At 58.3% G+C, this 57671-nt stretch carries 50 protein-coding genes and 1 pseudogene (1 of these 51 running past the window's edge); 26 read left to right on the top strand and 25 right to left on the bottom strand.

Going from position 1 to position 57671, the window contains the following annotated elements:
- The 6 genes and pseudogenes from GAO09_RS12650 to GAO09_RS12675 all read right to left on the bottom strand — a co-directional run.
- A pseudogene (locus tag GAO09_RS12650) lies at positions 1-532 on the bottom strand (hemolysin); the annotation flags it as partial.
- Between the two features lie 113 nt (positions 533-645).
- On the bottom strand, positions 646-3207 hold the full coding sequence (locus tag GAO09_RS12655) for a TonB-dependent receptor (protein ID WP_235938119.1): 2562 nt from the start codon (positions 3205-3207) through the stop codon (positions 646-648).
- A gap of 208 nt (positions 3208-3415) precedes the next feature.
- On the bottom strand, positions 3416-4378 hold the full coding sequence (locus tag GAO09_RS12660) for a FecR family protein (RefSeq protein WP_153354375.1): 963 nt from the start codon (positions 4376-4378) through the stop codon (positions 3416-3418).
- 104 nt (positions 4379-4482) lie between these two features.
- Positions 4483-4992, bottom strand: coding sequence for an RNA polymerase sigma factor (locus GAO09_RS12665; RefSeq protein ID WP_209018701.1), 510 nt, complete (start codon positions 4990-4992; stop codon positions 4483-4485).
- 268 nt (positions 4993-5260) lie between these two features.
- Positions 5261-5887 (bottom strand): glutathione S-transferase family protein, encoded by a 627-nt coding sequence (locus GAO09_RS12670; RefSeq protein ID WP_153354376.1) that lies wholly within the window; start codon positions 5885-5887, stop codon positions 5261-5263.
- A 79-nt stretch (positions 5888-5966) separates the two neighbouring features.
- Positions 5967-6974: an asparaginase gene (locus GAO09_RS12675; RefSeq protein WP_153354572.1), complete on the bottom strand. Its 1008-nt coding sequence runs from the start codon at positions 6972-6974 to the stop codon at positions 5967-5969.
- A gap of 88 nt (positions 6975-7062) precedes the next feature.
- On the opposite strand from GAO09_RS12675, the gene GAO09_RS12680 reads away from it, so the two are divergent.
- Entirely contained in the window at positions 7063-7800 is a 738-nt protein-coding gene (locus tag GAO09_RS12680; RefSeq protein ID WP_324184877.1) for a DUF3750 domain-containing protein, read from the top strand.
- A gap of 75 nt (positions 7801-7875) precedes the next feature.
- Here GAO09_RS12680 and GAO09_RS12685 read toward each other — a convergent pair whose 3' ends face one another.
- Positions 7876-8022 (bottom strand): DUF1127 domain-containing protein, encoded by a 147-nt coding sequence (locus GAO09_RS12685; RefSeq protein ID WP_153354377.1) that lies wholly within the window; start codon positions 8020-8022, stop codon positions 7876-7878.
- A 706-nt stretch (positions 8023-8728) separates the two neighbouring features.
- Here GAO09_RS12685 and GAO09_RS12690 point away from each other — a divergent pair.
- Together GAO09_RS12690 and GAO09_RS12695 are read left to right on the top strand one after the other, a co-directional pair.
- Complete coding sequence (locus tag GAO09_RS12690) at positions 8729-10003, top strand: YcxB family protein (RefSeq protein ID WP_153354378.1); 1275 nt, start codon at positions 8729-8731, stop codon at positions 10001-10003.
- Entirely contained in the window at positions 10000-10569 is a 570-nt protein-coding gene (locus GAO09_RS12695) for a hypothetical protein (RefSeq protein WP_153354379.1), read from the top strand. The genes GAO09_RS12690 and GAO09_RS12695 overlap by 4 nt, the downstream gene beginning before the upstream one ends.
- Here GAO09_RS12695 and GAO09_RS12700 read toward each other — a convergent pair.
- Complete coding sequence (locus GAO09_RS12700; protein ID WP_153354380.1) at positions 10566-11561, bottom strand: NAD(P)H-quinone oxidoreductase; 996 nt, start codon at positions 11559-11561, stop codon at positions 10566-10568. The genes GAO09_RS12695 and GAO09_RS12700 overlap by 4 nt on opposite strands.
- A gap of 188 nt (positions 11562-11749) precedes the next feature.
- Between GAO09_RS12700 and GAO09_RS12705 the strand changes: the two genes are divergently transcribed.
- Positions 11750-12865: a DUF1963 domain-containing protein gene (locus GAO09_RS12705; protein WP_153354381.1), complete on the top strand. Its 1116-nt coding sequence runs from the start codon at positions 11750-11752 to the stop codon at positions 12863-12865.
- Between the two features lie 6 nt (positions 12866-12871).
- Here GAO09_RS12705 and GAO09_RS12710 read toward each other — a convergent pair whose 3' ends face one another.
- Entirely contained in the window at positions 12872-14677 is a 1806-nt protein-coding gene (locus tag GAO09_RS12710; protein WP_153354382.1) for a bifunctional diguanylate cyclase/phosphodiesterase, read from the bottom strand.
- Between the two features lie 846 nt (positions 14678-15523).
- On the opposite strand from GAO09_RS12710, the gene betI reads away from it, so the two are divergent.
- From betI to betB, 3 genes are read left to right on the top strand one after another with little or no spacing between them, the layout of a single operon-like run.
- Positions 15524-16126, top strand: coding sequence for a transcriptional regulator BetI (gene betI, locus GAO09_RS12715; protein ID WP_153354574.1), 603 nt, complete (start codon positions 15524-15526; stop codon positions 16124-16126).
- A complete protein-coding gene (gene betC, locus GAO09_RS12720) occupies positions 16123-17646 on the top strand; it encodes a choline-sulfatase (RefSeq protein WP_324184878.1) in 1524 nt (507 codons plus the stop codon). Before betI ends, betC begins: the two co-directional genes overlap by 4 nt.
- A gap of 1 nt (position 17647) precedes the next feature.
- A complete protein-coding gene (gene betB / locus GAO09_RS12725) occupies positions 17648-19111 on the top strand; it encodes a betaine-aldehyde dehydrogenase (RefSeq protein ID WP_153354383.1) in 1464 nt (487 codons plus the stop codon).
- A gap of 65 nt (positions 19112-19176) precedes the next feature.
- Here betB and GAO09_RS12730 read toward each other — a convergent pair whose 3' ends face one another.
- Complete coding sequence (locus GAO09_RS12730) at positions 19177-19566, bottom strand: hypothetical protein (protein ID WP_153354384.1); 390 nt, start codon at positions 19564-19566, stop codon at positions 19177-19179.
- 80 nt (positions 19567-19646) lie between these two features.
- Here GAO09_RS12730 and betA point away from each other — a divergent pair, with 80 nt between their 5' ends.
- Positions 19647-21299 (top strand): choline dehydrogenase, encoded by a 1653-nt coding sequence (gene betA / locus GAO09_RS12735; protein WP_153354385.1) that lies wholly within the window; start codon positions 19647-19649, stop codon positions 21297-21299.
- A gap of 163 nt (positions 21300-21462) precedes the next feature.
- A complete protein-coding gene (locus tag GAO09_RS12740; RefSeq protein ID WP_153354386.1) occupies positions 21463-21891 on the top strand; it encodes an EamA family transporter in 429 nt (142 codons plus the stop codon).
- A 495-nt stretch (positions 21892-22386) separates the two neighbouring features.
- Here the strand turns inward: GAO09_RS12740 and GAO09_RS12745 are convergent, their stop codons facing one another.
- From GAO09_RS12745 to GAO09_RS12760, 4 genes are all read right to left on the bottom strand, one after another.
- On the bottom strand, positions 22387-23424 hold the full coding sequence (locus GAO09_RS12745) for a sulfate/molybdate ABC transporter ATP-binding protein (RefSeq protein ID WP_153354387.1): 1038 nt from the start codon (positions 23422-23424) through the stop codon (positions 22387-22389).
- A gap of 11 nt (positions 23425-23435) precedes the next feature.
- The gene (cysW, locus tag GAO09_RS12750; protein WP_153354388.1) at positions 23436-24293 is read right to left on the bottom strand and encodes a sulfate ABC transporter permease subunit CysW; all 858 of its coding nucleotides are present in this window, start codon (positions 24291-24293) and stop codon (positions 23436-23438) included.
- Positions 24286-25143 carry a sulfate ABC transporter permease subunit CysT gene (gene cysT / locus GAO09_RS12755; RefSeq protein WP_153354389.1) on the bottom strand — a complete coding sequence of 286 codons (858 nt, stop codon included), beginning with the start codon at positions 25141-25143 and terminating at the stop codon, positions 24286-24288. Before cysT ends, cysW begins: the two co-directional genes overlap by 8 nt.
- Positions 25144-25244: 101 nt before the next feature.
- A complete protein-coding gene (locus GAO09_RS12760) occupies positions 25245-26282 on the bottom strand; it encodes a sulfate ABC transporter substrate-binding protein (RefSeq protein ID WP_153354390.1) in 1038 nt (345 codons plus the stop codon).
- A gap of 273 nt (positions 26283-26555) precedes the next feature.
- Between GAO09_RS12760 and GAO09_RS12765 the strand changes: the two genes are divergently transcribed.
- The gene (locus tag GAO09_RS12765) at positions 26556-27455 is read left to right on the top strand and encodes a DUF1444 family protein (protein ID WP_153354391.1); all 900 of its coding nucleotides are present in this window, start codon (positions 26556-26558) and stop codon (positions 27453-27455) included.
- Positions 27445-28536 carry a hypothetical protein gene (locus tag GAO09_RS12770; RefSeq protein ID WP_153354392.1) on the top strand — a complete coding sequence of 364 codons (1092 nt, stop codon included), beginning with the start codon at positions 27445-27447 and terminating at the stop codon, positions 28534-28536. The genes GAO09_RS12765 and GAO09_RS12770 overlap by 11 nt, the downstream gene beginning before the upstream one ends.
- An 11-nt stretch (positions 28537-28547) precedes the next feature.
- Here GAO09_RS12770 and GAO09_RS12775 read toward each other — a convergent pair whose 3' ends face one another.
- Complete coding sequence (locus GAO09_RS12775; protein WP_153354393.1) at positions 28548-29003, bottom strand: RrF2 family transcriptional regulator; 456 nt, start codon at positions 29001-29003, stop codon at positions 28548-28550.
- A 481-nt stretch (positions 29004-29484) separates the two neighbouring features.
- On the opposite strand from GAO09_RS12775, the gene GAO09_RS12780 reads away from it, so the two are divergent.
- The 3 genes from GAO09_RS12780 to cysN are packed head-to-tail and all read left to right on the top strand — an operon-like array spanning position 29485 to position 32779.
- Entirely contained in the window at positions 29485-30276 is a 792-nt protein-coding gene (locus GAO09_RS12780; RefSeq protein ID WP_153354394.1) for a phosphoadenylyl-sulfate reductase, read from the top strand.
- A gap of 47 nt (positions 30277-30323) precedes the next feature.
- Positions 30324-31277 (top strand): sulfate adenylyltransferase subunit CysD, encoded by a 954-nt coding sequence (gene cysD / locus GAO09_RS12785; RefSeq protein ID WP_153354395.1) that lies wholly within the window; start codon positions 30324-30326, stop codon positions 31275-31277.
- Complete coding sequence (gene cysN / locus GAO09_RS12790; protein WP_153354396.1) at positions 31277-32779, top strand: sulfate adenylyltransferase subunit CysN; 1503 nt, start codon at positions 31277-31279, stop codon at positions 32777-32779. Before cysD ends, cysN begins: the two co-directional genes overlap by 1 nt.
- A gap of 85 nt (positions 32780-32864) precedes the next feature.
- Here the strand turns inward: cysN and GAO09_RS12795 are convergent, their stop codons facing one another.
- The 3 genes from GAO09_RS12795 to GAO09_RS12805 all read right to left on the bottom strand — a co-directional run bounded on the left by GAO09_RS12795 (position 32865) and on the right by GAO09_RS12805 (position 36164).
- Positions 32865-33824, bottom strand: a complete 960-nt coding sequence (locus GAO09_RS12795) for a quinone oxidoreductase family protein (protein WP_153354397.1) — start codon at positions 33822-33824, stop codon at positions 32865-32867.
- A gap of 198 nt (positions 33825-34022) precedes the next feature.
- Positions 34023-34988, bottom strand: a complete 966-nt coding sequence (locus GAO09_RS12800) for a bile acid:sodium symporter family protein (RefSeq protein WP_153354398.1) — start codon at positions 34986-34988, stop codon at positions 34023-34025.
- Between the two features lie 147 nt (positions 34989-35135).
- Positions 35136-36164 carry a LacI family DNA-binding transcriptional regulator gene (locus GAO09_RS12805; protein WP_153354399.1) on the bottom strand — a complete coding sequence of 343 codons (1029 nt, stop codon included), beginning with the start codon at positions 36162-36164 and terminating at the stop codon, positions 35136-35138.
- Positions 36165-36509: 345 nt separating this feature from the next.
- Here GAO09_RS12805 and GAO09_RS12810 point away from each other — a divergent pair, with 345 nt between their 5' ends.
- The 4 genes from GAO09_RS12810 to GAO09_RS12825 all read left to right on the top strand — a co-directional run bounded on the left by GAO09_RS12810 (position 36510) and on the right by GAO09_RS12825 (position 40976).
- Positions 36510-36713 (top strand): KTSC domain-containing protein, encoded by a 204-nt coding sequence (locus tag GAO09_RS12810; RefSeq protein ID WP_153354400.1) that lies wholly within the window; start codon positions 36510-36512, stop codon positions 36711-36713.
- A 538-nt stretch (positions 36714-37251) separates the two neighbouring features.
- A complete protein-coding gene (locus GAO09_RS12815) occupies positions 37252-39066 on the top strand; it encodes a type I secretion system permease/ATPase (protein ID WP_153354401.1) in 1815 nt (604 codons plus the stop codon).
- The gene (locus GAO09_RS12820; protein ID WP_235938106.1) at positions 39063-40442 is read left to right on the top strand and encodes an HlyD family type I secretion periplasmic adaptor subunit; all 1380 of its coding nucleotides are present in this window, start codon (positions 39063-39065) and stop codon (positions 40440-40442) included. The genes GAO09_RS12815 and GAO09_RS12820 overlap by 4 nt, the downstream gene beginning before the upstream one ends.
- A 171-nt stretch (positions 40443-40613) precedes the next feature.
- The gene (locus GAO09_RS12825) at positions 40614-40976 is read left to right on the top strand and encodes a hypothetical protein (RefSeq protein WP_153354577.1); all 363 of its coding nucleotides are present in this window, start codon (positions 40614-40616) and stop codon (positions 40974-40976) included.
- Positions 40977-41249: 273 nt separating this feature from the next.
- Here the strand turns inward: GAO09_RS12825 and GAO09_RS12830 are convergent, their stop codons facing one another.
- The 3 genes from GAO09_RS12830 to GAO09_RS12840 all read right to left on the bottom strand — a co-directional run bounded on the left by GAO09_RS12830 (position 41250) and on the right by GAO09_RS12840 (position 44085).
- The gene (locus GAO09_RS12830) at positions 41250-41906 is read right to left on the bottom strand and encodes a DUF1963 domain-containing protein (RefSeq protein WP_209018702.1); all 657 of its coding nucleotides are present in this window, start codon (positions 41904-41906) and stop codon (positions 41250-41252) included.
- 6 nt (positions 41907-41912) lie between these two features.
- Entirely contained in the window at positions 41913-42224 is a 312-nt protein-coding gene (locus tag GAO09_RS12835) for a hypothetical protein (protein ID WP_153354403.1), read from the bottom strand.
- A gap of 220 nt (positions 42225-42444) precedes the next feature.
- Entirely contained in the window at positions 42445-44085 is a 1641-nt protein-coding gene (locus GAO09_RS12840) for an acyltransferase (RefSeq protein ID WP_153354404.1), read from the bottom strand.
- Between the two features lie 229 nt (positions 44086-44314).
- Here GAO09_RS12840 and GAO09_RS12845 point away from each other — a divergent pair, with 229 nt between their 5' ends.
- A complete protein-coding gene (locus tag GAO09_RS12845; protein ID WP_324184931.1) occupies positions 44315-45046 on the top strand; it encodes a FadR/GntR family transcriptional regulator in 732 nt (243 codons plus the stop codon).
- Between the two features lie 38 nt (positions 45047-45084).
- Here the strand turns inward: GAO09_RS12845 and GAO09_RS12850 are convergent, their stop codons facing one another.
- The gene (locus tag GAO09_RS12850) at positions 45085-45867 is read right to left on the bottom strand and encodes a carbohydrate-binding protein (RefSeq protein ID WP_153354405.1); all 783 of its coding nucleotides are present in this window, start codon (positions 45865-45867) and stop codon (positions 45085-45087) included.
- A gap of 10 nt (positions 45868-45877) precedes the next feature.
- A complete protein-coding gene (locus GAO09_RS30360; RefSeq protein ID WP_420796159.1) occupies positions 45878-47473 on the bottom strand; it encodes a heparinase II/III domain-containing protein in 1596 nt (531 codons plus the stop codon).
- Positions 47474-47806: 333 nt separating this feature from the next.
- Between GAO09_RS30360 and GAO09_RS12860 the strand changes: the two genes are divergently transcribed.
- The 7 genes from GAO09_RS12860 (at position 47807) to GAO09_RS12890 (ending at position 55896) form a co-directional block, all read left to right on the top strand.
- Positions 47807-48748 carry a carbohydrate ABC transporter permease gene (locus tag GAO09_RS12860; protein WP_153354406.1) on the top strand — a complete coding sequence of 314 codons (942 nt, stop codon included), beginning with the start codon at positions 47807-47809 and terminating at the stop codon, positions 48746-48748.
- A 3-nt stretch (positions 48749-48751) separates the two neighbouring features.
- Positions 48752-49588, top strand: a complete 837-nt coding sequence (locus GAO09_RS12865) for a carbohydrate ABC transporter permease (protein ID WP_112509463.1) — start codon at positions 48752-48754, stop codon at positions 49586-49588.
- A 4-nt stretch (positions 49589-49592) separates the two neighbouring features.
- Positions 49593-50765 carry a glycoside hydrolase family 88 protein gene (locus tag GAO09_RS12870; RefSeq protein ID WP_153354407.1) on the top strand — a complete coding sequence of 391 codons (1173 nt, stop codon included), beginning with the start codon at positions 49593-49595 and terminating at the stop codon, positions 50763-50765.
- A 12-nt stretch (positions 50766-50777) separates the two neighbouring features.
- Positions 50778-51887 (top strand): ABC transporter ATP-binding protein, encoded by a 1110-nt coding sequence (locus GAO09_RS12875; RefSeq protein ID WP_153354408.1) that lies wholly within the window; start codon positions 50778-50780, stop codon positions 51885-51887.
- A 22-nt stretch (positions 51888-51909) separates the two neighbouring features.
- Positions 51910-52620, top strand: coding sequence for a DUF624 domain-containing protein (locus GAO09_RS12880; protein ID WP_153354409.1), 711 nt, complete (start codon positions 51910-51912; stop codon positions 52618-52620).
- A 53-nt stretch (positions 52621-52673) separates the two neighbouring features.
- Complete coding sequence (locus GAO09_RS12885) at positions 52674-53954, top strand: ABC transporter substrate-binding protein (protein WP_153354410.1); 1281 nt, start codon at positions 52674-52676, stop codon at positions 53952-53954.
- A gap of 94 nt (positions 53955-54048) precedes the next feature.
- Positions 54049-55896 (top strand): DUF2264 domain-containing protein, encoded by a 1848-nt coding sequence (locus GAO09_RS12890; RefSeq protein WP_153354411.1) that lies wholly within the window; start codon positions 54049-54051, stop codon positions 55894-55896.
- Positions 55897-56042: 146 nt separating this feature from the next.
- Here GAO09_RS12890 and repC read toward each other — a convergent pair whose 3' ends face one another.
- Positions 56043-57431, bottom strand: a complete 1389-nt coding sequence (repC, locus tag GAO09_RS12895; RefSeq protein WP_153354412.1) for a plasmid replication protein RepC — start codon at positions 57429-57431, stop codon at positions 56043-56045.
- Between the two features lie 187 nt (positions 57432-57618).
- A protein-coding gene (gene repB, locus GAO09_RS12900) for a plasmid partitioning protein RepB (protein ID WP_153354413.1) crosses the window boundary here: on the bottom strand, positions 57619-57671 show its final stretch. Its footprint extends 970 nt past the window's final position; only the last 53 of its 1023 coding nucleotides appear in the window; its start codon lies beyond the right edge, outside the window; its stop codon occupies positions 57619-57621.

Raw genomic sequence — 57671 nt, forward strand, 5'->3', positions numbered from 1 at the left:
CATTGCCATCAAAGCTGTAAAGCGTGTCGTCCCCTGCGGTACCGTTCTGGATCGTGCCGCTGTCTCCGAAGAAATCGAAGAGGCCCGCCTGCTGGGTGCCGCTGCCCGCCACGACGCCCGTAAAGTTCACGCTCGGATTGGCAACCTGACTTGGATTATGGGTCAGCGAGTAGATAGCGCCGCGGAATGACGTTTCCGGAACGCCACCACCAAGATCGACGTGGATACCCGTGTTCGCCAAGGCAAAGCCAGTGGCGGCAGAACCGGAAAGACCGCTACCGAAGTACAGATTTTCGACGCTGCCGGCAAAATTGCCGCCGACACCATAGCTGAACTGGCCGTCGAAGATGGCGCCGTTGCCGCCATTAACACCGCCTGCCCACTGTTCGTATGCATAACCCGCGCCGGCCGGAGCAGCCACGAGCGCGCCGTTATCGGTTGCCGTACCAAGCCCCTGCGCCCAAGCGTACAGGTCCTGTACCAGGTCAAAGCTGGTGGTACCGGCCGAGGCGTTGATTGTCACTACAGGCATTTCCTGTTCCTTTCACTAGCGTGCATCTTTGCACTTTTCTTCATATGTCCGCCTGTCGGCGAACCTGAGGGGCCGCGATATCGCGACGATTCATGCGCCATGCGGCGTGTCGGTCAGAATTTGACGTTCAAAGAAGCAGTGAAGGTGCGGCCGGGTCCGGGCAGATCTCGCGTACCTAGCGCCGGCCAATAGCCCTCGTCCGTGATGTTGTTCACGGCAAAGCGGAGATTGGTATTTTCGTTGAAGGCATAGGAGCCGTAGACGTCGTAAAGCCGGTAGCTTTCGCTGGTGTAGGAGTTTGCCAGCTGACCGATCGTCGGCGTTGTTTCCTCGACATAGGTCATACGCCCACCGATCACGAGGCGTTCGTCGAACAGCCGCAGCCCTGCATCGACTGTAAATCTCTGTTTTGGAACAACGAACAGTACCGAGGGCGCAGCCGTGTTTTCGCCTTGCGACGGCAGGCCGATGCCAGTGGGGCCGTTATAAAGATATGTATCTGCAAGATCGGTATTCGTTCGCGTGTAGGACAGACCCGCATACGCAGTTCCGGCGTCATAGCTGGCTTCCATCTCAAGCCCGCGCATGCGCGTGGTTCCATCGAGATTGACGTTCGTCCAGTACAGGCGCTCGAATGGCGCATAATATCCACGCCCCATGGAGATGTAATTCTCGATGTTGCGGTGGAACCAGACGGCCTTGATGCGAATGTTGTCATCGGCCGTGAGAACACCGTCCCGGCTTATGTTCGCCCCGATCTCCCATGTCCTGCCCGTTTCGGGCAGCAGATTGGGATTCGGCATGTTGTCGACCGGCGCCACATTCGGATGGCCACCGGACATCAGTGTTTCCAGAACCGATGGCGGACGATAGCTTTCGGAATAGGTCACGAATGGCTGAAACCAATCCAGAGGCTTGACCGCGATCGTCGCGGACGGCAGCCATGCTCCGCCGGATTTGTCGACATCGACCATCGTGTTTGGCGTCTGCGGTATTTCATAGACAGCTTCCTGCCATTCGACGCAGCGTCCACGGATAGACCGGATGCATGTCCGCGGGCTTATCAGCACCGGTACGGAAACGCCCGTCAATTGGGTTGAACCGGAAAGGGAATAGCGATCATAGCGCAGGCCACCACGCACCATCAGCCAATCATCGTGTTCGAAGGTCGCGTTCAGGAAACCGCTGGCCATGTCGAAACGGCCGGATGGGTTCATTCCCTTATAACCGTAGGACCCATCCACACCGTCATCGTCCAGCCGTGCGATGGCATCTGTCTTGCCGATGTCGCGATAGGCCTCGACACCGTAATTCAGGGATATGGTGCCTGCCGGCAGATCAAAGCGGCTGGTGTTTTCGAGGCTGCCGCCGAAGCTTTTCATGCCGTAGGAAACCGGATCGACGATATTGTACCGTCTCAATTCGTCGTTATCCGTGGTGTTGAGCCAGATCCTGCCCTTCATATCGACAAGATCGGAATCCGGATCCCACGAAAATGACGAGGTGACCGTGTTCGTCAGATAACGCTGATCATTGGATTGATAGACCGTCGCCAGCGATGAATCGATATCGTATCGAAGCCAGTTCAGATCGAGCTTGAAATCGTCTGCGGGAGCGGCCTCAAACTTCAGAAGTGATCCGAAGCTCTCATATCCCGAAGACAGGACCTCGCCGCCGACAACACCGCCGGAAAGAAGGTTGTCGGGAAGCTCTCCGGTTTTGTAATTCCCCAGCCGCTTGCGACTGACGCCGGCAAGAACGGAAAAATCATCTGAAAATCTGTAAGCGCCGAGAAGATTGCCATCGAAATAGAAGGCGTTGCTGCCGGAACCAGCCGTGAATTCGCCTCCCCACGTCTCCCCCGGCTGAATGATGTCGTCCGCGGTAAGTGTTCTGAAATTGACGGAGCCGCCCAGTGATCCCGCTCCACCAACACCAGCGCCCGACGTCTTCTCGACCTCGACCGTGCGAATGAAGGACTGGTCGACATAAACCTGCTGGCTGCCGCCATGACCGCCACGCTGAAAGTTCTGGCGCGCGCCGTCAATCATCGTGGCCACGCGGTTATTATCCTGCAGACCGCGGATGTTGACCTGAACGCCGGGATTTTGACCTTCCGACCGGTTGGTCATGACGCCGGCAACGTTATCCAGAAGATCGCGGGCATTTCTGGCGCCAGGTCCTTGAGCGGCCTGACGTGATATCACGCTGACGCTCGATGGTTCTTCGTAAACCCAGTCCGGTGTACCCTGGAAACCAGCACCGCCATTTGCATTGCGGCTGCTGTCACCCGTCACCATGATCGGGGCCAGAACGGTCGTGCCGTCACCCGCCACCGCCTCGCCGCTTTCCTGAGCAACTCCGATGACCGCAGCGCGGTTGCTGGTAAACCGATAACTGATATCGGTGCCAGCCAACATCTGCGCGAGAGCTTGATGCGGTGTCATGCGACCGCGAACGGCTGCCGTTGTGGCGCCACCATTGACCGCACCGGATGCCTGAGTGATCTGAATGCCGGATTGGCGATTGAAGACAGACAGGGCACTTGCAAGCGGCAAGGGAGGAATACTGAAGTCGCGAACGCCTACCATTTCCGGCTGGGCCGTTGTTGCTGCACCCGTCGACTGCGCATGAACGGCATTGTATCCGCACATCAGCGCCACGGTAGCAGTCATCAACAGCAGGGCTTTTCGCGTTTCCTTCTTTATTCCAACCGCAAATCGACTGTGTGGACCCGCCCGATAGACCATACGCAAACTGTCTTTCCAAGTTCGTGGCAGCCCTCCCCTCGGGCGCCTTCGACTTAATAGACAAATTGCATTCGGCAGATTTTCAGAGAAATCGCGTGTCTTTCGCTAAATCTTGATTTTTACTATCATATTTCTAAAAACGGGAAACGATGCGCAAATAAGCGGATATCTTTCGCACCTTTCCGCCGTAGGGATCGACCAGCGCCCCAAGTGCCTCGTCCGGCGCTTTCAGGTCGTAGATTCCAGTCACTTTCTGATCGGCAAGCGACTGGTCTGGAACAGATATCCACGCCGGATGATAGCGCTGGATTTCGGCAATGACCGCCCCGATCGGCTGATTGACGACCGCAAGCCTTCCTTCACGCCATGCACCAATATCCGCGACATCGACCTTGGCTTCACTGATGCCACCAGTATGGCGGTCGAGCGTCAAAACATCACCGGGAGCAAGGACGCGTTGTCCGGAGAGGCTGGAAGCCTCGATGGAACCATGAGCCAGCGCTACCACGCTTCTATTCTCTCCAAGGTCAAGGTCAAAACCTGTGCCGAGCACCGCAATGGTCAGCCCGCCGCCATCCACCTCGAAAGGTTTGTTTTCGTCGCGGGCAATATCGAAAAAGGCTTGGCCTTTAAGGAGCACGACACCTCTTCTGCTGTCGGAAAACGCCAGTAAGAGCGCACTGTCGGGTCCGAGAATAACGCGACTTCCATCTGCCAGATCAACCGAACGCGTCTGCCCCGTGCCCGTCTGGTAATCCGCCTGCATGCGGATCAGCATAGAAGGTCCGGCAAAAGCGATCAGACAGAGGGCTAGCCCCGCCGTTGCAAAGGCAGTGGCGATCTTTGACTTCGCTCCATGCGAATTCGTGCGCCCGCGCTGGCCTGACGCCACGCGAGATCGGGATGTCCGGGCGACGCCAACGGCACGCCATGCCTGGCAGGTTTTTTCCCACTCCCGCCGATTTTCCGCCGACGCGAAAATCCACGCATTGAACGCGTCGCGGACCTCGTCATTCTCGGGATTTTCGCGAACGCGGATCAGCCACTCCGTGGCTTCATCGGCGGCAGACGCAGAAGTGTCATTTTCGAACGCCATTTCAATCCGCTCTTCGTTCTTCCGGGCAGCAAATTGCCGACTTCTTTCTATAGACAAATGAGCAAGGGATAATTTTCAAAAAACGGCACATTTTTGGACGTCGATCACTTTGGCAGTGCCATTTTCGCCTTCACTACGTCCATCGCTTCCTTAAGGAGACGATGCGCTGTCGGTGTCGACACACCCAACCGGGCCGCAATTTCGGCGAGAGTAAGCCCTTCGAAACGGTAGAGTTCAAGCACGACTCGCGCTTTTTCCGGCAGATTATCGATCACACCTGAAACACTTCTGACCTGTTCACCAAAGAGAAGCGCCGCTTCAGGCGTCTCGATTGTCAAAGGCCTTGCCCACCAGGGAATATCGTTTTCCGGCAGGCTGGTTTCCCGTTTTCTACGTGACCGTTTGTTGAAGGACAGATTTCGGACAATGCGGAAGAGATAGGTTTTTGGCGGCAAAGGCGCTTCATTCACATCCGGCGCAAATCGCAGGAATGCATCATGAACGATATCTTCGGCATCGTCCCTCGAACCTAAAAGCGGGGTCGCATAGTCGATGAGCGCCTTGCGGTGACGAAGGAACATTTTTTCACGCTCGCCACCGTGTTTGATCCCCATGAAACCGACCTGCAGACTATCTTCTTTCGCAATTGAAAGATGTCTATCGCTTCATTTTCACTTCGGCAACAAAGATGATTTTTATATTCATATTTATCGTGCCGCCCTTCGCGATGGTTGCGTGATGATTCGGCTCCTGCACGAAAAGACCGCTCCGATGCTCAGAGATGCGGCCCCTATGTCATTGCAAAATTTTCGAGAGTCCGTCTCAGAGCAGGGTGCGAGTGCACCGACCATATCAGAACGTCCGTGACATGAAGGTGCGGACCTATAATGCAGCCTCTTCCTCCAGCGCCCGCATGACCGCCGGCCGCTCACTTACGCGGGCATGGTGTGCGGCCACGCGCGCGAATTCCGCGATATCGACGCCGTCGCTTTCCAGCCATCCGCCCATAACGAACAGATAGGCATCTGCAACAGTGTATTGTTCGCCCATCACATAAGGACCAACCAGAAAATCATTCTCGATGAGACGGAAGCAATCCCGCATGTTGCCGGGCACCTTCGCCGTCATATCGGCATGGGACGACGATTGATCCGCCCATCGTGCGGCACGGCGGCCGTGGGCGTGCGCGACATGAACCGTGGAGGCGATATAAGCGTTGAAAGCCTGCATGCGCGCAAATTCGAAGGGATCGGCCGGAGCCAAAGTCACACCGTCTACCGAAGCAACTTGGGCGATATAAGCGAGAATGGCGACGGTTTCCGTCAGCACGCCATGCCCGGTTTCCAGCGCCGGCACCCTGCCCTTCGGATTTATCTTCAGAAAACTCTCGGAGCGCTGCTCCGCTTCGGCAAACTTCACCCGCTTCAGCGTGTAAGGCAGGCCGGATTCAGCCAGTGCGATGTGGCTGGCGCGTGAGCAGGCACCCGGCGAAATATGGAGCGTGAACATGGCAATCCTCCTGTTGGCCTCCTGTTGGCCGCGATGGTTTTAGCACCTAGACCACAGGATCAGAAGACGCCACATGACATCAGGCAAACAGCGCATCCGTTACGCGCACATCTCCGACATGGATGCCGTTCCAGTTTTTCATCGGGCGGTTTGCCATGCCGACCAACTGTTCACGCAGCGCATCATCATTGTCGAGGCAGCGGGCGATCAATGCATAGATCATGGCCTCGGCGGCGCGCGTCGTTCCGTCCTCGCATTTGGTGGCAATAGCCACACCTTTTTCCGGCAGGGCGGCAACGAACACACCCTCGGCACCGGTCTTGGCAAAGATGCGTCCGGGCGCCAGTTCCATCAGCTTCGTGCAGGCGCGGTTGGTGCCGGCAACATAAAAGGGTTCAGCCATGCAGGCATCGAACAGACGTTTTGACGCCCTGGCACGCTCGGCACCGAGGCCATTGCCGGTCAGCATTTTTGCAAAACCATGGGCAAGACCTTTGAGCGGCGCGGCATAGGTCGGGATAGAGCAGCCATCGGTGCCGCAGTTTTCGTGGCCCAGCGCCGCACCCGTCAGGCTTTCCATGACGCCACGAATTTCGGCCTGAAGCGGATGATCGTACTCCACGTAGCCCTTCGGATCGACGCCCATCTGGACGCAGGTGCAGATGAACCCGGAATGTTTGCCCGAGCAATTGTTGTGCAGCGCCGTCGGTGCCGTCAGCGTGCGCGCCTGATGGATGAGGGTCTGCTGGTCGCTCGACCAATGCGCACCGCATTCGAGAACGGAAAGATCATGGCCGGCCTTGGCAAGCATGCCGGCGGCGGTTTCGATATGGCCATCCTCACCCGAATGCGATGAGCAGGCGAGTGCCAGTTCGCGGTTCGTCAATCCAAAGGCATCGGCAGCGCCGCTCTCGATCAGCGGCAGCGCCTGCATGGCCTTGCAGGCCGAACGCGGAAACACCTCTGCCTCAATATCGCCAAGTGAAAAAACCACCTTGCCGTCACCGTCGACAATGGCGGCGAGACCCCGGTGAACGCTTTCAACACGATTGCCGCGGGTGACTTCGACGGTAACGGGGTTTTGCATGGCTCTCTCGCTCATTTGCTGCTGTCATCCTCCCGGAGCGGGCGAACAGTTCCTATCCGCATACTCCCATTTACCGCGAGGACACTAGGTGAAATATCTGAAGCGATTGTTGCTTTTGATCTTCGTCGTTTATCTGCTGCCGACATTTGCAGCCGCAGGCCTTTGGGCCATCAAGGACCGGCCCGGCCGATGGAGCGAGGCCAATTGGGGATCGGCCCATATCCTGCCGGAAGCACGCGATAGCCACGAGGCCGCAGTCTACATTTTTTCCGCCGCAACCGGCGGCCTTAAAGGCGCAGTCGCCAGCCACGCCTGGATCGTGACCAAGGAAAAAGGCGCCGCGAGCTACGTGCGCTATGACAAGGTCGGCTGGGGCAGCCCGATCCGACGCAACCACCGCCCGCCGGATGCCTATTGGTATTCGAACCCGCCGCAACTGGTGGCGGAAGCGAAGGGAGCAGCTGCCGAACTGCTGATACCAAAAATCGAGGGCGCGATCGCCGCCTATCCTTATTCCGAACCTGGCGGCTACACGATCTGGCCAGGGCCAAATTCCAATACGTTTGTAGCCTATGTGCTGCGCAACGTGCCTGAATTGGGCGCAGTGCTGCCACCGCATGCGGTCGGACGCGATTATCTGCCGGATGGCGAATTCTGGCATGTCGATGCCGACGGCCGCGACTTGCATGTGACGCTGCGGGGTATGCTTGGTGTTTCGGCGGGAATGCGCAGCGGTTTTGAACTGCATTTCCTGGGGCTGGTGGCCGGTATCGATATCGCTAGTCCCGGCATCAAGGTTCCAGCAATCGGAAGAATCGGCATTTAGCAGGAGAGCTATGCACAAAACGCAAAACGCCCGCGGAAGAGCGGGCGTTGAACGATCTTGGGAGGACTTCTGGGCTCAGAGGCCGTTTGCCGTGCGCGCGAAGCGACGGATATTGTGACGCTCGATGCCGAGGTCTTCCAGTTCGCGCGGGGACATCCGGTCCAGTTCGGTTACGGTCTGACGGAATTTGCGCCAGTTGTTGAGTGTGCGTACGACGTTCATAATGATCCCCTTTCCTTGGGTTTTCGAAGCCTAGCTGCCGGTGATTGGCGCTCTCTTGCCTTCGATGACCCTTATATACGCCTCAAAAAGATGCACTAAAAGCGCGCAATCCACACTCCAGCTATGCACATTTGCATCGATTGAATTGCGGAAGATCAATGAGCAGGCAAAGATACGAGGAAAGATAGGCAATTTGCCTTGGTCTGAAGCGAGGGACCCAATCTGTCATAACGACAACATGCAAAAAGGGCCGCTTTCGCGACCCTCCATGAGCTTTGGTCCTGTAACGAACCCGGTCCGCATCGCTGCGGTCCGATAAGAAGATGTGGTTCAGGCCGAGGGCTGCCCCGTCAAGACCGCCACCTTTCCATTGCCCGTAACACAGACCGAAATCTCATTAGACATTGGACCACCTTCCTTTCATTACGTTGACGATGATTGAAAGGTAGGTCCTGCCGGCCGGCCTTGCAAGGCAAGTTATGTAACGAAGCGCGAATATATGTGCGTTGCAAAATGAGCCGGCTCAGCTTAGCATGCGCAAGCTTTCCAATCATCGCCTTGCCAGAAGCGTGCGAAACGGTCGATGACCGGACCCACGACTTCCGCCGTGCGCCCCGAGGTAATACGGGTATTTGTCCCAACTGGACCTGTGATGTCGCGGCGCTAACTAAAGGCGTCCGCCTTTCGTTATCCCAGCAGGTTGATCGTGAAGCTTCCGACCATTCGACAAAACACGCCGGCTCCAGCAGCTCCTGTCGAGCCATTATCCCCGCTGGAGATCACCGCCACCCAGACGATCAATGATCGCGCGCATGCGCTGGTGATGCAGGAAGTCGCCTATGGGCTGGACAAGAACGGCAAGTCCGCCTGGTTGTTCATGCTGTGGGTATGGCTGACTTTCACCTTGCTCATGATATTTATCTGGTTCGATGACATCAAGGCGCCAGGGCTTCAGAACAGCCTGAACAGTCAGCAGATAATCTCGATCATTTCCAGCGCCGTTCCGCTTGTGCTGATAAGCCTCGCCTATGTCCTGTGGTCACGCTTCGCGATGCGGCGCAAACATTGGAAATATCGTCGCCATTTGCGCCGACTGGGCGAAACGCAGCCGCAGACCCTCACCTTCCGCTTCGATGGTGAGGGCATCACCACCACGACCAGGGACGACATGGCGCAACTGCAGCCCTGGCACGACGGCGTCTCCTTGCGGGAAGACGGACAATGGCTTTCCTTCGTCGCCTATCTGCACGAACTGTGCATCATCATTCCCAAGCGCGACCTTAATCCACAACAGATCGAAGCTGTCAAAGACTGGAACGAAAAGCGCATAGCGGGCGGTCTGCCGGAGGACCGCGCCGTCACACAGGCGCTGGCGGGGCAAGAGATCGCCTGCTCCGAGGAATTTACATCCAGCCGCGACGACCTGATTGCGACGATGATGGAAGTGGGCAACAGCCGCGCTTGGCGACGCCAACGAGCCGAAAGTTTCGTCACATTCGGCATCGGCTTCTGTTTTCTCGTTCCGCTGATCTACCTGATCGGCTGGGGCATGGATGTGGACCGCCTGCCCTTTGCCATCGCCTTGCCGATTTTTCTTGAGATGTTCGCAACAACTTTCTGGAAACCCGCTCTTGTCTGGCTGCTGGTGCTGGCGGGCTTCCTTGCCCTGTATCCGCTGTTGCGTCGATGGGGCGCGCGTTATTATGCCGATCAGGCGCTTGCCAAGGGGCTCGGTCGCAGCACGGTCTTCATCGGAGAAAACGGCATTTGGGACAATGGCAGCGCCATTCGCATGTTCATCCCCTGGGCGGCGATGCACGCTTGCAGGATCACGCCTGACCACATTTTCCTGACCATACGGCTCGGCGCAGTGCTGGCCTATCCCAAACGGATTTTCCCAGGCGACAGGCTTGCAGCGATCGAAGCACTGTTCAACGAAAGAGCCGGCCGCACTGCAAAAGGCGAGGAAGACGTGAGATGAAAGCTGCCCTTACTGCCGCTATCGCAATGCTCGTTTCCACCACGGCAGCGTTTGCACAGGAAGCCGTTGAACCGAATATGGTTTCACTCGATCACGGTATTTCCCTGGTCATGCCGCCCGGTTGGGCGGTCAAGAAACGAGGGGACAATCGCAAGAGTGATCGCGGCCGGCTGTCCGTCGATATCGTCTGCAACAGCGAGGCCTGCGAGAGAACACAGGAAACCTGCCTTTTTTCGCTGGATGCCGCGCGGTCGCCGACACCGGATGATGCGGCCAGCATTGCCGCACTCCATGACGATCCGGGCCGTCGCTATTTCCGCATGCGCGCAGTGCGCATCGCCACCAGCAAGGATGCCGAATTCCGCCGCCTGCTGGCCCCCATGACGATCGGCACTCGCGACTGGGTGGTGGCGGAAACCGATGCCCGCCACAATATGAAATCGGGCCTGTTCGCCCAGACCTTCGTGAACGGTTGGAAGATCAGCGCCAGTTGCAAGACCTGCGAAACCGGAGAAATCCGCCATCGTGATGCGATGGCGATGCTCGAGAGTTTCAGGCAGGATTAGAACTTCAGGATGATCTTGCCGATATGGCTGCTGGTTTCCATCAGCCGATGCGCTTCGCCGACCTGATCGAACGGCAGGACGGAATGGATGACCGGGGCAACCGTGCCGGCCTCCAGCAGCGGCCAGACCTGGCTTTGCAGATCATCACGGATGGCCCGTTTTTCCTCCGCCGTACGCGGGCGCATGGTCGATCCGGTCACCGTCAGGCGCTTGACCATGATCGGCGTTAGATTGACCTTTTCGGCAATGTTGCCGCCGAGGAAGGCGATGATCGACAGGCAGCCGTCCTTGGCCAGAACCGAAAGGTTCTTTTCCAGATAATCGGCGCCGATCATATCAAGCACGGCATCGACGCCAGCGCCGTTCGTCTCAACCTTGACGACTTCGGCAAAGTCTTCCGTTTTGTAGTTGATCGCACGTTTCGCACCGAGCTTCTCGCAGGCCGCGCGTTTTTCTTCCGACCCGACCGTCGTGTAGACCGTCGCGCCAAAGGCTTTGGCGAGCTGGATGGCGGTCGTGCCGATGCCGCTGGAGCCACCGTGGATCAGCACGCTTTCGCCTTCGGTCAAACCAGCCATCTGGAAGAGATTGGCCCAGACGGTGAAGAAGGTTTCGCAGAGCGCTGCGGCCTTGACCGCATCATAGCCCTTTGGCCATGGCAGCGCCTGACCGGCTGGAACAGCGCAATATTCGGCGTAAGCGCCGCCATTGGCGAGCGCGCAGACCTTGTCGCCGATCCCGAATTCGGAAACCCCGTCGCCAACGGCAACAACTTCGCCGGCGATTTCAAGTCCCAGGATGGAGCTTGCGTCCTTCGGCGGCGGATAGGCACCCTTGCGTTGCTGCACATCCGGGCGATTAACACCTGACGCCTCGACCTTCACGAGGATTTCTCCGGCGCGCGCAACAGGCAAAGGCCCGGTTGCCATGGTCATCATGTCAGGACCACCAAAGGAGGGCAGGTCGATATGGCGCATCTGGTTCGGCAGCATCGTTAAGCTCTCCCATTAACTCTTGGTGACCGAATTAGAGCAGCTGCTGAAATAAGGAAAGGTGGCGTTACGTCGCTCCCCCGGCAGCGATGATGCCACGACAGCCCTTGGGGCCGGGTTTGACCGCCCGCATGGCATCCGGCAAACTCCGCGGTATTGTTCTGCTGGCGATATGAAAGCGCTTTTCAATGAAACAGGATTTTCCGCAGGGGTTTTCGCGCCGCTTTTTTCTGGCCGGGTGTGCGACAACTGCACTGGCGGTGCCGGTTTTATCCGTTCGAGCAGCTGAGCCCGCCGGTCCGACCTATTTCCCCGACATCGACAGTCTGGCAGCCTCACTCGAAAAGGCTGGTGTCCCGGCTCTCGACCGCCGCAATCTTCTGCCTCTGGCAAAACCGACGATCATCATGCGGTCGAAGGCCATGCCGGACAATGACCTGCCGGTCGGTTGCGGCAAATTCGGAGGCGCCCCCGATCTGCCCGCCGAAATGCCCTGGCCGACGCGCGGCCCGTCCGAAGCCGGCAAGCAGGAAGTGGAAATCATCAGAACACTGCCAGGCATGCCCGGAAACAACAGCGTCAGGATCAAGGAGGAACTGGCCGGGCGCGAGGCACCACTGGCCTTTGTAATGCAGATCGACCTGGCGGCCTGCGCGGCGGCCGGCGCCATGGATCCCGACATACCCACCTCCGGCCTGCTGTCGATCTTCTTCGATTTCGTGTTCCGGCCATGGTTTGCCGAAAGTCGAGAAAACAGCGATTTCCGACTGATTTACACAGCGGTCACCGATAATTTGGTCCGCCGTCCAATTCCCGATCTTGGGCTTGGGCTTTGGGGCTACACTTTGGAAGAGATGGTGGCGATCGGATACGGCAAGGAAGATATGCATGCCTTCACCGCCGCGCGCCTGTATCCGGATTTCACCTACAGCCTGCCGGATGCAAAAGCACAGCCTGTCGTAGTGCGTTATGGTCTCGATGCGCCACATCGGGCGTGGCTGGAAAAATTGAACTTTTCGTCTGGAGATGGCGGGCAGGTCGGTGGCTGGCCGCTGCTGATTCAGCAGGATCCGGCCAATGATCTGGGCGCCGCCGATCTTGGCCAGACGCTTTCGGGTTACGATTACATCGGTGACATGCGCAAAATTTCGCCGGCGGCGAGCGAATGGATGACGCTTGTCACCTTTGCCGGGTATGACAGCGACAGCGTCGATTTCGACGGCACCTATTACGTGATGATGAGACGCAGTGACCTGAAGGCCCGCGATTTTTCGAAGGCCTGTATCGTTTACCAGACGAGCTGAAACAACTCAGGCAGGCTCGACGAGCGTGCTGAAGAACAGCCCACTTTCGCTCTGCTTGGCCTGCGACTTGATCTCGGCAATTTTCGCACCGACAGGGCTCATATCTTCAAGGACAAGACCTTTTGGCAGTTCGATCAGGCCGATCGAACAGCGCAGGAGAGGAAAATAACGTTCCATGCCCGAGCGGTCATGCCCTTTGATACGGCCCTCGGCGCGTTCTTGCGGCGAATAGAACTGCACGACGTCATCATGGAAATCGCTGAGCAGCCGCTCGAGGATTTCGGTAATTTCTTCGAGCGTCCAGCCGCTGACGCCGATGAAGAAATCATCGCCGCCGACATGGCCGAGGAAATCACCCTCGGAGAAGAAATACCGCTTCATCAGTGCCGCAAACAGCGAGATGGCGTGGTCGCCGATCTGGAAACCGTAATGGTCGTTGAAAGGCTTGAAATTGTCGAAGTCGCAATAGCAGAAGAAACGTGTCTGCTCGTCGTCGCGACCGGCGCTCTGCATGAAATCGCGAATGGCGAGATTGCCCGGCAGGCCGGTCAGCGGGTTCTGGTCCTGCGCGCTTTTCAGGCGCTTCTCATTGATGATCTTGATCAGCGAGGCGGCAGAAACGATGCCGGCATAACGCATGTTTTCAGTGAGGATGACGCAATCGCTGCCATCCATATTGGCAAAGATCGACATCAGCCGCTCTGCATTGGCGTCGAGGCCGACAGTCGGTGCGTGATCGACGAAATGCGAGATCGTGCGCTCATAGACCTTGTTTTTCAGAAGGTCGCGCCCGAACGGCTGATAGATAAATTCCTTCAGGTGATATTCGTGGATGATGCCGCGCGGCTCGCCATTGGCGTTCAACACCGGGAAGAAGGGCTGGCGCGGGTTGCGACGAAAAAGTTCGAACACACTGTCGATCGACTCGTGTTCATACACCGTCGGCAGACGCTCGATCTGCTTGCGGATGAGAATTTCATCAAGCGATTGCGTGGTGCGGCGGGTGCGACCGAGGTCTGCCAGATGGGCGAAGGAGGACTGCAACTCGTTGATGAAGGTGGTCGGCTTGGCGACAAAATAGCCCTGGATGAGATCCACGCCGAGTTCTCTGCAGGACAGGAATTCGGCTTCGGTTTCAACACCTTCGGCAATGACCCGCACCCCCAGGACATGCGCGGTATTGACGATGTTCTTCACCAGATGGCGCTTGCGCGGGCTTTTGTCGAAACCGGCGATGAAATGCCGGTCGATCTTCAGGTAATCGACCTGATAATCGCTGAGCAGCTTCATTTCGCTGTGGCCGACGCCGAAATCGTCGATGGCGATCTTGAAACCGACCTTGCGCATGGTCGTCATAAGGGCCGCAAATTCCGGCACGCTGGTATTGTCGAAGCGCTCGGACAGTTCGAAACAGACGGAAGACGGCGGCACATGCGCGTTACGCAGATGCTGGATGAGTTTTTCGACAAATTCCTCGCCGTGCTGGATCAGGCGGACATCAAGATTGAGGAACAGGGTGGCGTCGGAAAAATCCGGAAGGGTGGCGAATTTGGCAAGCGCGCGGCTGGCCATCATCTGTTCGAGCGGCAGAAGCTGTCCAGTGTCGGCGGCCTGATCGAGCAGTTGCAGCGGTGTTTCAAAACCGAGGCGGTCGCAGCCACGCATCAGGGCCTCGTAACCGAAGACCGTGCCGGTGCCGACTTCAACAATCGGCTGGAAGGCATTTTCGAGAACGAGCTTGCCGAGCGTGACCAGCTGGTCATTGGCATAACGCCGGAACATATCCGGTTCGAGTGACGTCGCTGCCGACATCGGCAATCTCCACTGCAGTATCAATAAAATTCTGGCCGGACGCTCGCAGCAAATGGTCAAAAATGACTTAGCCTTACATGAATGTTTGATGAAGCTTTTGTGACAGTAAAGATCGTTTTTAATCAAAGGGTAATCGGCACTTCGCTAAACAAGCATTTTGAATACACAGGCTTGCGTTCACGCGACGTCACCCGTCCGTGGCTTGATCTTTCCTGCAATGGCCCGGCGCGCCGGGGGTATTCATTCGGAGAGCCCACGCGAACGCGGAACCTCACTGTAGTTTAAGTCTATGGCTCCGCGTTCGCGTGGCCTTCGGCGTCTTTTCGGGGCTTCCGGCCCCTACAAGTGCTCCCCTCGCCTCACTGCGTGGCTTCATTCGCGTCCGCCTTTCGGGCGGACCTGCCACTTGCACGGCTAAACCGAACCCGGCATGGCTGCCAGGGGAAGGCTTGATAAGGTTTTGGCATTTTCGCCGCCACCCATGGGTTTCACCTCCCCTGATCTTGCCGCACGTTACGGTTCGACCAAGGGCGCCGACCTCCGCCTGCCCGCGAACGTCTCTCGAACACTCCGGCAACGAGGGCTGGTGAAGTATCGCACGGGCTGGAAATACGGGGATGAACTCGGAGTCAACGTGTTGATATTGTTGAATCGACCCGTCAGAACGTCCACGGGATTTTGTCAATTGTGGGGGCGATGGGGCCGTTGACAGTGGAGGGCTTGGCGCCAGAACATCCTCGCATCCGTGATGTCCTCCCTCACCCCAAACACAACAACAAATGTCGTTTCCGGATATTGATTGATCACTCAATCAAAAATAGACTTTTGACAATTGAAGGGAGCCACATGCCACGCATCGGGATGGAACCGTTACGTCGAAAGGCGCTTGTAGATGCCGCGTTGCGTACGATCGGCAGCCATGGTTCGCTGGATGTGACCATGTCCGAAATTGCCCGCGAGGCAGGCGTTTCGGCGGCTCTCGCCCATCATTATTTCGGCAGCAAGCAGCAGCTGGTGATCGCCACCATCCGGAGCCTGCTGGCGCGGCTGCGCGCCGATCTTGTGACCGCGCTTCAGGAGACGAACAGTGCGCGAAAAAGACTGTCGGCGGTGATCCGCGTGTCGTTTCATGCCGATCAGTTCGATACCGAGACGGTGGCGGCGTGGCTGGCATTTTATGTGGAGGCGCAACGGTCCGAAGAAGTGCGCCGCCTGCTGATCATTTATACGCGGCGGCTGCGCTCGAACCTCAAGCATGCACTGACGCAGCTTTGCCCGCCCGACGATGCGACCAGGATTGCCGAAGGCGTGGCGGCGATGATCGATGGCCTGTATATCCGCCAGAGCCTGAACGCCTCGCCGCTTGGAAACGACGCGCCGATCAGGCTGACCGAAGATTATCTCGACATGCAGCTCAAGCCTTTTTTGAAGGACACCGAAACGCCGTGAGCCAGACCCGCCCGAACATTCTCATCATCATGGTCGACCAGCTGAACGGGACGTTTTTCCCCGACGGTCCGGCGGATTTTCTGCATGCGCCGCATATGAAGGCGCTGGCCGCCCGCTCCGCCCGGTTCCGCAACAATTACACGTCGTCGCCGCTCTGCGCGCCGGCCCGCGCCTCGTTCATGGCAGGGCAATTGCCGAGCCGCACGCGGGTTTACGACAACGCCGCCGAATATGTTTCTTCGATCCCGACCTATGCGCACCACCTGCGCCGTGCCGGCTATTACACGGCACTTTCGGGAAAGATGCATTTCGTCGGCCCGGACCAGATGCATGGTTTTGAAGAACGCCTGACCACCGATATCTACCCTGCCGATTTCGGCTGGACGCCGGATTACCGCAAGCCGGGCGAGCGCATCGACTGGTGGTATCACAATATGGGTTCGGTGACCGGCGCTGGCGTGGCCGAAATCACCAATCAGATGGAATATGACGACGAGGTCGCCTTCCTCGCCAACCAGAAGATCTACCATCTCTCCCGCGAACGGGATGATGCCGAGCGCCGTCCATGGGCGCTGACGGTTTCGTTTACGCATCCGCACGACCCTTACGTGGCACGGAAAAAATTCTGGGACTTGTATGAGGACTGCCCGCATCTGATGCCGGAGGTGGGTATGCTAGCGGAACAGGACCCGCATTCGAAACGCATCCTGAAATCCTGCGACTACGACGCCTTCGACATTACCGAAGAGAACGTTCGCCGCTCGCGTCAGGCCTATTTCGCCAACATCTCCTATATCGACGAAAAGGTCGGCGAGTTGATCGACACGCTGACCCGCACCCGCCAGCTGGACGATACGCTGATCCTGTTCTGCTCCGACCATGGCGATATGCTCGGCGAGCGCGGACTGTGGTTCAAGATGAACTTCTTTGAAGGTTCTGCGCGTGTGCCGCTGATGATTGCCGGCCCCGGCGTCACCTCCGCCCTGCATATCGAGCCTGTCTCCAATCTCGACGTGACGCCGACATTGTGCGACCTCGCCGGCATTTCGATGGACGAGATTGCACCCTGGACGGATGGCGAAAGCCTGAAACCCGTTATCGACGGCACCGTGCGTAAAAATCCGGTGCTGATGGAATATGCTGCCGAAGGCTCCTATGCGCCGCTGGTGGCGATCCGCGAGGGCAAGTGGAAATACATTCACTGCACGCTCGATCCGGACCAGCTTTTCGATCTCGACAGCGATCCTCAAGAACTGACCAATCTTGCAGATGATCCGGAATTTTCCGAGGTGGTCGCAATGTTCCGGCAGAAACGCGAAAAACGCTGGGACATGGGCGCTTTCGATGCAGCTGTCCGCGAAAGCCAGGCGCGCCGCTGGGTGGTGTACGAGGCGCTGCGCAACGGTGCCTATTACCCCTGGGATCACCAGCCGCTGCAAAAGGCATCCGAGCGCTATATGCGTAACCACATGAACCTCGACAATCTCGAAGAATCCAAGCGTTACCCGCGGGGAGAATAATATGCGCGCACAGCCAACAGCCAGCCACTTTATCGATGGCGAATATGTGGAAGACACTGAAGGTACAGCCTTCGAAAGCCTGTATCCGGCAACCGGCGAGGTAATTGCCCGCCTCCATGCCGCAACTCCCGCCATCGTCGAAAAGGCGATCGCCGCTGCCAAACGTGCTCAGCCGGAATGGGCGGCACTGAGCCCGACCGCGCGTGGCCGCATCCTGCGCCGCGCCGCCGACATCATTCGCGAGCGCAACCGCGAACTGTCGGAGCTGGAAACGCTCGATACCGGCAAGCCGATCCAGGAAACCATCGTTGCCGACCCGACCTCGGGCGCCGACAGTTTTGAATTTTTCGGCGGCGTGATCGCGGCCGGGTTGAATGGCAACTACATTCCGCTGGGTGGCGATTTTGCCTATACCAAGCGTGTGCCTCTGGGTGTGTGCGTCGGCATCGGTGCGTGGAACTATCCACAGCAGATCGCCTGCTGGAAGGCGGCACCGGCACTGGCCGCCGGCAATGCCATGGTGTTCAAGCCTTCGGAGAACACGCCGCTCGGTGCGTTAAAGATCGCCGAGATCCTGATTGAGGCCGGGCTTCCCAAAGGTCTGTTCAACGTCATTCAGGGCGACCGCACCACCGGTCCTCTGCTGGTGCAGCATCCTGATGTCGCAAAGGTGTCGCTGACCGGGTCGGTGCCAACCGGGCGCAAGGTGGCGGCAGCGGCTGCCGGCACCCTCAAGCACGTAACGATGGAACTTGGCGGGAAATCGCCGCTGATCGTGTTCGACGATGCCGACCTCGACAGCGCCGTCGGCGGCGCCATGCTCGGCAACTTCTATTCGACTGGACAGGTGTGTTCGAATGGCACCCGCGTGTTCGTTCAGCGCGGCATCAAGCAGGCGTTTCTGAGCAAACTGAAGGCGCGCACGGAAAACATCGTGATCGGCGAACCGCTCGACGAGGCGACGCAGATGGGGCCGATGGTGTCCTTCGAACAGCGCCAGAAAGTGCTGTCCTATATCGACAAGGGCAAAACGGAAGGCGCAACGTTGGTGACCGGCGGCGGCCTGCCGAACCATGTGACCGGCGAAGGTTATTACATCCAGCCCACCGTGTTTGCCGATGTGACAGACGACATGACGATCGCCCGCGAGGAGATTTTTGGGCCGGTGATGTGCGTGCTCGATTTCGACGACGAGGCCGAGGTGATTTCGCGTGCCAACACGACGGAATTCGGTCTGGCGGCGGGCGTGTTTACCGCCGATCTGACGCGTGGGCACCGTGTCGTCGATCAGCTCGATGCCGGGACCTTGTGGATCAATACCTACAATCTCTGCCCGGTGGAAATCCCCTTCGGCGGATCAAAGCAGTCCGGCTTCGGGCGGGAAAATTCGCTGGCCGCGCTGGAGCATTATTCCGAGTTGAAGACGGTGTATGTGGGCATGGGCAAGGTCGAGGCGCCGTATTGATATGAGCTCTTCCGTGTCGGGACATATTCTTCACGACACGGACAACTTGAACACCGTAACAGGGTCTACCGATTGTGTGCACGAATATCTCGGCGGCTCAACCGCCGACGGAAAACCATCGAGATCCAAGCCACACATAGTGGAATGTACCAGATAAAAAACGACAGGCCCGTATAATGCTGAAGAGCAGCGGAGATTGCAGCAATGGTAAGACAGGAAAGACCCATTTTGAGTTTTCTGCTGGCCTCGCGGTATCCACTTGCCATGGGAGAACGCATGAAGTCGATAAATTGGTCGAGCATTTGACGGCTGGTCACAGCACCTGGCTTCTTTGCCTCTGTCGTGGCCCGGTCGTTTTCCAGCGTCCGCAGCTTTAGCGTCAATCGCGAGGAAAAACCAATGCCCGCCATTTCTGCAATACACCTCCGACCATATGCGCAGAAATGTTGCATCAAGACACGCCTCCCGCAAGCGTTCTGACAAGCAAGATCAATTAAAACGATACCATCCCTAACGACAGATTAGGAACGCAACCATGCAGCAGGCAGATTTCGTCATCATCGGTTCCGGTTCGGCGGGTTCCGCCATGGCTTATCGTCTGTCGGAGGACGGCAAGCACTCGGTGATCGTCATCGAAGCCGGCGGATCGGATATCGGGCCGTTCATCCAGATGCCGGGCGCGCTGGCGTGGCCGATGAGCATGAAACGCTACAACTGGGGTTATCTCTCCGAGCCCGAGCCGAACCTCGACAACAGACGCATCACGGCACCGCGTGGAAAGGTTCTGGGCGGTTCGTCCTCCATCAACGGCCTCGTCTACGTGCGCGGCCACGCCGAGGATTACAACCGGTGGGAGGAGTTGGGCGCGAGCGGCTGGGCTTATGCGGATGTGCTGCCCTATTTCAAGCGAATGGAAACGTCGAATGGTGGCGAGGCCGGCTGGCGCGGCACGGACGGACCCCTGCATGTGCGCCGCGGGCCGGTGACCAATCCTCTCTTCCATGCCTTCATCAAGGCGGGAGCACAGGCCGGGTTCGAGACGACGGAGGACTATAACGGCTCGAAGCAGGAAGGTTTTGGGTTGATGGAGCAGACGATCCACAATGGTCGTCGCTGGTCCGCCGCTAATGCCTATCTAAGACCGGCGATGAAACGGCCGAATGTCGAAGTTGTTCACGGTTTCGCCAACAGGGTGGTGATCGAGAACGGCCGCGCCACCGGCGTCGAAATTGTTCGTCGCGGGACGACGGAGGTGATCAAGGCCAACCGCGAGGTGATCGTTGCCGCTTCCTCGTTCAACTCACCAAAGCTGCTGATGCTGTCCGGCATCGGGCCGGCGGCGCACCTGAAGGATATGGGCATCGAGGTGAAGGTGGACCGGCCGGGGGTCGGCGCCAATCTGCAGGATCATATGGAATTCTATTTCCAGCAGGTCTCGACCAAACCGGTTTCGCTCTATTCATGGCTGCCATGGTTCTGGCAGGCCGTGGCGGGTGCGCAGTGGCTGATGACCAAGGGCGGTCTTGGCGCGTCGAATCAGTTCGAGGCCTGCGCCTTTCTGCGATCGGCACCGGGCGTGAAACAGCCGGATATCCAGTTCCATTTCCTGCCGGTGGCAATCTCCTATGACGGCAAGGCGGCGGCCAAGAGCCACGGTTTTCAGGTCCATGTCGGTTACAACCTGTCGAAATCGCGCGGCAACGTCACTCTGCGCTCGTCCGATCCGAAAGACGATCCGGTCATCCGTTTCAACTACATGAGCCAACCGGAAGACTGGAAAAAGTTTCGCCACTGCGTGCGCCTGACTCGGGAAATCTTTGCGCAGAAGGCGTTCGACGATTATCGCGGACCGGAAATTCAGCCGGGCGAAAACGTACAGTCGGACGAAGAGATCGACGCCTTCCTGCGTGAACATCTGGAAAGCGCCTATCATCCCTGCGGCACCTGCCGCATGGGCCGCGCCGACGATCCGATGGCGGTGGTCGATCCGGAATGCCGGGTGATCGGCGTCGAAGGTCTGCGGGTGGCGGATTCATCGATCTTCCCGCATGTGACCTATGGCAATCTCAACGGCCCCTCGATCATGACCGGGGAGAAGGCGGCGGACCATATTCTCGGGAAAACGCCTTTGCCGCGCAGCAATCAGGAGCCCTGGGGCAATCCGCGTGTGGAGGTCAGCGACCGGTAGTCTCGGTCTTCATATTGCCATCTCGTGCATTGCAATTGCGATGCACCGTCCCATCGACCACCCGGCAAGTCAATCTTCCTGCCCACTCGCCCTTACATGCCAAGATTCCATGCGATAGGTTTGCCGACGGGAGAGTTCGTTCCATCATGACAGGTAACATCGCATGCTTTTGAGCTGGCAATTCTGGGCAGTGATGTCCGCCATTTTCGCCGCATTGACCGCTGTTTTTGCCAAGGTCGGCATCGAAAACATCAATTCCGATTTCGCGACCTTCATCCGCACAATCGTCATTCTCGTGGTTTTGGCGGCAATCCTGTCGATCATCGGCGGCTGGCAGCCGATCAACACGATCTCCACGAAGACCTGGGTTTTTCTGGTGCTTTCCGGCCTTGCAACCGGCGCTTCATGGCTATGTTATTTCCGTGCGCTGAAACTGGGCGATGCTGCCCGTGTAGCGCCGATCGACAAAATGAGCGTTGTTCTGGTGGCGGTGTTTGGCGTGACGTTTCTGGGTGAAAAACTGTCTTTGCCCAATTGGCTGGGCATCTGCCTTATCGCCACAGGCGCGGTATTGGTTGCCTACCGCGGCTGATAGGATTTTGCACCCGCGATAAAGACCATCGCAAAAGATATCTGATGGGAGTCGCTGGCGAGCAAGGACCATAGCGTTCGCCATGCCATATCAAAAAGATTGTCTTCGACCAACAGCATGGTCGCCAGAAAAGCGGTGACGGCCACGAGAATGAAAAACAGCTGAATGCTGCGATCCGCCGTACCGATATCGGCAACGCGGATTTTATTGCGCCTTGTGAAATCGGCGCCTGCTGTCGCGTCTGACTTATGAGCCTGTGGCACGGTAAAAGCCTGTTTGCGAAAGGGAGACAGGCAGCTTTTTAGCAAAATTTGATTTACCGAAACTTACGCTTGCAAATCCGAGGAAAAAAGCCCGGGATGCTGCAGGCGTGACCGGCTCAATCTTGCGCGACGTGCACCGACATCGCCAGCGAAATATGCGACCAGACATCGTTTGGGCCGATGGGCAGAAGCCTGACGCAAAAGCGAGAGTTCCCGCCCATCATATGCAGATCTATTTATTGAAGATTTTCCAGCGGGTGGGGCGGAAACGGGCCTCTGCGCCGAGTTCGACCGGCGCATGCAACGGCACTTCCACTTCCACATGGAACGGTGCGTGGCCGTTATTGGCGATATCTATTTCGGCGATACGCGTGCCAGCCAAACGGCGACAGGCAGTGACCTTGCCTGACAGCGCCTGGCTCTCGTCGGTCAACACCACATCTTCCGGGCGGAAGAACAGATCACCGGCAGTATTGGCGCCTTCGGAGAGACCGATCGGTTCCCCCTGAAACAACACCGTGCCATCCTTCACCTCGACCGGCAGATGTGAGGATTCACCGATGAAGGAGAACACGAAGGGCGATTGCGGGCGGTCATAGACGTCGTCGGCAGAACCGACCTGTTCGATCTTGCCCTGGCTCATGACGACGACGCGATCGGCCAGCTCCAGCGCCTCTTCCTGATCGTGGGTGACGAAGACGGTGGTGTGGCCGGTCCGATCATGAAACTCGCGTAGCCAGCGACGCAGTTCCTTGCGCACCTTGGCATCGAGCGCGCCAAAAGGTTCGTCGAGCAGCAGGATGCGCGGTTCGATGGCCATGGCGCGGGCCAGCGCCACACGCTGACGCTGACCGCCGGAGAGCTGGTTGGGGTAGCGGTTTTCCAGTCCCGACAGTTGTACCATGTCGAGCAGATCGGAGACGCGCTTTTTGATCTCGGTCTTGGGTGGGCGGCTGGCGGAGGGCCTTACCTTCAGGCCAAAGCCGATATTCTGCGCCACCGTCATGTGACGGAACAGGGCGTAATGCTGGAACACGAAACCGACATGGCGATCCTGCACCGAGTGATGCGATGCGTCTTCGTCTCCGAAGAAGATTTTTCCGTCGGTCGGGAAATCCAGGCCGGCGATCAGGCGCAGAAGCGTTGTCTTGCCCGAACCGGACGGGCCGAGCAAAGCGATCAGCTCACCGGACGCGATGTTCAGCGAAACATCGTTCAGGGCGGCGAAACGGTCGAATTCCTTGCGGATATTGTTGATGCGAACTTCCATGCGAACGGCCTTTAATGTCTGCCGCCGGCGGCGCCGGCACCGAACCGAAGTTCGAGAAGGGTTTTGAGAGCGAGTGTGACGAGAGCCAGAAGCGCGAGCAGCGAGGCCACGGCAAAGGCTGCGACCATGTTGTACTCGTTATAAAGGATCTCGACATGCAGCGGCATGGTGTTGGTGAGGCCACGGATGCGGCCCGAGACGACCGACACGGCGCCGAATTCCCCCATGGCGCGGGCGTTACAGAGCAGCACGCCGTAAAGCAGGCCCCATTTCACGTTCGGCAGCGTCACGTACCAGAATGTCTGCCAGCCGGAGGCGCCCAATGACAGCGCGGCTTCCTCATCACCGGTGCCCTGGTCCTGCATGAGCGGGATGAGTTCGCGGGCAACGAAGGGGAATGTGACGAAGACGGTGGCAAGCACGATGCCCGGCACGGCAAACAGGATCTCGATGCCATAGGTTTTCAGCCACGGCCCAAGCACGCTGGCACTGCCGAACAGCAGCACATAAACGAGGCCGGAAATGACCGGAGAAATGGAGAAAGGCAGGTCGATCAGGGTGATCAGAAAGGCTTTTCCCTTGAACTCGAACTTGGCAATGGCCCAGGCGGCGGCCACCCCGAAAATCACGTTCAACGGTACGGCGATGGCGGCTACCGTCAGTGTCAGTTGGATGGCAGCCCAGGCATCGGGTTCGACCAGAGCTTCCTCATAGGTGACCCAGCCCTCGCGAAACGCCTCGACGAAAACCGAGACCAACGGCAGGAACAGGAAGAAGGCGAGGAAAACCAGGGTCAGCCCGACGAGCAGGATCTTGGTGACGAGGCTTTCGTCGGCGGGATTGCGGAAGGTGCGGCGGTTATCAGACATTGCCATACCTCCTGCGGCTCCAGGCCTGGATGAGATTGATGACCAGCAGCATGGCAAACGAGATCAAGAGCATGATCGTGGCAATTGCCGTGGCGCCGGCATAGTTGAATTCTTCCAGCCGGATGACGATCAGCAGCGGCGCGATTTCTGAGACATAAGGGATATTGCCGGCGATGAAGATTACCGAGCCGTATTCCCCCACGCCTCGGGCGAAGGCGAGCGCAAAGCCGGTGAGGACGGCGGGTGTCAGGCCGGGCAGCAGAACCTGAAAGATGGTCTGGAAACGGTTGGCGCCGAGCGTGGCGGCGGCTTCCTCCACCTCGCGGTCAATCTCTTCCATGATCGGCTGCACCGTGCGCACCACGAAGGGCAAGCCGATGAAGATCAGGGCAATGACGATGCCATAAGGCGTGAAAGCGATGCGGAACGGCATAAACAACGAACCGACCCAGCCGTTCGGCGCATAAAGCGAGGCGAAAGCGATGCCGGCAACGGCCGTGGGCAGCGCAAAGGGCAGGTCGACCATGGCATCGATCAGCCGGCGTCCGGGAAAACGGTAACGCGTTAGAACCCAGGCGAGAATGGTGCCGAAGATGACATTGATGAGGGCTGCGGCAAAGGCGGTACCGAAGGAGACGTAAAGCGCGCGGATGGTGCGTTCATCGGTGAGGATGGCGAAAAAGCCGGACCAGCCGAGTTCGGCCGTGCGCCATAGCAGGCCGGCTATGGGAATGAGAATGATCAGCGACAGGTAGGCGAGCGAAAAGCCGAGCGTCAACCCGAAACCCGGGATGATGCTCGGCTGCTTTACTCTCCAGCCCGCCTTGGAAGCGGTGGCGGATGCGGTCATGCTTGGTTCCGAATTCGAGAATACTGGCCCAACATGGCAACGGTGCGGATCAAACTACCGCACCGTGCCGTCAGTGTCACTTGGTGGCGTTGGGCAGGCCCTTACTTTGCGCCGGGCTTGTAGATCTGGTCAAAGATGCCGCCATCGCCGAAATGCTCGGGCTGCGCCTTTTTCCAGCCGCCGAACAGCGGGTCGTCGATGGTGACGAGCTTAATATCCGGCAACTGCTTCAGGAGTTCCGGCTTCACTACTTCGCGCTTCGACGGGCGATAGAAATGCTTGGCCGCGATGTTCTGACCTTCATCCGAATAGAGATACTGCAGATAGGCTTCGGCGACCTTGCGTGTGCCCTTGGCATCGACAACGCTATCGACGACGGCAACCGGCGGCTCCGCGAGAATGGAGATCGGCGGCACGACGATGTCGAAAGCGTCCTTGCCGAATTCCTCACCGGCGAGATAGGCCTCGTTTTCCCAGGCGAGCAGAACGTCACCGATCTGGCGCTGTGCGAAGGTTACGGTCGAGCCACGGGCACCGGTATCGAGAACAGGCGCGCGCTTGTAGAGATCGGAGATATAGGCCTTGATCTTGTCCTGATCGCCCTTGAACTCCTCATTGGCCCATGCCCAGGCGGCAAGATAGTTCCAGCGGGCGCCACCTGATGTCTTCGGGTTCGGGGTGACGATCTGCACGTCGCCCTTCACGAGATCGCCCCAGTTCTTGATGCCCTTCGGATTGCCCTTGCGGACAAGGAAGACGATCGTGGACGTGTAAGGCGAAGCGTTGTTGGGCAGGCGTGTGCGCCAGTCTTCCTTGATCTTGCCGGTCTTCTGGATGGCGTTGATATCGCTTTCGAGCGCCAGCGTCACGACATCGGCATCGAGGCCATCGATGACGGAACGGGCCTGTGCGCCGGAACCGCCATGCGACTGGCGGATGGTGACATCGTCACCGCCTTCGGCCTTCCAATGTTTCTGGAAGGCGGCGTTGAAATCCTTGTAAAGCTCGCGGGTCGGATCATAGGACACGTTGAGGAGCTGGGAGGCTGCAAAAGCCGGTGCGATGCTGCCGGCAGCCAGTGTCACGCCGAGTGCGGCAGCCATCAGCCGCTTTCCAATTCCATCGGTAAAATTCAGCATGAGATCTCTCCTGTGGTCAGTGCCTAAACACTAGCGGTCAGGTCGTCTTAGTCAATTCACGGCGAAAAGAAGGCAAAACTGTTTCCCTTGAGCAGGTTCAGGCGACAAAGAATGCGCTCCCGGAAGGTGAAAGCGCAGAACGCACGCATTGGGAAAACAACGGATCAGGAAATGGCGATCCCGTACCAAAGCATCGTTTCGACAGACGAAGTGCTTGAATGACATGGTCCAAGTTGCGAAAAGCGTTGCACTGCCCGCAAGGAATTTTGAAACATGACGTCTCTATCCCGGCGAAGCCTTTTGCATAAATCCACGATTGCAGCCTTCTGCCTTTCCGGCTTCGGCATCAGCGGCCGTGCCCTTGCGCAAATGCCGGATGACGAAAGGTTCAAACGGGAGGTCATCGAGATCCTCAAGCAGCGCCATCCCGAATGGGTCATCGACGCCGGCGGCGATGCCCGGACAATCTCGATTGGCTCGAAGCAGATCTCGCTCGACAATGTCTATATCTACACCCGCGACATGCCGCTGGCGGAGCGGCAAAAGGCAATCCTGGACTTCATCGAGACGGTACAGGCAAGCAGCGACGGGCCGAGTGCGGAAGACATTCCATTCGCCCAGGCGCGCGAACGACTGATGCCGCAGATCGTGCCGGCGGAATACAAGGATCAGGTGTCGGGCCTGCTGACACGACCCTTCTTCGCGGGGCTCGACGTCGCCTATGTGCTGGATGAGGAAAAACGCTACAGCTTGGTGAAGGATGCCGTGCTCGCCGCCTGGAAGGTCGATCGGGAGGAGATCGAGCGTATCGCGCTGGCGAACCTCGAAACACTCGCGACCGGGCAGGAGATCACCGCAAAATCATCGAACGACGGCGGGCAGTATGTCACAACCGATGCCGGCGACGCCTTCAGCGCCGCGCGCATTCTTCTCCCCTCCTTCATGGCGAGTGTGCGTGAGGCGATGAAGGTCAAGACCGTTTTCGTGGGCATTCCCAACCGTGATTTCATGGTCGCCTGGACGCCAGATTTCGCGCCGCGCCGCCGCTTCGCCACCGCCATATACGAGGACGCGAGAAACCAACCTTATCCGCTGACAGATACGCTTTTCGTCTCGGACACATCCGGCATTCGGCTTGCCTCTGCCGAGGAGCGGCTTGACCATGGGCGATGAGGCAAGGTCAGCGCGGATCGAGGCAAACCGAAATGTTTTGCGGAAGCGTGTCCGGCAAGCGGGCTATATCTGGGCACGCGACTTTGCCAACATGCAGCCGCTGGTTTCGATCGAAGAGTATTTTGCCGAGGGCGTTAACGAGGAGGCATTCGAGACCGAATGCATCCCACGGTTCGGTATTGCCGCCTTTGCACGACTTCTGACCGAGATCAGAGAACGACCGGATGTTTCAGATGTTGTCATCGAGATGGATGACGATTTCGAGACCGGCTGGCCTCGCCATGATTACATCTTCATTGCCACAAGCCGTGACGCACCAGAGGTGACGGCGTGGTTCGGCGAGATTGCTCCGGACGCGATATTTTCGGTCGGGACGACACATGGCTTCGTCAAGGCCCGAAGCATCCGAATTCAGGACATCAACCTAGCCGAAGGTTATCGCGCGTGGGCGCTGCGTTGGCATTCAGATTGGAGCAGGAAGTGCGAGGCGATCTGGTCTCGACTCAAGGAGGCAATACCACGTCTTCTCGTAACCCTGGAGCGCGCAGGCATGACCGCGGTCGCAAAGCGTTATCCGGCCACAGTCATGGATGACTTGATCAAACTCAGCGACCACGCATCGTTCGAAGCAATTCAATGGGCAGGCTATCCCGGTGGCGCGACCATCCCCTTTCCAGCCGACGACTTGGTAATCGGTGACCTTGCTGAATGGCCGCGATTGCAGCTCGGCTATCGCTGCAATGCCATTAGCGGCGCGATTGTACCAGACTGGCCGGAGCATCTGCATGTAATCGCCAGCGCCGGCGCCGATCCGTTCTGCATTGATGACCTGACGGACGAAATCTTCTTTGCCCGCCACGGCATGAGTTCATGGTCGTTTGAAAAGGTAGCGGATGATCTCGCTCAGTTCATCGACGTGATCGAACGGTGGGTGTCGTTTTACGTCGTCGACAAGGGCGAAAACATCCTGAACGAGGATTTCGAAGTCGAGGCGAGCACTCTGGCGGAGATAAGGGCAAAGGTTCTGGCCGATCTCGATGAAGGCTCACAGGCGGCTTTCATTCGAGCGCTCGGGGTCTAGAAACTCCGCGTTCAGGCCGAAAGCAGTTCCCGAACCGGTGCCTTGGTCGATCCCGCTCCCTCGACCGCATCAGCGATCGTGGTATTGAACAGCACCTCGCGCGTGGCATCGGCGACGCGGGCGAAGACATGGCGGATTTCGCACAGATGTTCGCCGTCGCAATCCTCGCATTTGCGGTAGGCTGTCTGCGACAGGCAGGGAAGCGGCGCGATCGGACCATCGACCAGACGCAGGACTTCGCCAAAGCTGATTTCGCCGGCGGATTTCAGCAGAAGATAGCCGCCCTGCTTGCCGCGTCGGCTCTCGACCATGCCGGAGCGTTTGAGGTCGAGCAAAATCTGTTCGAGAAACTTCTTCGGGATGCTCTGCTGCTGGGCAATCTCCGAGATCATCATCGGCTCTTCAGGATGAGCCTGCGCGAGTGCGGCCAGCGCCCTCAGCGCATATTTCGCTTTCTGCGATATCATCACGCGACCATCATATACGCACGTCCTGCCATCATTGACGGGACGCGGAAGATCTCAGTTTCGAGAAATTCGCGGAGGGGATCTCAAGAACTCCGGCGCGACGCAAAACACGTTTGACGTGCGACACCTTGTGCCTAGCTCAAATGATGAACGATTACAAACGAATGCCGCATTGAAACGGGTAAATATTCTTGACGTTGATTAACGTGGACATGTGTTTCGTGAAGACATTTGCACGATGCCCGCCCTGAATGTCGATAACGTCGCCGATTGAACAGCATGCCATTCCACATGCGACATAAACGATGCAGGTCGGGCCAAGGCAGCATAATGCCGGTTTTCGCACTTCTCGCGCCAGTTTTCTCCGTGTTTATGCGTTTGGAGAGATATTTGCTCCACGCGGGCTTCGCTTGAAACCCGTTTTTCTGGCTTTGAGCCGGGTGCACAGGGATAATTCCGTCACTGAAAACGGAATGAAGCCATGACAGTTCATGCCGCCTCCGCGGAGATTGCCTCTCTCGATACACAATTTGCAGATCTCGACCTTGCCGGTCGCCTGTCACTTGCGGCAACGCTTGGGCGCGCGGTTTTCACCACCTCGCTTGGCATCGAGGATCAGGTGATTACAGCTGCAATCGGCACACACCGCTTGCCCATCGATGTTTCGACGCTGGAGACCGGCCGTCTGTTCAAGGAAACCGTCGATCTGATGTCCGAGACGGAAGAACGTTACGACATCACCATCCATCGTTTCCATCCGCAACAGGACGATATCGATGCCTATGCCGCAAAATATGGGCTCAACGGCTTTTACGACAGCGTCGAAGCTCGCCATGCCTGCTGTCATGTCAGAAAGTTGATCCCGCTCGCCAAGGCGCTGTCGGGTGCCGAGGTTTGGATCACCGGCCTGCGCCGTGGCCAGTCCGGCAACCGAGCCACCACCCCCTTCGTGGAATTCGATGCCGAGCGCGGCCTCATCAAGGTCAATCCGCTGGCCGACTGGGATATCGATAGGATCAAGGCGTATGTCTCGGCAGAAGCCATTCCTGTCAATCCGTTGCACGCCCGTGGGTATCCCTCGATCGGCTGCGAACCCTGTACCCGCGCCATCAAGCCCGGCGAGCCAGAACGCGCCGGGCGATGGTGGTGGGAAGGTGACGAAAAGCGCGAATGCGGTCTGCATGTGCCGGAAAGCCCGAACGGGGCTCAGGCGACCGAAAACGCTGCTCAGCCTGTTTCCCAGGCCAGCTTCGCGGCAAGTCCCGTCCGTTGACGGTGAACGCCAGATTTTTGTGTTTGTAGAAATACCCGGAGACCGAAATGCCCCTGTCCGTACAGGAAACGGAAATCAAGAACCCGCCCGTTTCCAGACCACCGCTTGACCCGCATCTGAAGGCCCTCGAAAACGAAGCCATCCACATTTTTCGAGAAGTGGCAGCCGAGTTCGACAACCCGGTCATGCTCTATTCGATCGGCAAGGATTCATCCGTGCTTCTGCATCTGGCGCGAAAGGCCTTTTATCCGGGCCGCGTGCCCTTCCCGCTTCTTCATGTCGATACGACCTGGAAGTTCAAGGAGATGATCGAATTCCGCGACCGCATAGCCGACGAATACGATCTCGACCTCGTGGTGCATACCAACAAGCGCGGCGCTGAAGAAAACATCACACCCTTCACCCATGGTTCGGCCTTTTACACCGACGTGATGAAGACCGAAGCGCTGAAGCAGGCGCTGGATGCGGGCGGCTACGACGCCGCCTTCGGTGGTGCCCGACGCGATGAGGAAGCCAGCCGCGCCAAGGAACGCATCTATTCCTTCCGCACGCCCGACCACAAATGGGACCCGCGCAACCAGCGCCCCGAACTGTGGAACGTCTATAACGGCATGATCCGAAAAGGCGAAAGCGTGCGCGCCTTCCCGCTGTCCAACTGGACCGAGGTCGATATCTGGCGCTACATCCAGGCGGAAGACATTCCGCTTGTGCCGCTCTATTACGCCGCGACACGCCCTTATGTGGAACGCGACGGCATGATGATCCTGGCCGAAGACCTGCGGCTGGAGCTTCTGCCCGGCGAAGAGGTCCAGCATGGCTCCATCCGTTTCCGCACGCTCGGTTGCTTTCCGTTGACGGGCGCCATCCGTTCGACCGCCTCCAATCTCGACGAGGTCATTGCCGAACTGGAAATCGCTACCGTCTCCGAACGTCAGGGCCGCGTCATCGACCGTGACCAGTCGGGCTCCATGGAAAAGAAGAAACGGGAAGGATATTTCTGATGAGTGCATCCGCAGCATCCCCCGCCCATACGGCTTCGGCCACCATTCTGCCATTCGCGGAATCCGTTGCACGCGTGACCCGCGACGCCCGCCCGCTGCGCCTGATCACCTGCGGTTCCGTCGACGACGGCAAGTCCACGCTGATCGGCCGTCTTCTGTGGGACACAAAAGCCGTCAAGGAAGACCAGGCGGCAACGCTTGCTCGCGACAGCGGGAGCCAAAACGATCTCGGCCTGCCCGATTTCGCGCTTCTGCTCGATGGTCTTCAGGCAGAGCGCGAACAGGGCATCACCATCGATGTTGCCTATCGCTATTTTTCCACCGACAAGCGCTCTTTCATCGTCGCCGATACACCCGGCCACGAGCAATATACCCGCAACATGGCGACCGGCGCCTCGACCGCCGATCTGGCCGTTCTTCTGGCCGATGCCCGCGTCGGCCTGCTGGAACAGACCCGCCGCCATGCCACCATCGCCTCGCTGATGGGCATTCGCCAGTTCGTGCTGGCGGTCAACAAATTCGATCTCGTGAATTACGACCGCGAGATTTTTGACCGTATCAGCCACGAGTTCCGCGAATTTGCGCTGTCGCTCGGCGTGCGCCAGATCACCGCCATCCCGATGTCGGCGCTGAAGGGCGAAAATGTCGTCTCTTCCGCGTCCGACACCATGCCCTGGTATGAAGGCCCGACCTTGATCGAGGCGCTGGAACTGGCGACCGTTCGCTCCACGCAGACCGGCGGTTTTCGCCTGCCGGTGCAGCGTGTTGTACGGCCGGGCGAGAGCTTTCGCGGTTATCAGGGCACGGTTGCCGGTGGCTCGATCAAACCGGGCGACAGCGTCACCATCCTGCCCTCCGGTATGGTCGCCAATGTCAGCCAGATAGTGACATTCGATCTCGTGCGTAACGCAGCGGTTGCCGGCGATGCGGTCACCCTGGTGCTTGACCGTCAGGTGGATGTGGCGCGCGGCGATGTCATCGTGTCTGTCGATGCCCAGCCGATGACCGGCACTGCCTTCGATGCCCAGCTTGTGGCCCTGCAGCAGGGTGGCATCGAGCCGGGCAAGCGTTATTGGCTGAAAAGCGGATCACGTCGGCAGCGTGTTTCCGTCGAGCCGTTGTCGCAGCTCGATCTTACTTCCGGTCAGTGGCGACCGCATGCCTCGGCACTCAATATGAACGCGATCGGAAAGGTGCGCCTTGCATTCGAGGAAACCGCGGTTTTCGACACCTATGAGCAGAACCGTGCGACCGGAGCCTTCATCCTGATCGATCCGGATACGCTCAACACGGTGGCCGGCGGCATGATCACCGGCAAACGTGCCAATCTGGAAGGGCTGAAGCGCGAAGGCGACCGCGTCGTGCTGTCATTGCCGGCGGATCTGGCCGAACAGCTGATGGCGAGCGAGTTGTTTGCCAGCCGCCGCGACGAGGCGGAGATCAAGCGGGTAACAGCTGCCGAAGCGGCGACGCTCTGGCGCAATGCTGGCAGCGATATCTGACCGCCAATCCACTCCTCCCCAACTGAAAGGGCCGCTGATGCGGCCCTCTTTTTATATCTGACACAGATGCGGCTTCGCCTCGTTGTCACGGCGTCATGATCACCCGGCCGAGCGGTTTTCCGGTTTCCGCAAAGGCGTGAGCATCAGCCGCCTGTGCAAGCGGGAAAACACGCTCTATCACCACCTGCAAATCACCATTTGCGACATCTGCCAGCATGTCATCCACCGTCGCGTGCACGACTGGTCGCTCCAGCAGCGGCCCCATGAAGACGCCGAGCAGCGACTGGTTGGCCTGCATCGCCGGCCAGAGATTCGCAGCCAGATCACCGCCACCGGCATTTCCGACAAAGACGAGCCGGCCTTCCGGCGCCAACATCGAAAGTGACTGGTTTAATGTCGAACCGACGGGATCAACTACGAGCTCAGCCCCGCTACCGCCGGTAATCCGCATCACCTCTTCGGCCACATCCTGCTGCTTCCGGTCGATGACATGATCGGCTCCAAGGGCACGCAGCCTTTCCTGCCGCTCGCTGGCGCTGACGACGGCGATAACCTTTGCACCTGCCCGATCGGCAAGTTGGACTGCCGCAAGCCCGACACCGCCTGCGGCGGCGTGAATGAGAACGGTCTCGCCAGCGACAAGGCCACCGCGTGCAAACAGGCAGTGATGCGCCGTGCCGACCGATATCGGCAGGGCTGCGGCAGCGGTCATATCGACCTTATCGGGAACGTGCCATGTCCGGCTGGCGGGCACGGCCCGCTTCGTGGCGTGGGATCCACTCATATCGAAAGACGTAACCCGATCACCAACCTTGCGGTCCGTGACATCTGCACCCACTGCGATGATGGTGCCGGCAGCGGCATACCCGACAATATGATTGTCCGCCGGTGGTGCAACCAGGCGCCGGTTGATGAGATCGCCGCCTTCGATGGATATGGCTTCGACGGCGATAAGCACGTCGTCGCGACCCGGCTGAGGGTCCGCGACGGGGATAAACCTGAAAACGCCGGGTTCTCCGGGATGGTCGTAGACTGCTGCATGCATGATGACCCCTTTCGCTTGCTCGATCGAAGGGCGGCATTCCAAGATAACCGCTGCCTGCAGATATGGTCGCCGGCCGGAGGTTTCCAGGCAAGATCTGGCCTATGGGCGCTGAACCATTCACCGGTTGTCGGGATGCCCGGCCAGAAACAGCAAGGGCCGCTGACGCGGCCCTCCGATTTCGTGATTACCCGATCAATATCAGCGGATGTCCGCCGTTGCGACTTCGGGCTTGGGCTTATCTTCCACGCGCCCGGCGAAGAAATTGGCCAGCAACGCACCCGAAATATTGTGCCAGACGCTGAAAATGGCGCTCGGCACTGCCGCGATCGGCGAGAAATAGGCGGTGGCGAGTGCTGCGCCGAGACCGCTGTTCTGCATGCCGACCTCGATGGCGATCGCCTTGCGTTTGGCAAGCGACAGACCAAAAGCCTTGGCGGCGAAAAACCCGAGCAGATAACCGAGACCGTTGTGCAGGACGACGACAGCGAAGATCATCAGGCCGGACTGGGCGATCGCTGCCTTGCTGGCGCCGACAACAGCCGAAACGATCAGCACGATACCGATGACGCTCACCAATGGCAGAACCGGAACCGCAGCCTTGACGACCGTGGGAATGACTTTCTGAACGGCAAAACCAAGCGCGAGCGGAACCAGAACTACCTTGATGATGCTGATGAACATGGCCCAGCCATCGACGGGCAGATACTGGCTGGCGAACATCCAGACGAGAAACGGGGTCACGATCGGAGCCGCCAGTGTGGTGACGCTGGTGCAGGCGACCGAGAGTGCGACATCACCCTTGCTGAGATAGGTCATGACATTGCTGGACGTACCGCCGGGGCAGCAACCGACAAGAATGACGCCGGCGGCGACTTCCGGTGACATCGGAATGATTGTCGTCAGAAAAACGGCAAGCGCCGGCATGATGAGAAATTGCGCGAAAACGCCGATGCCGACTTCGACGGGACGTTTCACGACCTCGCGGAAATCATCGAGAGACAGGGTCAGGCCCATGCCAAACATGATGATACCGAGCAGCGTGACGATGTAGGGACCGATCTGCTTGAACAGATCCGGAAAGACAAAGCCCAACACGGCAAAGACGATGACCCACAGGGCAAATGTCTTGCCGACAAAGGCAGAAAAGGATGCAAGCGCTTTCAAGAGGACCTCCCTCAATTCCAAAGCCTGCCGATGCAGCCGGACTTGATGGGCGTCAAGGTCGGTTTCGGGCCAAACCGTCCAGTTTTGGTGTTTCAAACACTGTTTTAGAAGCATTGGCCGGAAATGAGGAACTGCACACCACGTTCTTCAAGCAGTATCCCTTGTCGTGCCACGAACCATCAACTGAAACCCGAGATCAATGGACTGATGTGCCGCTTTCTCACCATTGATCTGACGGATCAGCAGATCGGCGGCGCGGTAGCCCATGTCGTATCGCGGGATACGCACCGTCGTCAGCGGCGGCTCGGCAACGGCTGCGAAATTGACGTCGTTGTAACCGCAAATGCCGAAATCCTCGGGCACGCGCATGCCGCGTCGCTTGCATTCGAAATAGGCGCCGAGTGCCAGATCGTCGTTGAGACAGAACACGGCATCGACATCAGGATGGCTTTCCATGGTTTCGCGCAGCATGCGGCATCCGAGCGGTACCGATGTCGCTTCCGGCAACATCATTACCAATTGCGGATCATAAAGCCCCTCTTCTTCCAGCGTGACGCGATAACCTTCCAGCCTTCGCTGCACGCGCAGATCGACCCCGGCGCCGAGAATGGCGATGCGGCGATATCTGCAATCGAGCAGGTGACGAATGGCAACTTTGGCGGCCGTACAATGGTCGGAACCCACGACGGTGCCAAGCGCCGTCAGGTTTATGTCGATCATATGCACGACAGGGCATTTGGCACCAAGAATGAGATCGACGATGATCTGCTGGTTTTGACCGCCGGCCATGAGAATGCCGGCCGGGTGCTGCGACAGGAATAGTTCCAGCTGTCTTTTTTCCTTGTCGGCATCACGCCAGGCATTGGCATATTGAATACGCAGGTCGGTATCCTGCAGCCGCGCCTCGATGCCGTGAATGATGTTCATGACAGCAAGACTGCTGACTTCGGGGATGAGCGCGCAGACGATGCCATTGTGGCGGCTGGCTAGCGCACGCGCTGCGAAATCCGGCACATAACCGGTTTCAGCGACAACCTTGAGAATGCGTTCCCGCAGCTCTTCGGACACACGATCGGGCTCACGCAGCGCCCGTGACACGGTAATCGCGCTGACGCCCGCCTTGTTTGCGACATCGAGCAGCGTCGTTCGCTCGCCTCTTATACGCTTCTGGCGCATGCTTGCCCCCTATTCCTCATGCCACGGACGGTTTCCTCAAGAGATTGTCCGCAACGCATTTGCCGAAGATACCCTGATCATTCAGCAATCACGCTTGCCCCGAACCGGAGACTGGCTTCATTTGTCGGTCATGCAGGTGGCTTTATGCAATTCGATAGTAAGAAGTTTAATCCATGATCGGAACAAGTGACAGATTTTTTGTCATTTGACGCATTTCGATCACATTGGACACGCAGGATCAGAAACTGCATCCGCCCCCTGTTTACCGGGCTCAGCGCCCTATATGGCGCTAAAGGACGCTGTAGGATTCCGTGTGGCGCATTGCCCCGAAAAATGAGGTGAGCCATGGCGATTATCAGCATTCAATCCAAGCTGATTGAAGCGATTGATTACGACGAGGACGAAAAAAGCCTCACCATTTTTCTCTATAACGGCGAGCGCAGGGCCTATTCCGGCGTCTCCAAAGGCCAAGTGGTCGGGCTGACGGTCGCGGCCTCTCCCGGCAATTATTACATGACCGAAATTCGCGGAAAGTACCCCACGCTGTAATCTTCAGGACAGAAGCGAGTATCCGCTGACGATGATGACGGCCCACAGATACAAGGAGATCTGCAGCGACAGAAGATAGCCTGAAATGTGTCCTTGCATGGTGATTTCCTCCCTGTTTTTATCAACCGGCTCCCGACCGGCCTATTTCCTTAACGATTTCATTGCGTGAAAGTTGCCTTTCAAACGCCGCAAATGCGGTTCCTCCAGAAAAACGCCTCGTTTCGAGACATATTCACCCGCACTGCAGACACATACTTAACATAATTCTAATTGCCTGGCTGGCGTTTTTGGCGCTGTCCGTTCAAAATTGTTTCATTGGCATGCGGCGGTGCAACAACCGGAGATTTTTCACAAACGCCGGCATATCCCCATTTTCCGTGGCAATGGCGCCGCGGGCATCGCAAATATTCCGCGGGTGCGAACATGCTTTTGCCGAATTTACGCTTATTAGAGACATCTGATTAATGTGAACACAGGCGTGAGCCTGCCTGTGTTCCAGGCATGTATCGATCCCGGACATTAGAGTGAGGTGAGTGAGATGGCTTCATCCGGAAGTCGGAGCACACGCGTTGCGTCTGCGCTTGCGCAGACCCGCAAGGCCTTTTACGGGATCGCGGCATTGAGCGCCGTTACCAATATCCTGATGCTGACCGGCCCGCTATTCATGATGCAGGTCTATGACCGTGTCCTGACCAGCCGCAGCGTACCGACACTCGTCGCTCTCACCCTGCTTGCGCTCGGCATCTATGCCTTTCTCGGCGTGCTGGAAATGATGCGCTCGAAAATCCTTCTGCAGATCGGCAGGCGGCTCGACGAGGAACTGAGTGACCCGACCTTCGCAAGCGTGCTGACGCTGCCGCTCAACATGGCCAAGGGTGATGCGGTTTCGCAGCCTCTACGCGACCTCGACCAGATCCGTGGTTTCATGAGCGGCTCCGGGCCGATCGCCATCTGCGACCTGCCGTGGATGCCGCTTTACATTCTCATTCTCTATATCTTCCATCCCTATTTCGGTTACGCCGCCATTGCCGGCGCCGCCTTCCTGATGGCGCTGACCTTCTGCAGCGAGTTCCTGCTGCGTGACCCGACCCGAAAACTGTCGCAGCTGGTTTCTGCGCGCTGGGAACTGGTGGAGGCGGGAAAACGCAATGCCGAACCGCTGCATGCGATGGGCATGCGCACCGCCTATGCCAACCGTTTCGACGAGGTGAACCGCCGTTATGTCGAGGGACAAACAGCGACCAGCGACCTGACGGCAAGCTTCTCCGCCGTCTCGAAAATTTTTCGCATGGCGTTGCAATCGGCGATCCTCGCGCTCGGCGCATGGTTGGTTATCCAGCAGCTTGCTTCTCCCGGTGCCATCATCGCCTCGTCCATCCTGACCTCCAAGGCGCTGGCGCCAATCGAGATGGTGATCGGCCAGTGGCGCAGCTTCATCAATGCCCGCCAGTCGCGTCACCGGCTGGAGGATGTGCTGGAGCGTTTTGGCGAGACACGCAGCCCGATGCCGCTGCCGGCACCGAAACGGTCGCTTTCAGTGGTCGGCCTTGCCGTCATACCGCCCGGCAGCAACAAGCCGATCATTCATGACGTCTCGCTCAGCCTGTTTGCCGGCCAGGGGCTTGGTATTATCGGCCCCAGCGGATCGGGAAAATCGACGCTTTCGCGCGCACTCGTTGGTATCTGGCCAGCGGCGCGTGGCAGCATTCGCCTGGATGGCGCGGCGCTGAACCAGTGGGACCCGGAGGCACTCGGCCCCTCTATCGGCTACCTGCCGCAGGGCGTCGACCTGTTCGACGGCACGATTGCCGAAAACATCAGCCGTTTTTCGCCCGGCGCCGATCCAACCATGATCATCGAGGCGGCCAAACTGGCCGGTGTTCATGACCTGATCCTCTCCATGCCGGACGGCTACGATACCGCGATCGGCAATCACGGCGCCATTCTTTCCAGCGGTCAGCGCCAGCGTATCGGCCTTGCGCGCGCCCTATACGGAAAACCTTTTCTGGTCGTTCTCGACGAACCGAACGCCAATCTCGATTCCGAGGGCGAAGTGGCGTTGACGAGAGCGATCACGGCCATACGCGCCGCCGGCTCGATCATCATCGTCGTGGCGCACCGCCCGAACGCCTTGCAGGCGCTGGATCATGTTCTGGTGATGAATGGTGGCGCGATGGTGGCCTTTGGCCCGCGCGACGAGGTGCTGCGCAAGACAACGCGCCCGGCAGAGGCTCAGGCCGACGAGAGCGCTCAGCGCGCCCTGCCGACATCAGCATCGACAACGGCATTGCCCGAGGCGGAAACGACCGACGAACCGGAAGCGCCAAAGTCCGGCAAGAGGATCGCGATATGAAATTCGATCTCAAACGCGTCAACGCCCAGTTCCGTGAGCGGATGCAGTTTCTCGAGCGTTTCAAGCTCGAGGAAGGCCCGAAAACTCCGGCTGCGCAGGCCATTCGAAAATATCTTCTCGCCTCGGCTGTTACCGTCGGCGCGCTGGTGATCGGTGCCGGCGGCTGGGCAGCGACTGCCAATCTTTCGAGCGCCGTCATCGGCGCAGGCACTATCGTGGTGGAGGGATCCGCCAAACGTATCCAGCATCGCGAAGGCGGCATTATCGGCCAGATCCGGGTGACCGATGGCAGCCATGTGCAGGCAGGCGAGCTGCTGATCCGGCTGGACGATACTATTACCCGCGCCAATCTTTCGGTCGTGACCAAGCAGATGGACCAGTTTGCGGCGCGCCGCATGCGGCTGATCGCCGAGCGCGACGAACAGACGGAGCTGAAAATGCCTGAGGAACTCGCAGATCGCCGTTCAGACCCGGCGGTTGCCGAATATGTCTCGGCCGAAACTGCACTTTTCAAGGCACGGCGGGAAACGATGGATGGCCAGAAGGGACGGCTTCGCCAACAGATCGGCCAGATCGAGCAGGAGCGCACCGGCCTGGAAGTGCGGCGCGACGCCAAGAACGAGGAACTTTCCTGGGTTGCCGAGGAGCTGCGGCGTATTTCCAATCTCAGCGAACAGGGGCTGGTGCAATTTACCCGACTTTCCGAACTGCAGCGCACCAAGGCGCAGCTGGACGGCGAACGCGGGCAGCTGATTGCCGAGATCGCCCGCGCGGCCACCCGAATTTCGGAAACCGAGCTGCAGATCCTGCAACTGGATCAGGACCGCCTCGCCGAAGTGCTGACAGAAATGCGCGACATGGACAACAAGCTGGCGGAACTGGCCGAACAGCGTATTGCCGCAGAAGACCAGCTGAGGCGCATCGACATAACCGCGCCGCAGGCCGGCATTGTGCATGAGCTTGCGGTGCACACGATCGGCGGCGTGATCTCGCCGGGTGAAACGGTGATGCAGATCGTGCCGACCGACGACAAGCTGGTGATCGACACAAAGATCCGGCCAGCCGATATCGACCAGGTGCGCACCGGCCAGACGGCGGGCTTGCGCTTTTCCGCATTCAGCCAGCGCACGACACCAGAAATCGACGGTATCGTCGAAACGGTTTCGGCGGATCTCAACCACAATCAGCAGACCGGCGAAAGCTGGTATTCGGCGCGCATCATCATTCCGCCGGAGGAGCGCAACAAGCTGGGCAACCTGACTCTGGTGGCCGGCATGCCGGTGGAAACCTTTGTGCAATCCGGCGAGCGCTCAGCACTTTCCTATCTTGTCAAACCGTTGACCGATCAGGTGGCGCGCGCCATGCGTGAGAACTGAGGTTTTTTCCGCAGCAAAAGCGTGACAAAAAAGTGCGGTTGCTAAAGTTTTTTCGCATGTGCGGGAAAGCCTCTCGCGAACCATGACGGAAATCTGCTAGGCCGCTTGCGAAATATTGCATTTCCGGGGCGGCGGGACGATCGCCCTATGTCAAACAAGGGCCACCAGAACATGAACACCCGTCTTGCCGCGCTGGCTGTCGTCGCAGTCGCGCTTTCCGCTTGCACCACCGCTTCTCCGCTGAAGTCGGATCCGATCTCGGCCCGCTGGGTCGGCCAGTCGGCCGGCAAGTTTTTCGCCGCCTACGGCGCACAGTACAGCGACGCGGCAAGCGGCTCCACCACCACCTACAACTGGCGTGGCGGCTACAAGCGCATCAAGATGGAAAACGGCAAGAGCGCCAGCGTAAGCTGCGCAGCAACGCTGACGGTTTCGTCGGATTACAACATCCGCTCCATCCGCATCGTCGCTGACCGCCCCGGCTCCAAGGGGCCGAGCTATTGCGAAGAACTGCTGGCGCCCGCACAGGGCTGATCCGGTTTCGATGTGAGATTACGACAGGCGGCTTCGGCCGCCTGTTTTCGTTTTGGGGGTTTGTTGTGCGGGGGCGAAAATGCCGGGGCCGCTTTTTGCCCGAAGTGGACGCGGCGGTCGCAAATATCCTGACATCTAAACGACGATCGTCATTTGTTTAAAGACGCGTTCGGTAGGATCAGGCTTCGTCCTAACCAAAAGCAATGGCCTGACTTTTTTAGCCGAGTCGCTTCAGTCTGACGGGGGTAATGGCTCGGGCATGGTGTACTGCGTTTAGGTGAACTGAGAGGTTCCCGCAGCCTTATCGAAGCGGCGAGCCTCGAGTTCTTCTTCATCTACGAACACGAACATTGCACCATCGCCCCAGGTCGTCATGAGTCTTTCGAGATAGGTCTCTCCGTTGATCGTCAGCACATGCCTCCAACGCTCGCCGGTGGACAATAGATTTTCCGGGCCATCCCATCGGACGTCGCCTGGGCCGCTAGCGATCATTTCGACCGTTCCATGCATGGCTTGTTGGATCGGTTGTTCCCATCCACCGAGCTGGTCACCACCGCCCTCCGTCATTTCGAAGCGCTCATCCTGAAGGTCGAGATACGCATGGCGGTTGAGCCGCCCACTGACCGTCCAACCAGATATGGGGAAGAGCGGCTCCGACTCGACGCAGGCTTCCCAAGGCTCGTCTTTCGGAGAGCCATAGTCGCCAACGCCCTTCTGCCATGCCTCGCGCAGGAGCGGGGGGGTCGCACGACGTTCTAGCCCCCCTGCATCATCCCACAAAAGACAAACGCCACCACTGGGCGATTGTTCATTATACCAATCGCCGAACGGATCATTGAAGGCCCACAGCATACCCCGATCGGGCAGAATGGGATCAAAACCCGGTTCCTGAGCCATGGCTGCGAGATCGACCTGAGCAAGAAAGGCCATGGGCATCTATCGCGCCAGATGGTTGATCACGAAGTCAGTGCAAGGCGTAGCCATGTTGACGCTCGCGCGGAGCTTCTCTGCCGTACCATCGGGGTCGGCCAGTGCGGGGCGAGTCGGCCAGACCATCCCCGGTGGGAGATCTGGCTCGCCTCCCACCTTGCTTGAGCCGGTGGCGACTGCGGCGTCGGCCACTGGATCACCGTGGCGGAACCAGATTGTTGGACGCGCCGTGCCGACAAGCGTGCGCGACAGTGCCGTGTCGAGGCCCAAAGTGCTGCAGGCGCGCTGGATGGAAAGGAGATCAGCGAAAGCGGTCATTCTCTATCCTCTTTATGATACCCCACGAACATCGCAGGATAAGGAGTTTTGTAGCACCCGCAATGTCTCCGGTTGGCGCATTTCTGCCAATCACGTGCTGTCCCAAGAGGACTTTAGCCTGCTCGAGCAGTGGTCATGCCATACACATCGTCTCTCAATCGCACCATGTCCGGCACGCACGGCGTCATTGCACTTTGAGACCCCACCTTTTCGAAGCCCTTCAAAGCCCCATAGCCACTGCCCGTGTTCGGTGCACACCCTTTGGCGTGAAGGCAAATCCTTCCGCAAGCCCCAGCAGATCAGCCGCCAGATGCAGGGTCGATAGCCACATTTCCGTGCCCTGAAGCCCCGGTTGCTGACCATCCGCAAAGGCAAAACCCTTGCCCGGCTGCCATCTTTCCGCCGCGCGCATAATGACAGCCTCGGCGATCGCCTCTGCCTTCCCGCGTGAAAAATCGGTCTGTTTCAGGCAGAGCCAGAGCGGATGGATGGTGTCGAGCAGATTGCAGGCATTGTATGTTTCACCGGTAAAACCATCGTAGTTGCGGTAATTGGTGAAGACGGAATTGATGGCCGCTTCCGGCAACGGTACCGGCACTCCGAATTGCGCGTAAGCGCCGCGGGTGAGGCGATAGAAACCGTTGACCGGCTGCAGAAGCCCTTGGGCGGCCGTCGGCCTGCCCCACAGGCCGGTCGCGCGATCCACATGAGTTGCGAGCCAGCCGAACAGCACTTCCTTAGCCCTGCCCGTCTCAAAGTAGCGGGCATTGAAATAGAGTGCCGTGGCAATGGCATCGACGCGGTCACCGCTCCACCATGCGCGTGTCGACCAGGGCAGGCTTTCGAGCCAATCGCACAGAGCGGCGGGTTCCAGTTCGGCACCGGGGATCGGGCGGCGCGGTCGCGCGCCGAGAATTTCAAGCGCGTAGCCGACAGAGAGCACATGGTAGAGCGCCGCGGAATCCTCGCGGATATTTTTTGAACGATCAGGCATGTTGTACGGATCGGGGAAAAAGCCGGTGTCCGGATCCTGCAGAGCCTGCAGCCGCGCAATGAGATCCTGCGCCTCCTCGCCCTGCGGGGCATGGCCGAAACCGGCGGCGATTTCAATCGTATCGCATTCGTGGCGGACTGCGGCGCGCACCACGCCATCGGCACCGGCCGAACGATATCCTTCCGGTGTGCGGTAATGCGCGAGCACATCGCGCCATTCGGCGCTGGCAATATCGCCGATCCGTTTCAACGCTGCCTCGACTTCCGAGCGTCGGGATTTGGTGGTCGAAGCGCTTTCTCCGCGGCGGCGCACGACCTTTGCCGGCACACCGGCGGCAATGCCGAGTTCGGGAATATCCTTGGTGACGACCGCGCCGGCGGCGATCACCGCCCCTCGCCCGATGGTCACGCCATCGAGAATGACCGCATTGGCACCGATCCAGACATCGTCGCCGATGGTAATGCCGAGCGTAATATGCGGCTGGTCGTTGATCGGCGTATCGGGATCGTCAAAGCCATGATTGAAGCCGACGATGGAGACCAGCGATGCGATGCGCACGCCATCACCGCAGCGGATTTTTCCAGACAGGCAGGCATAGGCGTTGACGGAGCAGTTCCTGCCGATTTCGACATCACCGCGCACCAGCGCATGACCGGCAATCCATGAGCGCTCACCGAGAACGAGCCGCGTGGTAAAAATCCGCGCATCACTGCCGATATAGGCGGTTGGCGCGATCTCGGCACCGGCGCTTGTCGCAAGCGACAGTTTTAGCGCCTTCTGCTCGTCGCTGCCGAAATCATCGGGTTTGCGCTCCCAGGTCATGAACTGCAGCCGGTCCCGCCTCGCCGCCTCGGCATCCGTCATCATCTGTCTCCTCCACTCTCATGTCATCATATGAATTGAGGTATCCGATTATCGCCACATGCCTGAATCAGATCCCACAATCACATTTCCAAAGCTTATCCGCTGAAATTGGCAAACATCAATCTATGCGAATATTGAAGTCGGCGCCAACTTATCATACAAGTGACGATATGAAACGGATCGATGCGGAAATTTCTCCGACCCGATCCTCGACGAGGAATGTGACGTGGCCGTGCAATCCAAGGATCGAAGCAAAAACTCCGGGTCTCTGGTGTTTCAGGTGGGTGAAAGCCTGCGGCAGTCGATTTCCAGCGGCCAATATGTGCCCGGCGACAAGCTGCCGAGCGAGGCGGAACTGACGGAGGCCCACAAGGTAAGCCGCACGGTGATCCGCGAAGCGGTGGCCGCGATGAAATCCGACGGGCTGGTGGAAGTGCGCCAGGGTGCCGGCATCTTTGTGCTTGCTCCCGCATCCCTGCTGGCTAGCAGCCGCCGGATCGACAAGGCGCGTGTTTCTTCCGATCTCGAAGTGCTGGAAGTGCGTGCGCCGTTGGAAATCGAGGCTGCGGCGCTGGCCGCTGCCCGCCGATCGCCGGCGCAGGAAGAAGCGATCTTCGAATGTCATCGGCAGGTTCTGCGCTATATCGAACAGAATGAATCGATCCGCGAGGCCGATCTGGCGCTGCATTTCGCCATCGCCGATGCCACCAACAATCCGCTGTTCCGGCAGCATCTGGAGTTTCACGGCGGCGCCGTCATTCCGCAATCGCGCCCGGTGCCCGATCCGGAACCGGCAGAACAGACCGCCTATCGCAAGCTGATCCATCAGGAACACGAGGCGATCGTGATGGCGATTTCCGACCGCGACGAGGAAGCGGCCCGCAATGCGATGCGCGACCATCTGCGCGGCAGCCAGATCCGGTATCGCGATCTGCTCCGGAATTCACGCGCCGGTTCAAACTGATTTCGGCGGCAGGTTATCGGCGCTGCCGTCAGCTCAATTCAGTCGCGGCCAAAAACCTCGATCTGCGTCAATGCCGGATAAGGCGATGGGTCATCCGCCTTGATGAGGTCGTGCAGCCGCACCCATTCGACCGTCTGTTCCGGGATCTGAAAGGCCTGTGCCGCGCCGGTTTTGATCAATGAAAATGTGTGTGTCGCGCCGCTGGAGAGCGTGACGCTTGCCTTTTCCCACCAGGCATCGTGCGGGAAATCGGCGCGCAGGTAGAGCACGATTTCATTGACTTTGACGGGGCGGCCGAACTCCACCGTCAGCGCCGCCTGCGGGTCCTTGTTGATGCCCCAGCTGGTAAAAGGCCAGTGGCCGTGATCATCATTGGCCTTTTCACCATCAATCGCATTGCGGGCGAAAAACTGCGATTCACCGCGGGTTTCGACATTGGCATGCGCATGCGGATAGAGCGTCTGATTGGCGTGATCATCCCAGGGATTGAGCGCGAGATTGCGCCGCTGGGCGACCTCTTCCGGGCGGGCTTTTCGCACATGCAGGCGATGGCGTTTGCCGGTGAAAGAGCGCGGCGAATAGGGTGCGCGCTTGATATCGAAGGGAACGGCAAGCGCGTAAGCGGCGCCGCCCAGATAGACCGGCGTCGGCGCCATCGCATCATCCAGTGACAGCACGATATGGCCGGGCTCCGAGGCTTCAACCACAACCTGATCGCCTGGTTGATACGCATCCATGAAAACAAGAAAAACTTCATCGCTATTCGACGCTTGAGCCTTCACGGCACCGGTGCCATCAATCACTTTCAATGTCAGATCCATTTCGTCCTCCTCAGACGATCCGCAATGTCAGACGCGTGTCCGCAAACGGAATAAGCAGCCGGTAAAGTTTTGAAGGCCATGAGATATTCAACCTGGAGTCATTGATTTCGATCGTTTCGACCTGAATATCGCGACCGCCTTCAACCTCGATAATCCCGAGATCTCCGACATGAACGGAGCCGCCTTCGACCTCCGGCTTTTCCCGAAGCATCAGCGACAGAACCGCCGGCAGGTCACCGTCATGGATATCGGTGATTTCGACGCTGCGGCCACGATTGAGCGTAATCGTGCGGCGATAGCTGCGCAGCCCCGCCTCAAGCGGATAGGCCGGCGCGATATCGAGCAAGATATCAGCCCTTTCCGAGGTAAAGGTCGTCTGCATGTCGCGCGCGGCAAAATCGGCACCATCGGACTGCATGGCACCGCCAAAAGTCGGCAGGTTGTGAAAACCCGACTGCATGGTCCAGATCTGATAACGATCGGCGGAAAACGTTTTGGCCGTATAGGTTTCGACGCCGACATCAATCAGCAGCGGCTCACCATTCTTGTAGAGCGTGACGCTGCCGACATCGTTGTGATTGTGGCTTTCGCCATTATTGCCGCCCTTCACCGCCAGCACGAATTTTTCGTCACGGGCGATGTGGAGGCCGATGCCGGGATAGGAGGCGTCCGTGCGCCGCGAGGCCGTTTCCGGTGGTGTGACAGGCGTCAGCAGTTCCAGCACGCGGTACCAGAGGTTCCATTCTCCCGGCAGATGCGGAGTCATGGACGTGGCGCGATCGCGGGCGGCAAAAACGCTGAGTTTCTGCGAGCCGACGGCCTTGCCGAACAGGTATTCACGGGCGCTGCAGGGATCGATGACGGCAGCGGAATCTGCGAAGTTGAAATAGAAATGCCCGGCCACATGCATGTTGACGATATATTCCGCCATGTTGCGGATTTTTGGCGCAGACCAGAGCGGGCTCATGGAGCCGGGTGCCACCGTATCGAGAATACACATTGCCCCGAACATGCAGAGCGCCGCATGCCGGTAATAAACAACACCTTCCTCGCAGGCACCGTCCTCGGCATAATCCTTGATGAAGGCATCGAGGCTGCCGAGCGCCTTTTCCGCCACATGGGCGCGTAATGCCTGATCGGTATTGAGGCTGAAGGTCGAGAGCAGGACATTCTGGCTGATCCAGGCCGTCCAGTTGTTCATGCGCTCGCTCCCATTGCCCATCCACCAGAATGGGGTGGTGAGGTAGGGTTCGAGAATTCTTCTGCGCACTTCGTGCTGGATGCGGCTGACGATAACCGGACTGATCGCATTCAATCGATCGCCCATCAGCGCGACGATGGTGGAGAGAAGTGCTGCGGTTTCGGCCGCAAACAGGTCGATGACCGGACGATTCACATCCGGCAGCGGATGGCGAATACCGCCGCGTTCATAGGAATTGTGCGCCGGAAGCTGCCAGCCACTTTCCTCGCAGATCAGCCAGATGCCATCGACGATCGCGGGCAGAAAACGGCCTTCGTCCTGCAGCAACTCGCCGAGGACGAGATCGTTCAGCATGCGGCGGCGGGAAAAATACAGCGCTTCGAAATCGGCGCGATTGCCGTTCACTGAAAACTGCCGGTAATCGCCGGCCGTGATCACCGACCAGCGGGAAGAAAGTCCGCCAAACCCGCCGGCAGCCGCTCTGCGACCTCGCCAAACATGTTTTCCTCCCTATCGATATGCACCGCGATCACCGTGACTTGATCCGCCCTATCATATGTATTTTTGCAGTTCCAGCTAATTCATATGATAGGTTGATAAGTTGTTTGACCAATGTCGTGGATATGCTATGTCGAATGTGGGAGGAGGCATGGAAGGCGGGTCACACTGGCTGCCATGCATCGGCGGATAAGCGCTTAAAGCAGCGTCTGTCTGTGGCGAATTCTTCGGAGGAGTTTTATGGCCGATACCACCATCATCGCGGGCGACACGCCGGTTCCGGCGAGACGCCGCAAGGTCGTGTCCAGACGTCGCCGCAAGGTGCAGGACGCGCTCATCGCCTATTCCTTCATTGCCCCAAACTTCCTCGGCTTCGCGGTTTTCACGCTGGGGCCGATCCTGTTCGCCTTCGTGCTGGCTTTCATGCACTGGGATGGCAGCAATGACATGACCTTTGCGGGCCTCGACAATTTCTGGCGCCTGTTCGAGGACAAGGCGTTCAAGGACGCGTTCTGGAACACGATCATCTATACGGTGGTCTCGGTGCCGGCGACGCTTGCCTGCGCGCTCGGCCTTGCCATTCTGCTCAACCAGAAAATCCTCGGTCGCGATTTTTTCCGCACCGCGATGTTTTTTCCCTATGTCGCCTCGCTGGTGGCCGTCGCCGTTGTCTGGAACATGATCTTCAACCCGGAAATGGGTCCGGTGAACATGATCCTCTACACGCTCGGCCTCGACCCGAAAAACATGCCGGGCTGGGCCGCCGACCGTCATTGGGCAATGGTCACCGTCATCCTGTTCGGCGTGTGGAAGAGCATGGGCTATTTCATGGTCATCTATCTGGCCGGCCTGCAGGGCATCAATTCCGAACTTTATGAAGCTGCCGATCTGGATGGCGCCAATGCCTGGCAGAAATTTCTCTATGTGACTGTGCCGCAGCTGGGTCCGACGACCTTCTTCGTCACCGTGATGCTGACCATCCAGTCCTTCAAGGTTTTTGACCAGATCTACATGATCACGCAGGGTGGACCCGGCACTTCGACGCTCGTGCTGGTTTATCACATCTACAACGAGGCCTTCATTTCCTGGGATCTCGGTTATTCCAGCATGATCGCGCTCGTCCTGTTCTTCCTCGTGCTGGCGGTTACCGTCGTCCAGTTCCGCCGCCAGAAGGAGGACTGAGCCATGCGCATTGCCGGCCAGAAACTCACCGGAAAGCTCGCCGCTATCTATGCGACGGTCATCATCATCACCATCGTGATGCTGCTGCCTTTCGCCTGGATGCTGTCGGCCTCGCTGAAACTCAGCAGCGAAGTTTTTGTGTTCCCGATCGAATGGATCCCGTCCAACCCGCAATGGTCCAATTACGTTGATATCTGGACCAAGATCCCACTGGCGCTGTTCATCTACAACACATCCAAGCTGACGATCATCGTCACGCTGTTGCAGCTGTTCACTTCCAGCTTTGCGGCCTATGCGTTTGCGAAACTGCATTTCCCTTACAAGAACGCGCTTTTTCTCGGTTACATCGCCACCATCGCCATGCCCTGGCAGGTCTATATGGTGCCGCAGTTCCTGCTGATGCGCGAATTCGGCCTCAACAACACCCACCTGGCGCTGATCTGCCTGCAAGCCTTCACCGCCTTCGGCGTGTTCCTGATGCGGCAGTTCTACATGTCGATCCCGACCGAGCTTTGCGAAGCCGCCCGCATCGACGGCATGAACGAATACCAGATCTGGGCAAAGATCATGCTGCCGCTGTCGAAGCCGGCACTTTCCACGTTGACGATTTTTACCTTCGTCACGACCTGGAACGATTTTCTAGGGCCGATGATCTACCTGACCAAGACCGAGCTGAAGACGATCCAGATCGGGCTACGCATGTTCATCAGCCAATATTCGGCCGAATACGGGTTGATCATGGCCGCCTCGGTGGTGGCGCTGATCCCGGTGCTGATCGTCTTCCTGTCGCTGCAACGCTTCTTCGTCGAAGGCGTCGCATCCTCCGGCATCAAGGGTTGATTTCATGAACGCCATTTCCCCCATCGCTCCGCAGCCGATCGCCGATGAAGAGGTCAAGACCGCACTCGATCTCGCCGTCGCGCAGATCCGTCGCAATCTTCCGGAATTCACCTACAGCGCCCAAAACCATTCGAGCGTCGGCAATCTTTATCCCGCCGTGCCCAATGACCAGTGGACCGCCGGCTTTTGGCCGGGAGAAATCTGGCTGGCTTACGAGCACAGCGGCGATAAGGTCTTTCAGTATGCGGCACAGATCCAGGTGCAGAGCTTTCTGCACCGGATCGAAAACCGCATCGAGACAGACCATCACGACATGGGTTTTCTCTATTCGCCTTCCTGCATTGCCGCATGGAAACTGGTGGGTGACGAGGATGGCCGGAAGGCAGCACTGCTCGCCGCCGACCAGCTGCTGGAACGCTTTCAGCCGATCGGCCAGTTCATTCAGGCCTGGGGCCGCAAGGGAAACCCGGATGAATATCGTTACATCATCGACTGCCTGCTGAACCTGCCGCTGCTCTATTGGGCGACGGAACAGACGGGCGACCAGAAATACCGCGATATCGCGCTGATCCATGCCCGCACGACGCTTGCCAATTCGGTGCGGCCCGACGATTCCACCTATCACACCTTTTATATGGACCCGGTGACCGGTGCGCCGGTGCGCGGCGTCACCAAGCAGGGATACGCTGACGACAGTTTCTGGGCGCGCGGTCAGGCCTGGGGTGTGGCCGGCATGGCGTTTTCCTATCGTTACGAACGGATCGATGAGTATCGCGATACGTTCGATCGGCTTCTGGCCTTCTATCTCGAAAAACTGCCGGCCGACATGGTGCCCTATTGGGACATGGTGTTTTCGGATGGCGATGCCGAGCCGCGCGATACCTCGGCAGCCTCGATCGTCGCCTGCGGACTGCTGGAGATGGCCGATCTTGTCGGTGGCGAAGCGGCCGATCGCTATCGTGATCTCGCCCGCCGGATGATCAAAAGCCTTGCCGATCATTATGCCGTGAAAGACCCCGCCATCTCCAATGGGCTCGTCCTGCACGGCACCTATTCCAAAAAATCCCCCTACAACACCTGCCGCGGCGAAGGCGTCGACGAGTGCGTGTCCTGGGGTGACTATTATTACATGGAAGCCCTGACGCGCCTTTCGCGCGCATGGTCTTCATACTGGTGAGAGATTGAACCGATGGCCAGCATTTCACTGAAGAAATTGAACAAGACCTACGGCGCACTGACCGTTGTCCATGACATCGATCTGGAGATCGCCGACAAGGAATTCATCATTCTGGTCGGCCCGTCCGGCTGCGGCAAATCGACGACCCTGCGCATGATCGCCGGGCTGGAAGAAATCTCCGGCGGCGAACTGCTTATTGGCGGCGACGTGGTGAACGACGTGCCGTCGAAGGACCGCGACATCGCGATGGTGTTCCAGAACTATGCGCTTTACCCGCATATGACCGTCTACAAGAACATGGCTTTTGGCCTGCAGCTGCGCAAAGCTTCGCGCGAGGTCATCGACCAGAAGGTGCAGGAAGCGGCAAAGATCCTCGACATCACGCATCTTTTGAACCGCAAGCCAAAGGCGCTTTCCGGCGGCCAGCGGCAGCGCGTGGCGCTGGGTCGCGCCATGGTGCGCAACCCGGAAGTGTTTCTGCTCGACGAGCCACTCTCCAACCTCGACGCCAAACTGCGCGGCACGATGCGCGCCGAGATCACCAAGCTGCACAAGCGGCTGAACTCGACTTTCATCTATGTGACGCACGACCAGATCGAAGCCATGACCATGGCCGACCGTATCGTTGTCATGGCCGATGGTCATATCCAGCAGGTCGATACGCCGCAGAACCTCTATGACCGTCCGATCAACATGTTCGTGGCCGGTTTTATCGGCGCACCGCAGATGAACATGCTGCCTTCGCGGATTGAAAAGCGCGGCGAAGCTTATGTCGCGATCTTCGACGGTCGCGTTTTGCCGATCCCGACCAATTTCGATCAGGCCCGGATTGCGCCCTACGAGGGCCGCGAAGTGGTTATCGGCCTGCGCCCGGAAAACTTTCATGAACTGGCGCCGGCCGACATCAATCCGGACAACCTTGCCCCGTTCGAGGCGATCGTCGATCTGGCCGAACCGATGGGTTCCGAGATCCATCTCAATATCACCGCCGGGGAAAAGGCTATGACTGTGCGCGTCTCGCCGCGTTTCAAGGCGGGCATTGGCGAAACGGCCAAGCTGGTCGTTGACACGACCAACATGCAGTTGTTCGACAAGGAAACGGAACGGTCGATCCTTTATTGAGATCGTCACCAAGGGGAAGCCCATGCAGTGGCTGCGCGACATGTGGACGAAGGAAGGGCCGGGCATTCCCAAGAATGCGCCCAGGAAAACCGGCCTTGCCCTGTTTTCCCAGATCTTTGCGCGTGAATGGTGGGAGATGGTCAAGCTGAACATCCTGTTCATTCTGGCCGCCCTGCTCATCATCCCCCTGCCCGCAGCCCTTGCCGCGACAGCATTTGTCTGCGTCGCCTTTGTCGAAGACCGCAATACCTATCTGCTTCGTGATTTCGTCGAAGCACTACGTCGCTATTTCTGGCGGGCGACGGCGTGGGGCCTGCTGTTTGCCACCGCCATCGGTCTTGGCGGTTATGCCACTGCCACCTACGCATCGACGGCCCGCGAAAATCTGCTGATGGCGGCACCGCTGGCCCTTGCTCTGGTGGTCACCGTCTTTCTCGGTGTCATGGCCTGCCATCTTCTGGTGCTGATGGTGATGCGCGACCTGCCGGCGAAAGCATTGGTTCGGCTGGCTGCAATCGCCTCGATCATCCGGCCGCTGCCGGTGCTGGCGGCGCTTCTTTTCAATGCGGCGCTGTGGGTGGCCCATATCGCCTTTTACCCGGTGTCGGTTTTCATGCCGGCCACACTCAATTTTTCTCTCGGGCTTTTTGCCATTGCCTTTGCCGCCCATCGCGCGGCCGGGATGGTGCTTGCCCTGCCGTCGGCCTCTCGAACGGAGACGGCCGAAACCTAGCATTTCTGACAGAAATAATGAAACCAGAGACAATCCAGGGAAGGAGAAACAGGATGTATTTGGAGACTTTTGGGAGAGGTTTGAAACTCAGTTTGGCGGGGCTCGCGCTTGCGGCATCGACCGCCGGTGCTGCCTTGGCGCAGTCCGGTGAAGCCGTCACGCTGCGCTGGGCGCTGTGGGACTGGGACAAGGTGGCCTATTACAAGCCGCTGATCGAGGCCTATCAGGCCAAGAACCCCAACGTGAAGTTCGAGCATATCGATCTCGGCTCGCAGGATTATCAGCAGATGATCGCCACGCAACTGGCGGGCGGCTCGAAAGATATCGATATCGTCACCGTCAAGGACGTGCCGAACTATACGAACCTCATCCGCGCCGGTTCGATCATGGATTTGTCGAGCTATATGAAGGACCAAAAAATCGATCCGGCCTCCTTCGGCGGTCTGGCCGAGGAAATGACGGTTGACGGCAAAATCTATTCGCTGCCGTTCCGCTCGGACTTTTGGGTCGTCTATTACAACAAGGACATTTTTGACAAAGCCGGCGTGCCCTACCCCACCAATGACATGACCTGGGCGCAGTTTGACGAAACCGCGACCAAGCTTGCCGGCGGTATGGGTGTCAACAAGACCTATGGTGCGCTTCTGCACACCTGGCGCTCAACCGTCCAGCTGGCCGGCATTCAGGACGGCAAGAACACGCTGGCCGGCCCGGATTACACCTTCCTCAAGCCATGGTACGAGCGGGCGCTGAAACTGCAGGAAGACGGCGTCATCCCGTCCTATGCAACGCTGAAAACCTCCAACTCGCATTATTCCGGTCCGTTTTTCAACGGCACGGTCGGCATGCTGCCGATGGGCACGTGGTTCGTCGGCACGCAGATCGCCAAGGTGAAATCCGGTGAATCCAAGAGCAAGAACTGGGGCATCGTGAAGTTCCCGCATCCAGACGGTGTTGTTGCCGGCACCACGGCCGCACAGATTTCCGGCCTTTCGGTGAACAGCAATTCCGGCCACAAGGAAGCGGTGCTGGACTTCATCAAGTTCGTGACCAGCTCGGAAGGCGCTTCTATCATTGCTTCGACCGGCACGATCCCGACGGTGCGCACGCCCGAGGTGACGGCCAAGATCGCGTCGCTGGACGGTTTCCCGCAGGACGAGGCCAGCAAGGCGGCGCTCGAACCCGGCAAATCCTATCTGGAGATGGCGGTGACACCGAATGCTGCCCGCATCGAGGTCATCCTCAACCGCGCGCATGACTCTCTCATGACCGACAATATCTCGATCGATGACGGGTTGAAGGAAATGACCGATGGCGTGAAGGCCATCAAGTAAGAATTCCAAAACCCCGCGGAGACCAAGAGTTTTCGCGGGGTTTTCTTTTGTCCGCAGCCATGTTCGAACCTAAGCCCGATTGAATGGAAGTCCGATGATCTATGATCCCGCTCGCGCCAATCCCCTCTACGGCAATCCTCTCTTAGGCCGCGATGATCTTGCCAAGGCGGTGATGGATCTCTTCAACCCGCTGCTTCCGTATTTTTCAGAGGGTGGCGCTCGCGTCCGCCTCAGTGCCACCGGTGCGCATTTTGACCGTGCGGCGGCCGATCTCGAAGGGTTTGCCCGACCGCTCTGGGGCATCGTGCCGCTCGCTGCCGGCGGCTATGATTTTCCGCATTGGGAACTTTATCGCCTTGGTCTGGCCAACGGCACCGATCCCTCCCATCCGGAATATTGGGGCGATGTTTCCCGCACCGACCAGCGACAGGTGGAGCTTGCCGCCATCGGTTTTGCCATCGCCATGGTGCCGCAATTCATCTGGGACCCACTGAGCGAAGCCCAGAAAAAGACGATTGCCGCCTATCTGATCTCGGCACGGGAAAAAGAGTTCGTCGATAACAACTGGAAATTCTTTCGCGTCCTGATCGATCTCGGGCTGACGCAGGCGGGCGTGGATTTCGACCGATCACTGACGGAACAATATCTCGACGAGGTGGAAGCGTTCCGGCTTGGCGAGGGCTGGTATCGCGATGGACCGGTGCAACGGGTCGACCATTATGTGCCCTTCGCCCTGCATTTTTACGCGCTGATCTATTCGGTCATCGCCAAACACGACACCAAACGCGCTGACGCCTACCGTGAACGGGCGCATGTGTTTGCCAAGGATATCCGCCACTGGTTCGGCGCTAATGGTGCGGCACTGGCTTTCGGTCGCAGCCAGACCTATCGTTTCGCCTGCGGTGGCATCTGGGGTGCGCTGGCCTTTGCCGATGTCGAGGCCCTGCCCTGGAGCGAGATCAAGGGCTATTACATGCGCCATATCCGCTGGTGGTCGGACCTGCCGATCGCCGAGCGGGATGGAGTGCTCTCCATCGGTTACGGATACCCCAACCTGATGATGAGCGAGAGCTATAACTCGGCCGGTTCGCCTTATTGGGCGCTCAAATTTTTCCTGCCGCTGGCCTTGCCCGCCGATCATCCATTCTGGGCAGCCGATGAAACCCCTGCCCCGGACTTTCCTGATCCGGTACCTTTGAAGGAAGCCGGCATGGTGGCCATGCATACGCCGGGGAATACGGTCGTGCTTTCCTCCGGCCAGCAACATGACAAGATGCTCGGCGCCAACGAGAAATATTCGAAATTCGTCTATTCGACGCGTTACGCTTTCAACATCGAGGTCAACGACCGTCATTTCGTTGCTGCCAGTTTTGACGGCATGCTGGGCCTTTCCGAGGATGGCGTGCATTTCCGGATGCGCGAAGTGCTGGAAGAAGCGCTGATTGCCGGCGACAAACTCTATTCGCGCTGGAAGCCGTGGAACGATGTGACCGTCGAGACCTGGCTTCTCCCCGCCAATCCCTGGCATATCCGCATCCACCGCGTTCACACCCCCCGTAGCCTGCAGACCAGCGAAGGCGGGTTTGCCATTCCGCGTGCCGATTTCAACGTCGACACCAACGTGCAGGAACCGGGCAAAGCCATCTGGCAAGGACAGACGGATATCAGTGCCGTCATCGATCTGTCGCCCAATCTGCGTCGCAACGGGCATGCCATCAGCGCCATTGCCAACAGCAACCTCATCCATGCCAAAACGCTGGTTCCGCAGCTTCGCGGCGAGATCGCTGCCGGCACCACGGTTCTGGCTGCAGCCTTCATCGCCTTGCCGAATGCCGAAGCGCTGCCGGACTTTTCCAAAACAGCTCCTCCCTGCCCGGATCTGGCCGAACTGGAAGCGATTTTCCGTGATAGCGGGGAACGTGTCCCAGCCTTTGACCTCTGAGGCATTTCCGAGCCACTGAGGATATCCTGAGCGCGAAAACAATGGTCCGATCAGTTTCCCACGCATTGCAGTCTCTGGAGCATCTGTGGGGCGGCTGGCGGGCCAATTGTTTTGTGGTCTCGTTGCGGATTGTTCGCTCACGGTGATTACGCCATCCCTCTTGCGGTCATGCGAGGCATGGAAGAGGACGCCGGGCTTCCATAAGACCTTTTTCCGGCCGGAAAGACAGGCGAGGATGATTTGCTCGACAGAAGATAGGCCTGCTTCGCTTCATCAGCCGTGAGGAAATCCGAGGTTTCGTCTGGATCGCGAACACGATCGTTTTCGATAACGGTGTCCTGATCCGCAAAAGTTGCCAGCTGCGTCATCACCAGCCTTTCCACCATCGGTCTCACATCGAACTTTCCGGACTTTGCCGAGGATGCGAGGTTTCTGAGATAACCGCTCGGTGAAGCGATTGCCTCACCCTTCTCATAGAGGCAGGCAAGGGTAACGGCAGTCTCGATGGTACCGATGGTATTGTTGGCAAAATCCAGAAGCTGACGGTTGATGGAGAGCATGGAGCAGAGAACAGGCTGAACCGACATCAGGTCCTGTGCGTTTCGGATGCTGCCGTTTGCCGTGAGGATTGCGACATTGGGGCAGGCTCGGTTCACCAGATCCAGTGACATCGGTTTTTGTGCCTGGTTGTCGCTCGACGGTGCTTTTGCCTCGCGCGGATCAACAACAGAGAGATTTGAATCGAATCTGGATTCTGGTTTGGATTCTATGTGCCGCTCATTCTGAGAGGTGTTGCCGCTCGTATTTTGAGAATTTGCGAAATTTTTCAATGAATTGACGATTTCCGCATGAACGCGCGACAGAAAAGACAGATGCGCCTCGAGCTGATTGAGTTCAGCTTTGCGCGGAAGAGCAGAAACAAGCTCAGCCAGACGGATTTTCAGCGACGCCCAATCACCGGGGACATCTTCGACCTCGACCACGATCAGCAGCTTGCCGATATCGCGACGATGAAGGGAGATTTCTTCACGCAGGAGATGGGTCTGAAGGCGCTCACACTCGACCTTTTCGGCCAGCGCGAAGATCTCTTCCGAACGGGCCAGAAGCGGCTGGAGAGAGAAACCGAAAGCCTGGGTGATATCCCCTGCCCTGCCACGACGAGCATAACGTTTGCCGTTTGGGCTGTCCTTGCGCGTCAGAAGACCAGCTTCGACCAGTGAAGCCATATGACGGCGAATGGTCTGTTCGGCCATGCCATGGCTTCTGAGAGACAGAGCCTGATTGGACGGGAAGACAACGAGACCGTTTGCCACGGAAATCTCGGCCTTGGGATAGAAGCTCAAAAGAGCATTGAGAAGCGCAAGGGCACGGTCAGACAGGCCGAGAAGCGGCTTTGCCTGGCAGAGTGCGCGATAGAGTTCCCATTTGTCGATGGACTTGTCGCAGACCTTTTCCGTGTCGACGATCTGATCCGTCAACATGGCAAGCGTCATCGACCGCCGCCCAAAGGGCGTCGTCAGATAACCACTGTTCATGACTTTCACCTTGTGACAGGCAAAAGAAATTCGCTCGCCGAAACGACGCTGTGCTTGACACTGATTCTAGGAAATGCGATTCTCGAGTTGCTGAGACTACGAGGAAAGCTTCCGTAACGGTGACGTTCGGGGGCTTTTCTTTTGCGCTCTTGTCCCTCTCCTATTTGGTTAGAATTGATCGATCGTCTCAGTCGTGACGCAATGCTGACGACTTGAGATATTCCTGATGCAGATCCTGCA

It is taken from the genome of Endobacterium cereale (assembly GCF_009617585.1).
GTDB classification, from domain to species: Bacteria; Pseudomonadota; Alphaproteobacteria; order Rhizobiales; family Rhizobiaceae; genus Neorhizobium; species Neorhizobium cereale.

Excerpts from the sequence above, each read along its gene's own strand:
- GAO09_RS12840 (WP_153354404.1), bottom strand. The coding sequence starts at position 44,085 with ATGATGACGGATGCCGAGGCGGCGAGGCGGGACCGGCTGCAGTTCATG.
- cysW (WP_153354388.1), bottom strand. The coding sequence starts at position 24,293 with ATGTCTGATAACCGCCGCACCTTCCGCAATCCCGCCGACGAAAGCCTC.
- GAO09_RS12760 (WP_153354390.1), bottom strand. The coding sequence starts at position 26,282 with ATGCTGAATTTTACCGATGGAATTGGAAAGCGGCTGATGGCTGCCGCA.
- GAO09_RS12765 (WP_153354391.1), top strand. The coding sequence starts at position 26,556 with ATGACGTCTCTATCCCGGCGAAGCCTTTTGCATAAATCCACGATTGCA.
- GAO09_RS12850 (WP_153354405.1), bottom strand. The coding sequence starts at position 45,867 with ATGGATCTGACATTGAAAGTGATTGATGGCACCGGTGCCGTGAAGGCT.
- betI (WP_153354574.1), top strand. The coding sequence starts at position 15,524 with ATGCCACGCATCGGGATGGAACCGTTACGTCGAAAGGCGCTTGTAGAT.
- cysT (WP_153354389.1), bottom strand. The coding sequence starts at position 25,143 with ATGACCGCATCCGCCACCGCTTCCAAGGCGGGCTGGAGAGTAAAGCAG.
- cysD (WP_153354395.1), top strand. The coding sequence starts at position 30,324 with ATGCCCCTGTCCGTACAGGAAACGGAAATCAAGAACCCGCCCGTTTCC.
- GAO09_RS12880 (WP_153354409.1), top strand. The coding sequence starts at position 51,910 with ATGCAGTGGCTGCGCGACATGTGGACGAAGGAAGGGCCGGGCATTCCC.
- GAO09_RS12660 (WP_153354375.1), bottom strand. The coding sequence starts at position 4,378 with ATGGCGTTCGAAAATGACACTTCTGCGTCTGCCGCCGATGAAGCCACG.
- GAO09_RS12835 (WP_153354403.1), bottom strand. The coding sequence starts at position 42,224 with ATGACCGCTTTCGCTGATCTCCTTTCCATCCAGCGCGCCTGCAGCACT.
- GAO09_RS12830 (WP_209018702.1), bottom strand. The coding sequence starts at position 41,906 with ATGGCCTTTCTTGCTCAGGTCGATCTCGCAGCCATGGCTCAGGAACCG.
- GAO09_RS12700 (WP_153354380.1), bottom strand. The coding sequence starts at position 11,561 with ATGCTGCCGAACCAGATGCGCCATATCGACCTGCCCTCCTTTGGTGGT.
- GAO09_RS12825 (WP_153354577.1), top strand. The coding sequence starts at position 40,614 with ATGAACACCCGTCTTGCCGCGCTGGCTGTCGTCGCAGTCGCGCTTTCC.
- GAO09_RS12705 (WP_153354381.1), top strand. The coding sequence starts at position 11,750 with ATGAAACAGGATTTTCCGCAGGGGTTTTCGCGCCGCTTTTTTCTGGCC.
- GAO09_RS12770 (WP_153354392.1), top strand. The coding sequence starts at position 27,445 with ATGGGCGATGAGGCAAGGTCAGCGCGGATCGAGGCAAACCGAAATGTT.
- GAO09_RS12745 (WP_153354387.1), bottom strand. The coding sequence starts at position 23,424 with ATGGAAGTTCGCATCAACAATATCCGCAAGGAATTCGACCGTTTCGCC.
- GAO09_RS12740 (WP_153354386.1), top strand. The coding sequence starts at position 21,463 with ATGCTTTTGAGCTGGCAATTCTGGGCAGTGATGTCCGCCATTTTCGCC.
- GAO09_RS12665 (WP_209018701.1), bottom strand. The coding sequence starts at position 4,992 with ATGGGGATCAAACACGGTGGCGAGCGTGAAAAAATGTTCCTTCGTCAC.
- GAO09_RS12655 (WP_235938119.1), bottom strand. The coding sequence starts at position 3,207 with ATGACTGCTACCGTGGCGCTGATGTGCGGATACAATGCCGTTCATGCG.
- GAO09_RS12810 (WP_153354400.1), top strand. The coding sequence starts at position 36,510 with ATGGCGATTATCAGCATTCAATCCAAGCTGATTGAAGCGATTGATTAC.
- repC (WP_153354412.1), bottom strand. The coding sequence starts at position 57,431 with ATGAACAGTGGTTATCTGACGACGCCCTTTGGGCGGCGGTCGATGACG.
- GAO09_RS12890 (WP_153354411.1), top strand. The coding sequence starts at position 54,049 with ATGATCTATGATCCCGCTCGCGCCAATCCCCTCTACGGCAATCCTCTC.
- GAO09_RS12685 (WP_153354377.1), bottom strand. The coding sequence starts at position 8,022 with ATGAACGTCGTACGCACACTCAACAACTGGCGCAAATTCCGTCAGACC.
- GAO09_RS12675 (WP_153354572.1), bottom strand. The coding sequence starts at position 6,974 with ATGCAAAACCCCGTTACCGTCGAAGTCACCCGCGGCAATCGTGTTGAA.
- GAO09_RS12885 (WP_153354410.1), top strand. The coding sequence starts at position 52,674 with ATGTATTTGGAGACTTTTGGGAGAGGTTTGAAACTCAGTTTGGCGGGG.
- betA (WP_153354385.1), top strand. The coding sequence starts at position 19,647 with ATGCAGCAGGCAGATTTCGTCATCATCGGTTCCGGTTCGGCGGGTTCC.
- GAO09_RS12815 (WP_153354401.1), top strand. The coding sequence starts at position 37,252 with ATGGCTTCATCCGGAAGTCGGAGCACACGCGTTGCGTCTGCGCTTGCG.
- GAO09_RS12875 (WP_153354408.1), top strand. The coding sequence starts at position 50,778 with ATGGCCAGCATTTCACTGAAGAAATTGAACAAGACCTACGGCGCACTG.
- GAO09_RS12820 (WP_235938106.1), top strand. The coding sequence starts at position 39,063 with ATGAAATTCGATCTCAAACGCGTCAACGCCCAGTTCCGTGAGCGGATG.
- GAO09_RS12805 (WP_153354399.1), bottom strand. The coding sequence starts at position 36,164 with ATGCGCCAGAAGCGTATAAGAGGCGAGCGAACGACGCTGCTCGATGTC.
- GAO09_RS12870 (WP_153354407.1), top strand. The coding sequence starts at position 49,593 with ATGAACGCCATTTCCCCCATCGCTCCGCAGCCGATCGCCGATGAAGAG.
- GAO09_RS12780 (WP_153354394.1), top strand. The coding sequence starts at position 29,485 with ATGACAGTTCATGCCGCCTCCGCGGAGATTGCCTCTCTCGATACACAA.
- betB (WP_153354383.1), top strand. The coding sequence starts at position 17,648 with ATGCGCGCACAGCCAACAGCCAGCCACTTTATCGATGGCGAATATGTG.
- GAO09_RS12710 (WP_153354382.1), bottom strand. The coding sequence starts at position 14,677 with ATGTCGGCAGCGACGTCACTCGAACCGGATATGTTCCGGCGTTATGCC.
- GAO09_RS12775 (WP_153354393.1), bottom strand. The coding sequence starts at position 29,003 with ATGATATCGCAGAAAGCGAAATATGCGCTGAGGGCGCTGGCCGCACTC.
- GAO09_RS12865 (WP_112509463.1), top strand. The coding sequence starts at position 48,752 with ATGCGCATTGCCGGCCAGAAACTCACCGGAAAGCTCGCCGCTATCTAT.
- GAO09_RS12670 (WP_153354376.1), bottom strand. The coding sequence starts at position 5,887 with ATGTTCACGCTCCATATTTCGCCGGGTGCCTGCTCACGCGCCAGCCAC.
- cysN (WP_153354396.1), top strand. The coding sequence starts at position 31,277 with ATGAGTGCATCCGCAGCATCCCCCGCCCATACGGCTTCGGCCACCATT.
- GAO09_RS12795 (WP_153354397.1), bottom strand. The coding sequence starts at position 33,824 with ATGCATGCAGCAGTCTACGACCATCCCGGAGAACCCGGCGTTTTCAGG.
- GAO09_RS12860 (WP_153354406.1), top strand. The coding sequence starts at position 47,807 with ATGGCCGATACCACCATCATCGCGGGCGACACGCCGGTTCCGGCGAGA.
- GAO09_RS12695 (WP_153354379.1), top strand. The coding sequence starts at position 10,000 with ATGAAAGCTGCCCTTACTGCCGCTATCGCAATGCTCGTTTCCACCACG.